The organism is Ruegeria sp. CDSA236, assembly GCF_059611285.1.
The window spans coordinates 57,183-111,713 of the sequence record NZ_JBXWPG010000012.1 but is presented as its reverse complement, the minus strand read 5'-3'; the positions used below and the strand labels follow the sequence as shown (position 1 = coordinate 111,713).

Here is a 54,531-nt window from a genome sequence, read left to right as displayed (position 1 = left end):
CGCATTTCTGGCAAGTACTATTGTTCTGTATTCCATTGTCGCAATTGGCGACAAAACTATTCGACGACAGGGGGCTCTTCTTAAACAGCGCCTGACAGAAAGTGAGAGGATGGCCGAGCAGAATGCCCGGCTGCGGTCGCGTGTAGTAGATGCGTCAGAAAGATATGCCACGCAAACAGATCGGTTCCTCAAAAATCTCGGTGCCGAGCTACATGATGGTCCTGCGCAATACCTGTCGCTCGCCGCCCTTAGACTGGAGGCGGCGTTTTCCAAAGAGTCCGAAAGTTCTAAAGAGGCAGAGGAAATTCAGCAGTCTTTGCAAAAATCTCTGGCTGAAATTCGTGCAATATCGCGAGGGCTTTCTGCGCCAGATATCGACAGCTTGTCACTCGTCGATGTTGTGAAGAGAGCCGTAGAGGATCACGTCGAACACAGCCCGTTGCGACCGGATATTTCACTTTTGGGTAGCCAGGCCCCAGAGTTGTCATTGTCCGACAAGCTGTGCGTTTTTCGGTTCCTTCAGGAGACGCTTTCCAATGCCGCGAGATATGCTCCAGCTTCCAAGTGCACCGTTATCTCTGAGGCGCAGAACGACCGCATAGTTATAAAGGTCAAAGACGACGGGCCTGGTTTTGACAGGTCAGAAGAAACCGCGTTGCGAGACGATGGTGGCCAGGGGCTTATGGGCTTGCGGGATCGGGTCGAGAGTATTGGCGGCAGGTTCGAAGTCGCATCGAGACCGGGTGAGGGCACCACCGTTTCTATGACACTCTTTCCCAGAAAGTTAGGCACATCATGACTACATCTGTCGTAATAGCTGATGATCACCCGATATTCAGGGATGGTTTGCAACGCACGCTGGATGAAGCTGATGGTTTTGAAGTTTTGGCTGCCGGGTCCAGCGCTGAAGATGCAGTATCGCTGGTCGTCACGCATCAGCCGGACATAGCCATTCTTGACCTCTCGATGCCCGGTGGCGGGATAAGCGCAACACGTAAAATTGCGGCAATGGAAAATCCGCCTTTCATTGCAATCTTGACGGTCTCAGAGAACAGCAGCGACGTCGCGGACGCGTTGGAGGCGGGCGCGATAGGGTACATCGTGAAGGGAGTAACCGCGAGCGAATTGACCGCTTCCTTAAGCAGCATCGCCGCAGGTGAAGGGTTCGTTTCTCCGGGCTTGGCCTCGCGGGTACTGCTTCAAATCAACGCTGACACCGGCACCTCTAAGAACAGCAGCATTCTCGATGACCTTACGCATCGTGAGGAAGAAATACTTCGACGTGTAGCCAAAGGACTGAGTAATCGTGAAATCGCTGACGAGTTAGACCTTCAGGAAAAGACCGTGAAGCACTACATGACGGCAATACTGTCCAAGCTTCACGCGCGAAACCGGGTAGAGGCCGCGCTCATTGCCCATGATGTTTGGAACAAGGGAGACTAACAGCGGTCTCTAGTACGAAGATGGCGGCCCCCTCTACAAGAAGCCACCAACGGGTTATCTACTGGAGTTGCAGCTCAGTTGGCAACCGACTGCAACCTTCGGCGATCGGAAGCCGTTGCGTTTCTCTCAACAACAGTCCGGTTGTACGGATCTTTCAGCTCGTAGCGCCCAAACTCGATCTCCTCTTTCCAACCATTGGCATAGTTCACTTCGATATTGTTGCCCTGGCGTTCAATTTTCGTAGGTCGACTTCCAGCAGTGCCGCCTTGCCCAGAAGAGAGCACGTTGTCGATTGAGATACCATTCGCCAAAGACCGAAGCCTTGAGACGTCAGCACCGGTCGCAGGGCGCTCCTCAACAGTTCGGTTCTGAGCATTCTTTCTCTCATACCGCCCGTTTTCGATCTCCTCCTTGGTTCCGTCGGCGTAACGCACTTCAATGCCGTTAGCGTTTGTTTCGACCTTTGTTACACCGGCCGAACCCAAGGGTTTACCACCTGCTTGAGACCGATCCTTCTTTCCGCTGCCCTTATTGGAGCGTTTGGAGTCGTCATCGTCGTCATCATCATCGTCGCGACCACCTTTGCCTGATCCCGAATTGTCGTCACGATCATCATCCCGGTCGTCGTCGCGGTCATCATCTCTGTCGTCATCCCGATCATCATCGCGACCATCCCCGTCGCTTCCCCTGCCGCTCTTGGCAAAGGCATATGATGGTTCAAAATGTAGGCGACCATCGGCATCAAACGCTGGCACATAAGGTGTTGCCGCGATCAACGAAGCCAACGCCGCGGTACTAAGAAGTTGACCCAGCTTTCTTTGAATTTTCATTTTCGCCTCCAATTTTGAGCATCACGCTTCGTGACGTTGGAGGCAGGTTACTTCTGGTTCGGCTTCCCCACATCGGGCTTAGGTCTGACGAATTTCAAGCCGAACGTCTTAGTCAGATCAGTCAAACCAATGGAGTTTTTGCTGAGCCATGTGACCAGTTTAGCGGGAACTAACCCGGTCACCCTTCAGCTCGTCATCAGGTTCGAGGTGAATGACAAAGACAGAACCCGGATACAAACGATCCAATTCTTCCTTGATGTCATTGCATATATCATGCGCCGCGCTGACTGGCATTGTGCCGTCCACAACAAGATGAAACTCCACAAAGATGACGTTTGCGGATCTACGCCCTTTGAGGTCGTGGTACTCCAAGGCTGCGCCGAGATTTGCTTCGATTGCATTAGTAACAGTCTGCAAGTCATGATCCGAAAGGGTCACATCAATCAGTCCATCGACAGACGCCCGAATAACTTTCCAGCCCTCCCACAAGATGTTCAGTGCAACAAGAATTGCCAGGATCGGATCGAGGATCAGCCAGCCGGTGACAAGTGCAAGTATCAGACCTGCGATGACACCAACTGAGGTCATGACATCTGTGAAAATGTGCCGGGAGCTCGCCTCCAATGCAGGCGAACCCTCGCGACTGCCGATTTTGAGCAATAGGTAAGCCCATGCGCCATTCACGCCCGTTGCAATGACACTGACGGCGATTCCAAAAAGAGGCGCATCCTCAAGATGCGGGTTTGGGTGTGCCAGTACAGCTTCTCTGATGATCAAGAACGCCGCCAGAACAATCAATACGCCCTCGACGACAGCGGAAAGATACCCAGCTTTTTTGTGACAAAAGGGTTGGTTTTCATCAGGGGGTTTATTGGCAACCCGAACCGCAAAGTGTGCCAGCAACGCCGCAACGACATTCACGGTAGATTCCATTGCGTCCGACAACAACGCCACCGAGCCTGTCAGCCACCAAGCCAACAGTTTCAGAGCCAGTACCGCAATGGATATTGGAATGGATTAAAGAGCGATTATTTGTTTCATTTGACCACAACGCTCAATCAATCATGAACAGAATCTCGGGATATTGCTGAGCTCCGACGTTCAAAACGTAAAACAGGTGGTTGGTGAAAAGGGAATAGGCCCTGCGGCTTCCTACCGGCGATCGACGACAGCATCTGGTCCCCCTGCATGGCGCCAAACGACTGTTACTCTGATGGAAGCACCGCCGACGAAACAGGAACCGCCTTGAGATAGGCGGCAATCGCCAAACGGTCCTCATCGGTGAGGCGAGATGTGTTCTCGATGACCTCCACCATCTCACCACCAGCGCTGTCATAGTCCGGTGTAAAGCCAGATTTGAGGTACTCGGAAATGTCGGCCTCGGACCAATCAAGCTGGTCTGAGGTAAGGCCCGGGACGCGACCCTTCCCGTTTGGATTTGGTGCACCTGTCAACCAAAGGTCTCGTTTCAGACCACCTAAGCCATTTCGCGGCGTATGGCATTCGGCGCAGTGACCCAACGCCTCCACTAAATACCTGCCATGTCTTTGTTGGTCGGTCAAATCACCTTCGACTACCCAGCCTGGTGTCATGAACAACAGTTTCCATCCCCCCAATCCACGACGAACATTGAAAGGAAAACCGACTTCATGAGAAACGCTTTCGGCTTTGGACGCTGGCAGGGTTCTGAGGAATGCAAGGAGCGAAATAACATCTTCGGCCGTAATGTTGGCGTAAGATGTATAGGGAAACGCTGGAAAATAGTGCTGCCCTTCGGGTCCGGTCCCATGGATCAAGGCATTGGCCAGATCCAGGGCAGACCAGGACCCAATACCAACTTCTGGGTCACTGGAAATGTTGGGGGCAATGAACGTGCCGAATTCCGTCTCAAACCGGCGACCACCGGAGAGCATGAGCTTGTCCTCACCAACCGCATCCGGCGCTGAATGACAAGATGCGCATCCTGAGGCGTGGAACACGATTTCGCCTCTGGTGAGATCCGGATGCAAACCGTCGAGTTTAGATTGATCCGTTCTTTGTGGTCGGGTCAGCACCAAACCTGCCAACCCAACCAAGAGTGCGACGAAAGCGGTGAAAAGGAAAAACCGCTTCACAGCTATCTACCAATTAATCTTTTGGCGCTCTGTACGCTTTGTGACATGCCGAACAGCTTCCACCCAGATCGCCCATAGCCGCTTTCAGGGCATCAACATCTTGCCCTGCCGCAGCCTGCATCGCAACAGCGGCATCTGCCATAGCCTGCCCTTTCGCACCAACGTCAGCGAAGTTTTCCCAGATCGCAGGCAGCGCTCGGGTGGACGGATCGGATACATTGTCGGATCCTGCGGGCCACATCGCGGATTGGTCGATCTGCGTTAGTACAACAAGGTTGTTTGCAGCCCGTGTTGCGGCCTCGGCATCATAGCCCACCTCGCCTTTGGCCATGCCGCCAAGTGTACCAAGATTGAAGGAATAGAGCTGCATGATTGAGGTCCGAGCTTTCACAGCCGGATTTTCGCTTTCATGGGCGATGGCTGCGCCAATGGCCGCTACAGACAAAATGCCTGCCGCCAAAATTGAGAATTTCTTCATCATGATGTCTCTCCCTGTTCAATACTTCGAATGTTAGCTTGAACGAATTTACTTGTAATTGTTTGTTATTCGCCGCCTCCTGTTAATTTATGAACAACGATAATTGGGATGACATTCGATATGTGCTTGCCGTTGATAGATTCGGTTCGCTGAACTCGGCGGCGGAAGCTTTGCGGGTAACGCATGCGACAGTCCTGCGCAGAGTGGTTGCCTTTGAACAGAGAAGTGGCTGTGCGATTTTTCGGAAGAGCTCTTCTGGATATTCCGCGCTGCCTGAGGCCAGAACAATTCTCTCGGCTATGGAAAACGTTGAAGATGCGGTGCTTTCAGTAGAGAGGGCAATCGTAGGCGCGAACCGCTCTCCTGTTGGTCACGTTCGCATCACGTCCACTGACAGTCTTTGCCAGATGGTATTGCCTCAGATTTTGAATGAAATTTCCAAAGAGTACCCAGGGTTGGAACTGACTTTGTTGAGTAGCAACAGCCACCGTGATCTATCCCGGCTGACTGCGGATATCGCTGTGCGCCCATCGATTAAACTTGAGGACGGCCTGGTCGGAGAACGATCAGGTACATTGTCGTTTGGGGTCTATGATGATGGTTCCCCAAATCGTAAATGGATGAGGCTTGACGGCGCGTTGAGCCGCTCTCGGCCTGCCAAGTGGCTAGCAGAAAACGCGAAAACCGAACAAACTACCAACGGAGCAGACAGTTTTTTGGTGCTTCAGCAGATGGCCGCTTCCGGAGCGGGCAAGACATTTTTACCAGAATTCATCGGCGATGCTGACCCCCGCCTTCATAGATCGCACGGCATGAATCCCCAAATCGAAGTTCCGCTCTGGGTCGCAACACTAGAGGAAATCGCGCAGACACCAAGGTTTGCTCTCGTGCAACGGGCCTTGGTTGAACGCATAGCCAAAGCTCTAGCCAACTGAAATCACCCAAAAACAGTTGTAAGCAGTCGCATTATTTGCAGAGCAGCATTACGAGTTCAGTGTTTCAAAGGCCGACTTTCCGATGCAAGGCATTCAACGCGATAGCGGCTTTGGGCTGACTACGGACATTGCCGCGATCAAGTCGGAAAGCTGCTTTGTCCAGCATCTGAGGCAATTGATCACAGCACGGTGGTGGAGTACGTCTGTCAGACCGGGCGTTCGCAATACTCGCGGCGAAAGTTTCGTGCGAACCCCATTTTGGGTTTGCCGCAATGGTGACGAAAGTCGGCCATAACGTATGTGCCGACCAATATTCCGTCAAGATATGTTTCGAAGGCTGAACTGTCATGTTCTCTAATCCCTGTGCGCTAATCGTGGACCCAAGCAATGCATACGGCTAGCATCGGAGATCACACAGCAAGAAGGGAGAATCACATGTCGAAGTTCACCAACAGAACAGCTGTCCATGGGGTTGCTGCACTCGTAATCTGCTGTTTCGCGGCAATCGTTCAGGCACAATCGGCAGGCGAAGAGATGTCGTTCTTCATCACTAGTGTAGGCAAAGGAGACGGTGCCAATCTAGGCGGCCTCGACGGCGCCGATGCTCATTGTAATGCACTTGCTTCTGCGGTCGGTTCTTCCAAAACTTTTTCGGCCTATCTGAGCACGTCAATGTCCATTGATCGCAGCACCGACCCGATGACAATAACCAACGGTATTTCGGCACGCGACCGAATCGGGGCGGGTCCATGGTACAATGCCAAGGGAGAACTCATCGCCAACAATGTAGAAGACCTACACAGCGACAGCGTGAACATTAGTATTCTGACCGCACTCGATGAAAACGGTAACCCTGTAAATGGGCGTGGTAGTCAGCCGAACAAACATGACATTTTGACCGGCTCCGATTCTGCCGGACATTTCTCGACGGCAGGTGGCGATACGACATGCAGCAACTGGACTTCGAATAGTGAAAACGGGTCCGCGATTGTCGGACATCATGACCGTGTGGGTCTCAATGATGCGCGAAACATGGTGTCTTGGAACTCGTCGCACGGCTCGCGTGGTTGTGGAGAAGAACATCTGCCACGTTCTGGCGGGGCGGGTCTGTTTTATTGCTTCTCAACGGACTGATCAGACAGCGCTGGTGCGTGTGCCACCCGCATTGCCGCTAGTATTCACCAGGTCAATTTTTAGGGGCGCATTCTGGAAGCGCTCGTTGTCGCCATAGTAAGCAATGAGCGCTGTTTCATGCGTCCAGATTGTCCAATCTGGATACACCGAAAGCTCCGTTCGAAATTCGGACTATGACCTTGCCTTGAATGGCCGGTTTGACGAAATAAATTGCACCGCAGCGATGCGCGTGCAGCAGCTGCTCACCGATGCTGCGTCAGCAATAGCAGCGGTTGCATAAGGCTGCTTTGTCCGCATAGCCGACACCAACCTAGATTTACTTTGCCTCTTGAACCAAGGCTACCCGGTGCGACTTGATGATTAACTTCAAACAAACTCGCGCATAAAGTCAAAGGCTCACGGCAGCTCTCGAAAAGAAAAACAGCGGCCCGGTAGAGCCGCTGTTTTCCGAATTTCAGTTCTGTCCGGATCAATCCAGTGTCCGGGTGACCTCTTCGCGCTCGAAGATTTCGATGACGTCGCCGGCGCGGATATCGTCATAGTTCTCGAATGCCATACCGCATTCCTGACCCGACTGAACCTCGGCCACTTCGTCCTTGAAGCGCTTCAGCGTTTTCAGCGTGCCTTCGTGGATCACCACGTTGTCGCGCAGCAGGCGGACACCTGCGGAACGACGCGCCACGCCTTCTGTAACCAGACAGCCAGCAACCTTGCCAACGCCTGTAACCTTGAAGACTTCGCGGATCTCGGCATAACCGATGAACTTTTCGCGGATCTCGGCGCTCAACAGGCCTGATGCGGCGGCTTTTACGTCGTCGACCAGATCGTAGATCACCGAGTAGTAGCGGATTTCCACGCCCTTTTGGTTCGCGGTGTTCCGGGCTGAAGCATTGGCACGCACGTTGAAGCCCAAGATCGGGGCTCCGGACGCCTCCGCCAAGCCGACATCCGTTTCGGTGATCGCGCCGACGCCTGAATGCAGCACCCGCACGCGCACTTCTTCGTTGCCGATCTTCTCCATCGCCTGAACGATGGCTTCGGCAGAACCTTGCACGTCCGCTTTCATCAGAATTGGCAGTTCGGTGACGTTTTCGTCTTCCTTTGCCTTCTGCATCAGCTGTTCAAGGGTGGTTGCGGCACCGGCGGCGGCGCGTTTGTCCTTGGCGGCCTGTTCACGGTAGGCGGCGATTTCACGCGCCTGCGCTTCAGTCTCGGTCACGTTCAGAACGTCCCCGGCCTCAGGCGTGCCATTCAGACCCAGAACCTCAACCGGAACCGAGGGGCCTGCCTCTTTAACGCGTTCGCCCTTGTCGTTGATCAGCGCACGGACTTTACCGTATTGCTCACCCACAACAAAAATATCGCCCTGACGCAATGTACCGGTTTGAACCAGAACGGTAGCAACAGGTCCACGGCCCACATCCAGCTGCGCCTCGATCACGGCACCCTGGGCGGCGCGATTCGGGTTGGCTTTCAACTCAAGAATTTCGGATTGCAACGCGATGGCTTCCAGCAGCTCATCCAGACCCTGACCGGTGATGGCGGACACTTCGACGTCCTGAACCTCACCCGACATTTTCTCAACGATGACTTCGTGCTGCAGCAGATCGGTGCGAACCTTGTCCGGGTTCGCATCCGGCTTGTCGACCTTGTTGATCGCAACGATCATCGGGACACCCGCCGCTTTGGCGTGGTTGATCGCCTCGATCGTCTGCGGCATCACCGCGTCATCCGCAGCAACAACCAGAACCACGATATCCGTGACCTGTGCCCCGCGCGAACGCATCGAGGTAAAGGCCGCGTGGCCCGGCGTATCCAGGAAAGACAGCGTTGTGCCGCCATCGGTTTTCACCTGATAAGCGCCAATATGCTGGGTAATACCCCCGGCCTCACCCGCCACAACGCGAGCGTCGCGGATCGCGTCCAGCAACGAGGTCTTACCGTGGTCAACGTGACCCATGATGGTAATGACCGGCGGACGCGACTGCAGATCGCCTTCGCTGTCTTCGATCTCTTTGATGACGTCCTCGACGTCAGAGGCCGAGACGCGCGTGACCTTGTGGCCAAATTCTTCGATGATCAGTTCCGCAGTATCAGCGTCAATGGTCTGGTTCTGCGTGACCATCATGCCCATGTTCATCAGCGATTTGACAACGTCCGCTACACGCTCGGCCATACGGTTGGCCAGCTCGGACACGACAATCGCCTCGGGCAGCTGTACGTCACGGATAACCTTTTCCCGCTCGACCGCGCCGCCCATGGCTTTCTGACGCGCGCGCTCTTGCTTACGCTTCATGGCTGCCATCGAACGCTGGCGGTTGCCTTCACCACCGGTCGCCTGACCCAGAGTCAGCTTGCCTGAACGGCGGTTATCGTCACGGCCCTTGGTGCGCGTGCCGCGCTGTTCACGCTCGCGATCCTGCTTGCGTGGCGTTGCTGCGGGCGCAGGCTTGCTGGCCGGGCTGCGGGCGGCTTTTGGCTCTTCAGGAGTCGGGGTCGCCGCGACACGCTTAGCGGCATCTTCAGCCTCTTTGCGCTTGCGTTCTTCCTCTTCGGCCTTGGCGCGCGCGCGTTCTTCGGCCTCGCGCTGTTCGCGCTCTTTGGCCTCTAGTTCCGCACGGCGACGGGCACGCTCTTCCTCGCGCGCTTTTTCAGCGGCCTGACGCTCGGCGGCCTCTTCGACCTCACGCGCCTTGGCAGCCTGCAGCGCCTTCATCCGGCGCGCCATTTCCACGTCGGAAATCCCGGCTGGACGACGCGACGGATCACCTGATGGCGTAGCTCCACCACCGGTTTTGGCCGCACCCGGCTTGGGGACCACCACGCGTTTGCGTTTGGTTTCCACCACGACATTCTTGGTACGTCCGTGGCTGAAACTTTGTTTCACATTTCCGGGGCGCGCCCCGCCACGAAGACCCAATGTCTTTTTGCCGTCACTATCGCTCATAAAGCTTCTTACCCTTCCGCGCGGCCCTTGCCGCCGTCATCCGTTTCGCGCAAGCCATGCAGGCGCTGCGCTTCCTCTACAACACGTTTGGCGAGTCCGCCAGAGGCCAAGGCCGCATGAATCACGGTTTGGCGCCCAAATGCCGCCCCAAGTTCGTCTGCGGTCAACCAGCCGATGTATTTCCCAAAGTGCGGCGTGCTGAGTTTCGACTTGCCACGCCCCGATCCATCAGAAGCCTGAAGCAATACCTGGGCCTCTTCCCGGTCCAGCATTGCCTTGACCTTTTCATAGCCAGCAACCGCATCACCGGACTTGCGCGCGAGGCTCAAAAGCTCGATCACGCGCCGCGCAATCTGCTTTTCAACCTCATCGGCCAGATCCTTTGACACAGTGACCTGCGCCTTGAACCCCCGCGCGAACAATTTCTTGCCGATGGCTTTGTCCAACGCGCTGCGGTCGGCCGAGACATAAACACCGCGCCCCGGCAGTTTTGCCGCGACATCAGGAAAGACCTGACCGTCTGGCCCGACCACAAAGCGGATCAGCCCATATCTAGGCTGAACCTCGCCAGTGGCAATGCACTTGCGTTCGGGTCCGTCAGACCGATCCTTATGGACGCCACCGCGACCCATGTGCGCCACCCGAAGCCTGCGATCAGGCCTCGGCTTCCTCGTCGGCCGCTACGCCGTCTTCTTCAGCCTGCTCCAGTTCGGCAGGATCAACCCAGCCCAACATGATGCGTGCGGTCATGACCAGATCCTGCGCCTCTTCCAGCGTTATGCCAAAAGGCTCCAGAACGCCGTCATCCTTGATACGCTCACCATCAACTGTGGTCCAACCACCAGCCAGTTCCCAGTCAGCGCAGGTGGCAAAATCTTCCAACGTTTTCACGTCGTCCTTGGCCAGCGCTTCTACCATCTGGGGTGTCAGACCTTCGAATTCAATAAGGCTGTCCTCGACACCCAGCTCACGCGCTGCATCCAGCGCCGCTTTGGCCTGTGCTTCCAGGTGTTCACGCGCACGGGTCTGCAGTTCCTGCGCGGTGCCATCGTCGACGCCGTCAATGACCAACAGCTCGTCAAGCTCGACATAAGCGACTTCTTCCAGGTTGGTAAACCCTTCCGAGACCAGTAGTTGCGCAAAGAACTCGTCCAGATCCAGGCTTTCCATGAACAGGCTGGTGCGGGCTTCGAATTCTTTCTGACGGCGCGCCGATTCTTCGGCCTCGGTCATGATATCAATGTCCAGATTGGTCAGCTGGCTGGCCAAACGCACATTCTGACCGCGACGGCCAATGGCAAGGCTCAGCTGTTCTTCGGGAACCACAACTTCGATCTTGCCCGCTTCTTCATCCAGAACAACCTTGGACACCTCGGCAGGCTGCAGCGCATTCACCAGGAAGGTGGGCTGATCTTCGTTCCATGGAATGATGTCGATCTTTTCACCCTGCAGTTCATTCACGACGGCCTGCACACGGCTGCCGCGCATACCAACGCAGGCACCGACAGGGTCGATCGAGCCGTCATAGGAAATGACAGCGATCTTGGCGCGCGATCCGGGATCACGGGCAACAGCTTTGACCTCGATGATGCCGTCATAGATTTCCGGCACTTCCATCTTGAACAGTTCAGCCATGAATTCAGGCGCGGTGCGCGACAGGAAAATCTGGTGGCCACGAACCTCGCGGCGAACTTCCTTGATATAGGCGCGCACACGGTCATTGGGGCGATAGCTTTCGCGGCCAATCTTGTCGTTGCGGCGCAGAACAGCCTCGGCACCGCCCAGATCGACGATGACATTGCCGAACTCTTCGCGCTTGACCGCACCGTTGATGATGGTACCTGCGCGATCCTTGAAGTCTTCGTACTGGCGATCGCGCTCGGCTTCGCGAACCTTTTGCAGAATCACCTGCTTAGCGGATTGCGCCGCGATCCGGCCCATTTCGACCGGAGGCACTTCTTCGACATAGACGCTACCGACTTCCGGCGCTTCCATGTATTGCTTGGCCTGCTCGACGGTCATCTCGGCCTGATAGTTCTCAAGCTCCTCATCTTCAACCACGGTGCGGACACGGGTAAAGGTCGCCTTGCCGGTCTTGCGGTCGATGCTGACGCGGATATCCATCTCGGCGCCGTAGCGGCTTTTGGCGGCACGGGCGAGCGATTCTTCCATCGCTTCGACAACCAGACCGGGGTCGATCATCTTTTCGCGGGCCACGGCCTCGGCGGTCTGCAGCAGCTCCAGCTGGTTGGCTGAGGTGATTGCCATCAGTTCGTCTCCTCTTCGGACCCTTCGGTCTCAATCTCGTCGAAAGCGTTTTCGTTCAGGGCACCGGCGTCCTTGCGCTGGCGCAGCATCTCTTTGATCAGATCATCGGTCAGGACCAGCTTGGCATCGCTTAGCCAGTCAAACTGCAAGCCGATGGTGATCGTCTCATCTCCCTCGGAGATATTGATCAAAACCTCATCGCCTTCGATCCCGGCCAGCTCACCTTTGAAGCGGCGACGGCCGTCGATCAGTTCGGCGGTTTCAATCTTTGCCTCATAGCCCTCGAACATCTCAAAATCCTTGAGACGTGTCAGAGGCCGGTCGATGCCGGGGCTGGACACTTCCAGCGCATAGGCGTCAAGGATCGGATCTTCGACATCCAACGTGGCACTGACTGCGTTCGATATCTCGGCGCAGTCATCCACCTCGATGCCACCATCGGGCTTGTCGGCCATGATCTGCAAGGTGGTCTGCTTGCCGCTCATCAGGCGGATACGGACCAGCTCATACCCCAGATCTTCGATCACTGGGGTGATGATCTCGGCCAGTCTCCGATCGATGGCAGCTTTGGCTATCAGTTCGTTTGTCATCAGCTACTCTACCCTGTCAGTCGGGCACAAAAAAACGGGCGCGCGGCCCGTCGAAATTCCCGGTGGAGCCCCAGACCAGAAGTCTGACACGCCGCTGTTGCAACTGCATATACGCAGGGTTTCCCGAGTCTGCAACCCCCGGCAGGAACCCTGACCGGAATTTACGCCAACCACCACCGTTCAGCGATGCGTCCGTCGTCCAGCGCGCGCGCGCCGCCGATCTGCTGGGGCATACCAACATGAGCAGCCGCCGCCAGCGCAATATCCGATTCGCTGGGGTGAAGGCGCAGACCGCGCAGCCCATTCAAGCCTTCGGATGATGGCAGGGCAGCAATATCCACATATCCATCCCGCAATGCTTCGGCCCGGACGCGGGCATCAGGAATGACGATAATCTCAAAAGCATCCGCCCAACCGGCCTGAGTGCTCTTATAATGGTCAACAACTTTGCGGCCCAGAAAGTGGCGAACATCCTCAGCCCGTTCGACACGGTAGCATCCGGTGCCATTGGCGATCTGCAGCGGTTTGACGCTCTGACCAGCCCGCGGGATGACAAATTGACTTTCGGCCAGCAGGAAAGGCAGGCCGGGATTAGGTTTAGCCAGTTCAAGGTGCAGCCGGTTAGGGGCCAGCGCTTCGGCGCGCCCGACTTCGGCCAAAACCGCCATCACATCAGCGATATCCAATGCTACGCCGTCGTGGAACACCGCATCATCGCGCAGATCAAACGTCCAGATCCGGGCATCCGTATCGGTCTGCCATCCTGTTGCCAGCTCACCTCGCAAGGTACCGTCAGGTGCGATTTCGGTCAGCGTGTCAAACACCGCCCCCCGTGCAACCTGTTCAAGACTGTCGTCACGCGGCACCGCAAGCCGCAGGGTTCCGCCCGGCTTGGGCGTATTCGCCAGTGAGGCGCCTGTTGCCGCCAACAGCGCCGCAGCGGCACCTGATGCAAACAACGCGCGGCGGTCAATGCGGGTCATGCTACCCCCTCGGCCACGCGGTTCATAATGCGGACCAGTTCGGCACTGATGCCGGGTTCAGACAGGGCATGGCCTGCCTGACGGACCATCTTCAATTCGACATTCGGCCAGCGCTCGGCCAGGTTCCAGGCAGAATGCGGTGGGCAGATCATGTCATAGCGGCCCTGAACGATATGGCCGGGAATATGAGCGATCCGATCCATCTGCTCCAGAATCTGCCCGTCCTGATCAAGGAAAGCCCGATTGATGAAATAGTGATTCTCAAGCCGGGCAAAGGCGCGCGCATACTCACCCGGGCTTTCTCCGGTGGATCCGTTCGAATGGATTGACGCCAGCGCATTTTCCCAGGCGGACCAGGCCCGTCCGTACAGAACCTCAGTCGCCCGATCCCCTGAGAACAGACGTTTGTTATAGGCCCCAATCGTGTCGGAAAGCTCAGTCTCGGAGAGCAGAGCGGTGAACTTGGACCATTGCTCGGGCCAGAACTTGCCCGCGCCACCACCATAGAACCAGTCCAGCTCGGCCTGCGTTGCCAGAAACACGCCGCGCAATATCAGCCTATTCACCCGGTCGGGATGCGCCTGCGCATAGATCAACGCCAGGGTTGCGCCCCAGCTTCCACCGAAAACGGCCCAGTCACTGATGTTCAACAGGGTGCGCAGCCGTTCGATATCGGCCACCAGATGCCAGGTTGTGTTGTCTGTGACCGACGCGTGCGGGCGCGAGCGTCCACAGCCTCTCTGATCAAACAGAATCACCCGAAAGACGTCCGGATCGAAATAGCGCCGCATTGCGGGGCTGCATCCGCCACCTGGGCCTCCGTGCAACACGACCACCGGCAGGCCATCCGGATTGCCGCATTGTTCCATATAGATAAGGTGACCATCGCCCACATCGACCATGCGCTGATCGAACGGGTCGATCGGCGGGTAAAGATATTGCACTGCGCGCTTTTGGTCCGGGTACTTGTCCATTATGGCCCTATATAGTCCTTAAACGTAAAAGAGCATACGGAGACAGGAATGCAAGCGCATCCGAACACGGTAGACCCGTCCGAGATCGCAAAATTCGAGGCGATGGCCGCCGAATGGTGGGACCCGCATGGGAAATTCAAGCCCCTGCATATGCTGAACCCCTGTCGTCTGGATTATATCACACAGCAAATCGCAGGCGAATTTGACCGTGATCTGAAAGCCCCGCGCCCGTTCGAGGGCCTGCGCCTGCTGGATATCGGATGTGGAGGAGGCTTGCTGAGCGAACCCATGGCTCGCCTTGGCGCCGAGGTCGTGGGCGCCGATGCCGCCGAGGGCAACCTGCCCGTCGCCCGCATCCATGCCGAGCAATCGGGGCTTGGGATCGACTATCGCCACACCACTGCCGAGGCTATGGCCGCCGCAGGTGAGCAGTTTGATGTGATTCTGAACATGGAGGTGGTCGAACATGTGGCCGACCCGCTCAGCTTTCTGACAGCCACGCGGGATTTGTTGAAACCAGGCGGACTTGAGATTTGTTCGACCATCAACCGCAATCCGAAATCCTATGCGATGGCCATCTTTGGTGCCGAGGTGATCATGCGCTGGCTGCCGCGCGGCACGCATGAGTGGAACAAGTTCATCACCCCTGACGAGTTGTTCGACCTGTTGCGTCAAGCCGGGTTGGACCCGGTGGACCGCAAGGGTTTCGTGTTCAACCCGATACTATGGAGCTGGTCGATCTCGAACCGGGATTTGAGCGTGAATTATGTGACGGCGAGCGTGAAGCCGGGGTGAACCTACTCCCCCTCCAACTGCAATCGCAAATCCCGCAGCACGGGCAGCGTGCTGCGGACCCGCTCCAGCCCCAGCTCTCCGACCACGCGGTTGATCAGCGGCGCAATGGACGAGATCGCCTGATCCCGAGCACTCCGCCCAGCGGGGCTGATGGCGACCATCTTGCGGCGGGCGTCGTCCCAGTCGGGGCGGATGTGGATATATCCGGCCCATTCCAGCTTGGCCAAGGTATTGGTCATGGCACCTCGGGTCACGTGAAACGTATCGGCTAGCTGTGCCGGGCTGCGTTCGTTGCCGACAAAGACAAGATGGTTCAAAACCGAGAAATGCGAAATTTCCATGCCCCTGGGCAGCACCCGGCTGAGCCGGTTACGCAATAACTGGTCTGCGGTCAGGATCTCGCTGAACAGCGTGACCGCGAGGGCATTGGTATCGTTTGTCATAGTCCAGATTCTGGATCAGGGGCCGTCAAAGGGACGGACATGTGTCAGCGAAGGCACGCGGCTTCGTGCTTCTGTAACAGAACTATCATCCAAATTGAAAAAGTGAATGCCCTGATCGGTCCCTGCGTCGATGACGACCTCTCCCCATGGGGCAACGACCATGCTGTGACCGTAGGTTTTGCGGGTCTTTCCCCTGGTTTTAGGGTGTTCACCGGTCTGCGCCGGGGCCAACACCCAGCATCCGTTTTCAATCGCCCGCGCCCGCAACAGCGACTTCCAATGGGCCTCACCCGTGACCGGTGAAAAAGCGGCTGGAACCGTCAGAATGCGCGCTCCAGCCTGCGCCAGAGATGCGTATAGTTTGGGGAAGCGGATATCATAACATATACTCAGACCCACCTTGCCGAAATCTGTCTCGGCTATGACCGCCCGTGTGCCGGGACGGTAGTTTTTGGACTCGCGAAACGTCTCGGCCTCGGACACCTGCACGTCGAACATATGGATCTTGTCATACCACGCCACGATCTGCCCCTGAGGATCAATCATGAAAGACCGATTGGCAAACCGACCATCCGCATCATGTGTTTTGATCGCCAACGAGCCGATCAATAACCAGATCCCCAGGCTCGCGGCCTGCTCGCGCAGCCCCGCAAGTGTCAGGTCGTCTTCTTCGTATTGCAGGATTTCCCGCTGCCGTGTGGACGAGGTGGACACGCAATTCGTCACCTCGGGCGTCAGAACGAACCGCGCACCCTGCCCTGCCGCTCCGGACATCAGGGCGCGCACCATTTTCAGGTTTTCAGCCGGGTCATCCGACGAGGTGATCTGAATCAGGGCGCTCTTCATCAGGCCGCCAGCAAACCGTCCAGCTTGCCCTGACGTTCCAGCTCATACAGGTCGTCGCATCCACCCACATGCTGCGATCCGATAAAGATCTGGGGTACGGTGCGCTTGCCACCGGCGCGCTGGATCATTTCAGGTTTGCGTTTTGGGTTCCTCAGCACATCGACTTCCTGAAACTCGACGCCCTTCTGATTCAACAGCCGTTTTGCAGCGTGACAGAAGCCACAGAGCGGCGAGGTATATATTTCTACCGATTTCATATTCCGTACCTTTGGGTTTCGCACAATCCTGGGCGAGTTAGGTATCCTTGGCAACGCGCGCTAGGGTCAACACAAAAATATGATTTGCCCCGGATGCACGACAGACACGTGCACATGAGGTCAATGTTGCGCCTGATGTCATGACATCATCGACCAGCAGAATATCGCGCCCCTGCATCTGCCGAAGCCGCCTGGGATGCGCTGCAATCGCATTCTCCAGCGTTTCCATGCGCTGTGCGGCTGTTTTTCCATCCAAAACCGGCGTTCTTGTCCGTCGGACCAGAAGGTCCGGACAGGCCGCCAACCCGGTTTGCCGCCCCAGATGCTGCGCCAACAGGGCGGATTGGTTGTACCTGCGTTTCAGCAACCGGGACCAATGCAGCGGTACCGGCGCGATCAGCATGTTCTCGCGAAACAAATCCCGACCCGCCAGGGCCATCCAGCGCGCCGCAGGGCGTGCAAGCTCGGGCCGGTCCCCATGTTTCAGAGCCAGAATCAGGGATCGCGCCTTGCCATCATACAAAAGCGCAGACCGCCCATCGCGCCAGGGGCGCGGCGTTTTCATACAGTCATCACATTCGATTCGGTGGCCATCGGCCTCACCCGGCAAGGGCACGCCGCAGCTTTCACATACAGCGCCACCGATAAAGGGCGTTTCACGCCAACAGGAGCCACAGAGGCCGAAATCCGCCTCGGTCAAATCACCGCATCCCAGACAGCGCGGGGGATAGATCATCTGGACAGCGGTTTGAATCCGCTGCCACATGCGATAGTTGCGCCCTATGAAACTGCCTGATTCCAACGCACCCTCACTGTTCGACCGCGCAATCCTTGCACGGCGTCGGTCCCGCGCACGGGAAGATGCCTTGTTCTTGCACCGCGCCGCAGTTGACGAGGTTCAGGATCGGCTCGCCTTGGTTAATAAAAGCTTTACGGACCCGGCGATCGTGACCCCTTTTGCGCAAGTCTGGCAGGATGTGTTGCCAATGGCGCGGATCATCCCGGATAACGAGGTGCTGGACCTGACTCCCGGTGCCCATGATCTGGTGATCCATGCCATGGCTCTGCACTGGACCAATGATCCGGTTGGGCAGTTGATCCAGTGTCACCGCGCGCTGCAACCTGATGGGCTGTTGCTGGTGATCTGTCTGGGCGGTGAAACCCTGCGGGAACTGCGCGCCGCACTTGGGCAGGCCGAGGTTGAGGTCACGGGCGGCCTCAGCCCCCGCATCGCGCCTATGGCCGAGCTGCGCGATCTGGGCGGGTTACTGCAACGCGCCGGACTGGCCCTGCCGGTTGCTGATACCGCGCGATTGACGGCGGAATATCGCGATCTGACCCACCTGATGCATGACCTGCGGGCAATGGGTGAAACCAACAGCCTGCAAAACCGCATGAAACACCCCACAAACCGGCAGGTCTTTGCCCGGGCGCAAGACATCTATGCCAATCATTTCAGCACTGATCAAAAACGCCTCAAGGCGACATTCGAGCTGGTCTGCCTAACCGGCTGGTCGCCCGATGAAAGCCAGCCAAAACCGCTGCGTCCGGGCTCGGCCCAGATGCGGCTTGCGGATGTTCTGGGCGCAAGCGAAGGCAAACTGTCCGATTGACGAATGCGGAATTCCGGTTATCTCAGCCCGAAGCAAAGACATCTCAGGAAGTGAAACATGTTTGACGCCACACGCCCCGATCATGCCCCGGCGGATCACCCCAAAGTCAAAACGGGCCGCGTCGGCATCCTGCTGGCCAATCTCGGCACGCCCGACGATTACAGCTATTGGCCCATGCGCCGTTATTTGAACGAGTTTCTGTCGGACCAGCGCGTGATCGACTATCCCAAGTGGAAGTGGCAGCCGATCCTGCAGGGCATCATCCTGACCAAACGGCCCTTCAGCTCGGGTGAGGCGTACAAGTCGATCTGGAACCACGACAAGGGCGAAAGCCCGCTGATGACGATCACCAAAGAGCAGACCGCCAAGATGCGGGACGCGATGACGGAACGCTATGGCGACAGGGTCATGGTCGAGTTCTGCATGCGCTATGGCAACCCATCGACCAAATCAAAGGTCCGGGAAATGGTCGCGGCGGGCTGCGACCGGATTCTGTTCTTTCCACTGTACCCACAATACGCAGGCGCCACGACCGCCACGGCCAATGATCAGTTTTTCCGCGCTCTGATGGATGAGACGTGGCAACCCGCCAGCCGTACCGTGCCCGCCTATTTTGACGAACCCGCCTATATCGACGCATTGGCGGGCTCGGTTAAAAAGGCCTATGCCGCGATGGTGGACAAACCGGACATACTGGTCTGTTCCTACCACGGCATGCCGGAACGCTACCTGCAACAAGGCGACCCCTATCACTGCCAATGCGCAAAAACGACTCGGTTGCTGAAAGAAAGGTTGGACTGGTCGGACGACCAGCTTGTATCGACCTTCCAGTCACGATTCGGCCCGGAAGAATGGCTCAAGCCATATACGGTCGACCACGTGGCCGAACTGGCAAAACAGGGTAAGAAGAAGATCGCCGTTATCGCACCAGCGTTTTCCGCCGATTGCATTGAAACGCTGGAAGAGATCAACGAAGAGATCAAAGAGAGTTTTGAGGACGCGGGCGGCGAAAGCTTTACCTATATCCCATGCCTGAACGATGACGAATCGCACATAGCGGCCCTGGGCAAAGTGATCGAGGATAATTTGAAGGGGTGGCTGGACTAAGCCACCTAGTCGACTAGGCACAAAAAAAGGCGGTGGAAAGCTCCACCGCCTTTTCTTTAGATATCGCTTGTCGAATTAGCTTGCTGCAACAGCTGCGGCAACAACAACCAACAGGATCAGCGGCAGGATGATGCCGTTTGACGAACCCTGAGTTTCTTCAACAACAACAGGTGCTTCAACAACCGGCTCTTCCAGGTTGCCTGCATAAGCGGTCGAAGCAGCAGCAGTCAGTGCAGCGGCGAGAACGAGTTTCTTCATATTAACCTCCAGGATACGCACGGTTCCGTATAGTGAAACCATGCACTCAAGACTTACCTCGTGTTTTTTTCTAATCAGCTATCCAACTGGAATGCAAATGGAAGTTGCGTCACAAGCGGGTACCTGCGCGGAAATGTCGTCAAATTAGCAACACTTGCGTGCCAACCTTGGCCATTGAGAACAGTTCGGCAATATCGTTGTTGAAAAGACCGATGCACCCATTCGAAGATCGGCGCCCAATTTTGCGCGTATCATGGGTTCCGTGAATTCGGTAATATTTCCAGCTTAGATATAAAGCATGTGTTCCCAGAGGGTTATCCGGACCCGGCGGGATATAGTCTGGCCATTCCGGATTTCTTTTCTTCATCGAAGGTGTTGGCGACCAGCTTGGGCCCTCGACCTTGCGGATCACACTGGTCCGGCCGCGGCGCGTCAGCTCTTCGGTCAGGGGAACCGACGACGGGTATAGTTTGTACACCGATTGATCGTCAGACCAGTAATGCAGCGCCCGCGATACTGTATCGACAAGGATAGCACCGTTTTTCGTGTTGGAAAAATAGGGCTGCCAGTCCAGCGCCCTGAAGCCAGAGATGTTACGGCGCACCGCGGGTTCGTCCTCGGGTGCGGGGCGCAGCGGGTCTCCGGGGGTGTATTGGGCAATCGCAGGCGAGGCGACCAGAGCCGAGACACCCGCAACGAATCCGCGTCGGGTTGTATGAGTAATGCTTTTCTTGACCATGATCGCAGGTCCTTTTCACAGAAAATCTAAAAATCCTGTGCATTTTATTGCCAGAATGCTTCAGTCGCAATTGAAACCGGCAGAATCACGCAGAACAAAGCCATTGTGCGTTTGCCCACAGCCTTCTGTCACGCTATGCCGTATGGCAACACAATAATCAGGTCGATCATGACGCGCATCATTTCATTACTGTTTGCTAGCTTTATTGCACTGGCCGCCTGTACGCCGGGTGGATCCCCAACCTATGGGGCAGATGGGCGCCCACTACCAACGGTGTACAAGATCCGTGGCAATCCAGAAAAGCTGCAATTCCGGATGTTGGATTCGGTTAACGCCCTCCGCCAGGCATCGGGCCTTCAGCCGGTACAACTGAATGCTCAGCTCAATGCCGCGGCCGCCACCCATTCCAAGGATATGGCGCGACAGAATCGGCCCTGGCACTTTGGCTCGGACGGATCTTCGCCGTTGGATCGGGCGACGCGCGTCGGCTATTACGGCACCTTCCTCGGCGAGGCGATCTCGGAAACCTATGAGACCGAGACCGAAACGCTGGCCGCCTGGATGCAGGAACCCGGACCGCGAAATGTCATCATGGATGCCAAAGCCACTCAGATGGGCTTTGCCTGGCACCAGGAGAACGGCGGGAAAATCTGGTGGACCCTGGAAATGGGAACCGGCGGTTAAAACGCAAAAGCCCCCGAAAACCGGGGGCTTTTTTATTGCCTTTGGGGCAGTTAAGCCGCCTGGACCGACTGCGCCTCGGTCAAAATTGCATAGAGCTTGACCGGATCAGGATTGGCGCGCAGCTTTGCGCAAACCGACGTATTGCGCAGCGTTCTGGACACCAGTGCAAGCGCCTTTAGGTGGTCCACACCTGCCTCTTCCGGGGCAAACAACGCAAAAGCGACATCAACCGGCTGGCGGTCTACCGCACCGAAATCAATCGGCTTTTCCAGCATTACGAAAACGCCAGCCACTTCGGCCAGATCACCCAGCCGCGCATGTGGCAGGGCAACTCCATGACCAACGCCTGTTGGGCCAAGGCTCTCCCGCTCGAGCAGGCCATCCACAACAACCTGCGCGTCAAGACCAAGGGCCCCCTCGGCAACATCGCCGATTTCCTGAAACAACCGCTTCTTGCTGGAAGCGGCGGACAATACACGTACCGCCTCGGGCTTCAGTATGCTCGAAAGCTCCATGATCACGCTCCATGGCCTTGCCCCCGCTTGCGCAGGGGCTTGCCTTGCTATTCTTGCCTGTTACGGATCAATCCAGCCAATGTTGCCGTCCTCACGGCGATACACGACATTCAATCCGTCCTTGTTTTCATTCCGGAACACCAGCACCGGGGCGCCGGCTAGTTCCATCTGCATTACGGCTTCACCAACACTCAACGATGGGATCTTGGTTTCCATCTCAGCCACGATCATCGGCTGCAGCGTTTCAGGTTCATCAGCCGACTCTGATTCGTCAGAGGCGAGGATATAAGAGGAAGCACCAAAGAGTTCAACCGGCTCGGATCGGTCCTTGTGATGGTCCTTGAGGCGGCGCTTATACCGGCGCAACTGCGTTTCCATCTTGTCACAGCAGGCCTCGAATGCTGCGTAGATTTCGATAGCGTGGGCCTTGGCCTGCGCAGTCAGGCCGGTCGAAAGATGCACGGTGGCTTCGCAAACATACTCATGCGCAGAACGGGAAAAGACGACATTGGCGTCGGTCGGGCGCTGGGCATATTTTCCAACAACCTCCCCTAGCTCGGTCTGCACATGGGTCTGCAGCGCCTCGCCGATGTCGATCTGTTTTCCGCTAATTTGGTAACGCATGTGATCTCCTTCACAATTCACACCCATTTTGACGCTGCGTTACGCAGCGCACGTGTTTTTATCGGGTGGGGGATATCGGCATATTCCGCAGTTGCTGAGAAACGTACCCCTTAGCAAAGGTGCACCGCGATCCCGACTGGAACTGAAGAAATGCCATAACCCAATTGAGGCAAGAGACGGCGGCAGAGTCAATCAAAACAGGCGTGTATATACGTGATTTCAGCCATGCGCTGGGCGCAATTCCGCGCAAGCCTATGAAATACGGAAGTTTTCGCCCAAATAGACCCGGCGGACATTTTCGTTCTCGACGACTTCATCCGGCGTACCCGACATCAGCACCTGACCATCATGCAGGATATAGGCCCGGTCCACGATTTCCAGTGTTTCGCGCACGTTATGGTCAGTGATCAGCACGCCGATGCCGCGCTTTTTCAGGTCCGCTACCAGATGGCGGATATCGCCGACGCTGATCGGGTCCACGCCTGCAAACGGCTCGTCCAGCAACAGATATTTCGGATCAGCCGCAAGACAACGGGCAATTTCGACACGGCGACGCTCGCCACCGGACAATGCCAATGCCGGGGCGCGGCGCAGATGTTCGATCGAAAAATCGGACAACAGCTCTTCCAGCCGCTCTTTCCTGCGATGGCTGTGCTTCACGGTGATGTCCAGAACGGCGGCAATGTTGTCCTCGACACTCATCCCGCGGAAAATCGACATCTCTTGTGGCAGATATCCGATCCCAAGCCGCGCGCGCCTATACATCGGCAGGGTCGTCACGTTTTGGCCGTCAATGGTCACAGTGCCAGCTTCGGGAAAGACAAGCCCGGCGACCGAATAGAACGTTGTGGTCTTGCCTGATCCGTTCGGACCCAACAAGGCAACCACCTCGGACCGGCCCAACGTCATCGAGACTTCGCGTATCACGGTCTTCTTACGGTATGATTTCCGCAGTTTCTCGATCCTGAGGCCGGAACCGCCTTCGGCCACAGACAAATTCGGACGCTCCATCAGTTGCTATCCGGATTCAGAATGGTTTTGACGCGGCCAGTCATCTTTGCCGTTCCGGTCGTCAGATTGGCATTCATCTGATCGCCGCTGATAACGCTGGGGCCTTGCGTCAAAAGCACATTTCCGCGCATCACGATTTCGCCCGAGTCGATTGTGTATTCGGCCCAGTCGCCTTCGGCTGCATCAGGCGGGCTGACAAGAACCACATCATTTGTCGCCTCCATCCGCTCGATTCCGGACCTGTCGGCATTGTAGATGACCAGGACCCGCTCGGCGGTCAGGCGCATCTCACCCTGCACGATCAGGACGTTACCGATAAACTCGGCCGTGCCGTCTTCTTGATTGACGTTTAGGGATTCCGAGGTGACCTCGACCGGCTGGCTTGGATCCGCCTTGGCTGACCCGAAGGCGACCTGCGTTTCCTGTGCCGACGCCGAAAAGGCACCGACCATCAGCGCAAAACTAACAACAGCAAATCGCAAATCAATCACGGCTTATCTTTCTGTTTTTTCAGGCTCGTATACCAGCTTAACACCATCTGTAAAAAGAATATGGACCGGCCCATCCTTTTTTTCGGTTCCAAATGTCATCCGTCCCGCGGAAAAATCTCCGATGATGCCGGTGCCATCGACCTGACCCGGAGTGTCGCCGCGGATTTCATCCAGAGAGGTATTCAGAAGATCAGTTCTGACCTGAATTCCGTCTGTCGTCGTTATCAGGACGTCCCCAACAAACGTTGCGGAATTCTTGTCCGGGCGGATCATACCGGAATTTGAATCCATCGTTATGACGCCGCCATTCAACAATCCCAACCGCCCTCTAAACTCGGCAGTCGTGGGCAATGACCCTTCGCGCCCCTGGGTCGCTTGGGCCGCCTGAATTTGAACTTCCTCGCCTTTTCTGGTTGTTCCAAGATAATGGGGTTGGGTCACCACTTGGTCAGCCAGACGTTCATCTATGTCTTTTTGGGTAAACGGGACGGACACGCTGGTTTCGATGCTGCGTGATAGCAGAAAAACCGTCGACAGCAGAACAATGGCTGCCAAAGGCAGCAACACCTTCAGAAATTGCACCATCCGGGAATGTCCGTCCATCGAACGCCCCTCTACCCCAAACCAACGCGCAGGCAATCGTGGATATGTAGCACGCCCAAGGCCTGGTGATCACTGCCCTCCTCGACCACAAACAAAGAGGTGATCTTGCGGTCATTCATGATGGCCACCGCCTCTTCGGCCAACGCGCCGGGCGGGATGGTTGTTGGGTTCTGCGTCATCACCTGCTCGGCCGTTTTGCCCAGCAAGCCCTCCATATGACGCCGCAGATCGCCATCGGTGATGATGCCCACCACCTGACCTTGCGGATCGACAACCCCGGCAACGCCAAAGCCCTTGCGGCTGATCTCGATCAGCGCATCGCTCATGGGTGTTCCGACCGAAACCAGCGGCAACGCATCGCCCTTGTGCATCAGATCCTGCACCGTGCTCAGCTGTGCACCTAGTTTTCCACCGGGATGAAAGGCGCGGAAATCTTCGGGTTTGAAGTTGCGATACTTCATCAACGCTATCGCCAGCGCGTCGCCCATGGCCAAAGTCAACGTCGTGGAAATCGAAGGCACCATGCCATAGCCGCAGGCCTCGCCCAACGACGGGATCAATAGATGCACGTCTGCCTGTTTCATCAGCGTGCTTTCCGGCTTGCTGGACAGGCCAATCAGTGGAATGCCAAAGCGGCGGGTAAAAGCCAGCAGGTTGGCAAGCTCTGGCGCTTCGCCCGAATTCGAGATGGCCAGAACCACATCGCCTTTTGAAACCATGCCCAGATCGCCATGGCTGGCCTCGGCCGGGTGCACGAAATAGGCCGGTGTACCGGTGCTGGCCAGTGTGGCCGCGATCTTGTGCCCGATATGACCCGACTTGCCGATGCCGCTGATGATGATGCGGCCCGAGGCCTGCAATATCAGCTGAACCGCTTGGGCAAAATGTTCATCCAGACCGTCGGCCAGTACCTCCAGCGCGCGGGCCTCGTCTGTCACCACCTGACGGGCGGTTCTCAGAAATGCTTCGGTATCAGTCATGAGTGCGCAAAAATATCCGTTTCTGGCCATCCAGCTAGATCGAGTTTCGCACGCATCGGCAAGAAGTCAAAACAGGCCTGCGCCATCTCGGTCCGGCCCTCTCGCGCCAGGCGCTTGTTCAACTCCTCCCGCAGGCGGTGCAGATACAGAACATCCGAGGCTGCATAGTCCAGCTGCGCCTCGCTCAACGTTTCGGCGCCCCAATCGCTCATCTGCTGCTGTTTCGAGATATCGACGCCGATCAACTCGTTGCACAGGTTTTTCAGCCCGTGCCGGTCGGTATAGGTGCGCACCAGACGGCTGGCGATCTTGGTGCAATAGACTGGCGCGGCTAACGCACCAAAGGCGTGATACATCGCGGCAATGTCGAAACGACCAAAATGGAACAGTTTCAGCACATCCGGGTTTTCCAGCATGGCACGCAAGTTCGGTGCCTCGGTCTGGCCCTTTTCGACCTGAACGATATGCGAATTGCCATCGCCGCCCGACATCTGGATCACGCAGAGGCGGTCGCGATGCGGGTTTAGACCCATGGTTTCACAGTCAATGGCCACCACCGGCCCCATATCCAACCCGTCCGGCAGGTCGTTTTTGTACAAATAGTTAGCCACCCGAGTAATCCTTTGCGCGGTATCGCCACCGAGATAGGCGCTTTATTCCCTAAACTCAACGCCATCCCTGTACGCCAGCCGGTTGCCGCTGTCGCAGTTGGTCAAGACCTAAACGAAGGTTTGGGGTGACAGAGCCTTTAGACTGCGGCAGATATCAATCAATGTTAAGCGTTCTTAGAAACCGGACCTATCGCCACCTGTTGGCCGCGCAGATCGTTGCCCTGACGGGCACTGGGCTGGCCACGGTCGCGCTGGGTCTGTTGGCCTTTGAACTGGCAGGGGATGCGGCCGGGCTGGTGTTGGGCACCGCGATGACCATCAAAATGGTGGCCTATGTCACGGTCGCGCCATTGGCGGCCGCTTTTGCCGAGCGGCTGGATCGGCGCAAGATGTTGGTGGTGCTTGACCTGATCCGTGCGGCTGTCGCGCTGTGTCTGCCTTTTGTGACCGAGGTCTGGCAGGTTTATGTCCTGATTTTCGTGCTGCAATCTGCCTCGGCCGGATTTACCCCTGCATTTCAGGCTACAATCCCCGATGTACTGACAGATGAGCGCGAATACACCCGCGCCCTGTCCCTATCGCGGATGGCATATGATCTGGAGAGCCTGCTAAGCCCCGTATTCGCCGCAGCCCTGTTGTTGTTGGTCAGCTTCAACAGCCTGTTCTGGGGCACCGCCCTGGGATTTGTCGCTTCGGCGCTGCTGGTGGTGTCGGTGGCTTTGCCATCACCCAAACCAAGTAAGCCGCGCGGGATATACGAACGGACAACACGTGGCATACGCATCTATTTGAACACACCCCGGCTGCGGGGCCTTCTTGCCCTGAGTTGGAGCGCGGCAGCACTCAGCTCAATGGTGATCGTCAACACTGTGGTCATCGTGCGATCAGATCTGGGGCTGTCGGAAAGCGCCGTTGCCGCTGCGCTGGCCGGTTTTGGTGGCGGCTCTATGCTTGCCGCTTTTATCCTGCCCCGGATGCTGGACCGGATCGAGGATCGAAAGGTCATGTTGGCCGGCGCCCTTCTGTGCTGCGTCACCATGGCCGGAGCCGCCGCGATATTTGCGACAACCCCGCTGTCTTTGGGTCTGTTGATCGTTTTGTGGGCCCTAGCTGGCTTTGGCTATTCCACCACGCTGACGCCGTCTGGCCGCCTGCTGACCCGCTCGGCCCATCCCGAAGACCGCCCCGCCGTCTTTGCGGCCCAATTCACGCTGTCTCATTGCTGTTGGCTGGTGCTGTATCCTCTGGCAGGCGGGCTGATGACCCTGTTTGGGGCCACAACCGCCCTGAGCTTTATGGCGGCGATGTCCTTTCTGGGTATTATCGGTGCGGTCACCCTTTGGCCGCGTTCTGATCTGCATTCGGTGATCCACGACCATCCTGACCTGCCGCGTGACCACCCGCACATGGCCGGCCCGCCACCGGATGCTCATCCCGTCATAATAGACGACCTGCACCCCCGTATCCCGCGTGAGCCTTGAGCCCTGCTGTCGTTTTGCCCTAAACCGGAAAAACCAGACCCGCACCGGAGCGCCAATGGATCAGCTTGACCGCCGCATCATCTCAGTCCTGCAACATAATGCCCGCGAGTCGACCACAAAAATCGCGGCAAAACTGGGCGTTGCCCGGACAACCGTGCATGAACGCATCAGCCGGATGGAAGAACGCGGCATCATTGCCGGCTATTCCGTGATCCTGAACAGCCCCGAAGATGCCCCCCGCGTCCAGGTTGTCGTTCTGCTCGAGGTCCAACAGAAGGAAACCACCCGTATCATCAAGCGGCTCGAGGCCTACCCCGAGGTTAAACTCTGTCTTTCGATCAACGGTGACTTTGACCTGCTGTTGACCGCTGACGCACCAAGGATCGAGGATCTGGATATTCTCGTTGATGATCTGGCACGAATCCCCGGTGTTCTGCGCACCAATACGAGCGTTGTTTTTGGCCGGCGGATTGATCGAATCTGATTGACTGATAACCCTCTGTAAACCAAGGCAAGGCTAGCGTGGCCCGGATTGATCAGAATCCCGGACCGGCAGAATGCCAAATCGCCTATTCATTGTCATAGCATGTGTTGCGTTGCTTCTGGCAGCGCGTCAGAGCTTTGCGGGCGCGGAGGCCCGGATGTCTCAGACATGTGATCAGGCCGCCCGCCGCGCGGCCCTCGCCCAAGACATACCGCTTGATGTTTTGCGTGCCATAACGCGGGTTGAAACTGGCCGCGCGATCAAAGGCCGACTTGAGCCTTGGCCATGGGCAATCAATGTCGAAGGGCGCGGCCATTGGTTCCGATCTGAGCAGGAGGCTAAAGCCTATGTCGCGGATATTTTCCAAGCCGGAAAACGCAGCTTCGATATCGGGTGCTTTCAAATCAACTATCGCTGGCACGGGCAGGCCTTTCTGTCGATCGATGCCATGTTCGACCCCGAGACTAACGCCAGCTACGCGGCCCGGTTTCTGAAACAGCTATATTCCGAACTTGGGTCGTGGCCGGCAGCGGTGGGGGCCTATCACTCGCGAACCCCGGCTTTGGCCAAGACCTATTCCAGCCGCTACCAGATTGTTCATGCTCAGCTTGACCCGGGCACGGCGGTGCAAACTGCCCGCATGTCGCGTGATCCCTTCACACAACCCGCCGCACCGCTGTTCCCGGTGCAAATCACCCAGTTTCCGACGGGTGCGATGGGCTCTTTGATGCCAGCCGCGGACACCCAAACAGCCTTCATCGCCTTCAACTAGGAGAATTACGTGCCCAGACTTGACGTCCGCTCCCTGTTTTCTCCGACTGTTTTGCTGGCGCTTGCGTTGATGACTGTCATCGTCATGATGATCCTGCCCATGCCGTCCTGGGTCCTGGATGTCGGATTGGCCACGTCCTTCGCCCTGGCGATCCTGATTTTCACGCTGACCCTGTTTATCGAGCGGCCGCTGGATTTCTCTTCCTTCCCGACCATCCTTCTGGGGTCTTTGATGCTCCGGCTGTCGTTGAACGTCTCATCGACCAAGCTGATTATCGGTCAGGGGCATACCGGCCCCAATGCCGCCGGCGATGTGATCGAGGGATTCGCAAGCTTCGTCATGGGCGGCAGCATATTCCTGGGCCTTGTCGTGTTCGGCGTCCTGTTGATCGTGAACTTTATGGTCATCAACAAAGGCGCGGCCCGCATGGCCGAAGTTGGTGCGCGATTTGCCCTGGATGGGATGCCGGGGAAACAGCTGGCCATCGACAGCGATATGTCCGCGGGCGCCATCGATCATCAAGAGGCCAAGGAACGGCGCGAACGGGAACAACAGGAAACCACCTTTTTTGGCTCGCTCGACGGGGCGTCGAAATTCGTCAAAGGAGACGCGGTTGCCGGGCTTTTGATCACCCTGCTGAATCTGGTCATGGGTCTGGTCATGGGCGTGATCGTGCATGGGATGCCGGTGTCATCGGCGTTCGAAACCTACGCCATCCTGACTGTTGGCGATGGCTTGGTCTCGCAGATACCGGCTGTGATCATCTCGATCGCCTCCGCTTTGCTTCTGGCACGTGGTGGCACGCAGGGCGCAACTGACACCGCCATCTTATCGCAACTGGGGCGCCACCCGGCCGCCCTTGGCACTGTTGCCGGGTTGATGGTGCTTTTCGCGCTGGTTCCCGGCCTGCCATTTCTGCCCTTTATTCTGGGGGCCTGCGTTTTGGGCTACGCCGCCTATGCAGTGCACCGAAAACAACAAAAGCAAGAGACTCAGGTCCAAACCGCGACGGATGAGGCGGACACAGCGGTGTCGCAGGCGATTGGCGATATTCTCGACCTCGATGATGTTCACCTGGAATTCGCACCGGATCTGGTCAGCATGGTCCTGAACCAGGGCACCGGGCTGGATGCACGCATTGCGAATATGCGGACCTATGTCGCCTCGACCTTTGGATTGATCCTGCCCGATATCCGTCTGACCGATCGGGCCGAGCTACCGATGGGGACATATGTCATCAAGGTACATGGGGTGGAACAGGCCCGTGGTGCCCTGAACCCCGATCTGATTCTGGCGCTGGTTCAGGACGGGCACGATCTTTTGCCCGAGGGGAGGGATGTCACCGAACCCGTCTATGGTGCGCCTGCACGTTGGATCCTGCCCAAGGATCAAGAGGCCGCAGCAATGAGCGGCGCTACGATTGTCTCACCCCCGGAAATACTGGCCACGCATCTGCTGGAAATCATCAAACAGAACTTCTCGCGTCTGTTGACGCTGAAGGCGCTACGCAGGCTGCTATCAGAAATGGCCCGGCTCAGCGACCCGGTCCGGGCCGAGGCAAACAGGAAACTGCTGGACGAGTTGATCCCCGACAAGGTTCCAATCGACACGCTTCACGCAGTCCTGCGCCTTTTGCTGGACGAACGGGTTTCGATACGCAATCTGGCGCTTATCCTCGAAAGCATCGCCGAGGCGCGCCTGACCACCACCCAACCCGAGGGGATTTGCGAACTGGTGCGGCAGCGACTTGGGTTCCAGCTTGTGGCTGACATGAAACGCGAAGACGGGTCGATCCCGCTGATCCAGCTGGCACCGGAATGGGAAGACACATTTGCCACCTATCAGGTCGATGCACCCAATGCAGGGCTGGATGTCGCCCTGCCACCGAACCTGTTCAACAAGCTTGCAGAGGGCGTGGTGGACAGTGTCTCGCATTCCGCCGACCATGGTATCTTTCCTGCGGTCGTGACCTCGACCCGGCGCCGCAGGCTGCTGCGTACGATCATGCATGCGCGCGGCGTGTCCAATCCGGTCCTGTCATTTGAGGAAATCGGGCTCGAGGCGCGGCCCGCACTTGTAGGCACGGTACCCGCATGATCGCCCTCCCACCCGAACTCTTGCCGCACCTGGGCTCTGGGGCCTGGCATTTCTTCGGTGTTTTCCTACGCGTTTCGGCAATGGTATCCTTGATGCCTGCATTCGGAGAACGCAGCATCCCCACCCGTGTCAAACTTGGCACTGCCGTTGCCTTTACGTTGATCGTGGCACCGGCAGTGCCGACAAAGGAATTCAATCCCGAATTCCTGTCCATGGTCCAGCTGATCACCACCGAAACTCTTGTCGGAATGGCGCTGGGGATGGCGCTGCGCATCTTTGTTCTGACCCTGCAGACGGCAGGGTCCATCGCCGCACAGGCGACGTCACTATCGCAAATTCTGGGTGGGGCCGCCGCCGATCCAGTTCCGGCCATGGGTTATCTGCTGACGCTGGCCGGGTTGGCCCTTGCTGTACTACTTGGCCTGCACATCCGTTTGGCAGAGTTCTTGATCCACAGCTACGATCTGTTTCCCAACGGCGCCATGCCCGCAGCTCCGGATTTGTCCCAATGGGGCGTGGAACGGGTCTCGTACAGTTTCAGCCTGGCATTCGCCCTGGCGATGCCGTTTGTGATTGCCTCGCTGATCTACAACCTTGCGCTTGGTGTCATCAACCGCGCCATGCCACAGCTGATGGTGGCATTTGTCGGCGCCCCGGCCATCACATTTGCGGGGCTGTTCCTGCTGTTCGCCGGTGCGCCTCTGATCCTGTCGGTCTGGTCCGATGCCCTGTTTGATTTCATGCAGAACCCGCTGAAAGATCCGAGATGAGCGGACAGGACGACAACAGCGACAAGTCATACGACCCGACGCCGCAAAAGCTTCTGAAAGCACGGGAAAAGGGTGAGGTCGCCAAGTCAAACGACCTGTCTGTTGTCGCGGCGTATGTCGGGCTGCTCATAGGTTTGCTTTTGGCAGGCAAGATTGGTGTTCAACATCTGGGAACATTGTTTGTCGTTCTGATCGACCAATCCGACAAGATCGGCACCATGTTGACGGATGGCCCGGCTGACGGTCTGGTGGGAGGGATACTTGGCAAGGCCGCAATCTCGATGGCAACCATATTTGTTGTTCCCGCCACTGCGGTTCTGCTGAGCCTGATCGCCCAAAAGGCCCTGGTTTTTGCCCCCAGCAAGCTGCAGCCCAAATTGTCGCGGATCTCGATTCCGTCCAATGCCAAGAACAAATTCGGGCGCGGCGGTCTGTTCGAATTTACCAAAAGCTTTGCGAAGCTGCTGATTTACTGCGTCTGCCTATTCATGTTTCTGCGCGCCAACCTGCCCGAGATTCTGACCGCCAGCGCTGCGCCGCCGCAATCGTCGATCGTCTTGATGATGAATCTTTTATTCCGGTTCCTCTTCATCGTCGTCACCATCGCACTGGCCATCGGAGTCGTCGACTATATGTGGCAATACTCCGAACATATGCGCAAAAACCGGATGTCCCGCAAAGAAATTCAGGACGAGACCAAAGACGCCGAAGGCGACCCGCATGTCAAACAACAGCGCCGCCAGCGCGCGCAGGAAATTGCGGCAAATCAGATGATGGCGGATGTCCCAACTGCGGATGTAGTCATCGTGAACCCGACCCATTATGCGGTGGCTCTTAAATGGCAGCGGACAGCCGGGTCAGCGCCGAACTGCGTGGCGAAAGGTGTCGACCAGATTGCAGCCGCCATCCGCGCCTCGGCGGCCGAGGCCGGGGTTCCGATCCACTCGGATCCCCCCACCGCGCGGGCGCTCCATGCGACCGTCGAAATCGGGAATGAGATCGCCCCGGAACACTATCGCCCCGTCGCTGCGGCCATCCGCTTTGCTGAAGCCATGCGCAAACGCGCGAAGGACAAAATTTGATGCGGTTTACCGGACTTGCCGATCTGAAGCGTATATCCGACGCGGCCTTCCAAAAAGAGCAACAGACCTTGCGCCCATATGTCGAAGCCGAGGCCGAGATTTTGCAAAAACTGAGTCGATTGGATGCACAGCTTCAGCAGACCCGACAAAACAGCGGTCAAGCTGATGGATATCAGGTCACCGGCACTGATGTTCTGTGGCGTGGATGGGAAGAGGCAACCCGACGAAAACTCAATACAGACCTCGCGCGCGTCCGAGCGCAAAAGCTAACCAAGATGCATGCCTTGCGGAAAGCGTTCGGACGCAAACAGGCCCTAGGACAGCTGATTGAAGAACAACAAAAGGCCCGCCGAGACATGCTTATGAAAAAGCGATCGCGGCAATAAGCGGGCCGAAACAGGCTTCAAGTATCCTGACGGTTAACACTCATGATCAGGACTTGCAGCACGTCATCACCCAAATCCTTCTTGGCGACCTGCAGCAAAGCCTTTCGGACCAAATCCAGATTATCGGATTCCGTAAAGTTGCCGTTGAAACCACCGGTATTTGCGTGATCGAACAGAACCTGCAGAAACCCATCCCTCAACTTTGGCTCAAACTCATAAATCGTTTCAGCAACGCCGGGTTTGGTTTCCAGGCTCAGCGACATTGTGACCAATGCGGCAATCCGGTCGGACTTCACGACCGGGATCACAAACTGTTTCGTCATCTTCAGATATTCATACTTGCTGGACGTATCCTTTTTGTCCGACTTGGTCTTAGTGGCCTTCTCCTTGGCTTTCTTGGGTTCGGCGGCAGCAGATTTATCCATGTCACCATCTTTGGTTTTTCCAGAAGGAGACATGGCAATTCCCGCACCAATTCCACCGCCCAGGCCAACAAGCAGAAACAATATAGGAAGTAGCTTTTTCATTGTTATACGACCTCAGAACGGCAAAACTGTATCGAGGACCTGCTGGCCGTAACGGGGCTGCTGCACATCCATGATCTGACCGCGGCCACCATAAGACACGCGCGCCGAAGCAATCTTGTCATAGGTGATTTCATTTTTCCGCGAGATATCCTGTGGCCTCACATATCCCGCGACCAATAGCTCTCGGAGTTCGAAGTTCACGCGCAGCTCCTGCGAGCCCGATATGGCCAACACACCATTCGGCAAGGCGTCGATGACGGTCGCGGCGACTCTGAGTGTCAGCTTTTCCTTACGCTTGACCGAGCCCTTGCCCTTACTAACCGATGATGAGTCGATCCCAACAGCTTCGTCCAGCGTCGCCCCGTCGGGCAGCCGTTCCAGCGCCCGCTGCGGCAGGCCGAACAGGTCGGGAACCTCAAGGCTTTCTGACCCGCTGCGTGAGCGATTTGTGTCGTTGGATATCTCGGCTTTCTCGTCCAACTCGATGACAACCGTCAGAATATCGCCTTTTTTGATTGCGCGCTGATCTCCCAAAAGCGATTGTTGGCCACCGCTCCATAGCGAGGACCGATCAACATTGCGCTGTGGCTGCGTGTGCAACGGCAAACCCGGCCACAGCATGGCAACATGTTCAGCAGACTCGTCCGCGGGTGTGAAACTTGGCGGTTTTCCCAAATGATCCAGTCGACCACAGGCGGTCAGAGCCAGACATGCCATCATCAACAGTTTTAGTTTTCCGAACATCATTTTACCTCGATTTGACCGTTAGGCCGGATAAAGCCAACAACAGTTGTACGTGACGACAGATTCATGACCCGAATACGGTCGCCGACAGCCCCGCGCCCCAGGGCACGGCCTTCGGCCTTGATCGAAAGGGGACGACGGTCAAAGACCAGAACCACCAGATCATTGCGGTCCACCAGCGCGGGCGGCCCGACATCTGCTGCGCGAACCGGGCGTCCGGGGTAAAGCGCGACGCGTGCTTCCTGACCGATCAAATCATCGGTGTTTGTAACCGCTCCGAGGACAACCTGATCTTTGATCTCAAGATCGGCGGCCGAGATCACCTCTTTGGCGCGTATGGTCCGGATCGGCACCACGATCTCAGCCAAGGCACAAAGCGGGCTGATCGTCACCAGTGCTATGAATAGGGCGCGCATCACCGCACCTGCGTTGTTGCGCCCATCATCTGATCGACGGCCGAGATGACCTTGGCGTTCATCTCATATCCCCGCTGGGCCTCGATCAGTTCGGTGACTTCGCGCACGGCATCGACCGAGCTGTCCTCGAGATATCCCTGCCGCAATGTGCCCATCCCGCCCTCGCCCGGAGTGCCGATGACAGGCGCGCCCGAGGCTTCGGTTTCTTTGAACAGGTTGCTGCCGATCGCCTCCAGCCCTTTGGCATTGGAAAAACTGGCCAGGGTGAATTCACCGAGCAACTGTCCTTCGGCGGTATCATCGAAATAGGCGTAAACCTCACCCGATGCATTGATCGAGATCGACCTTGCATCGTCTGGGATTGTGATCTCTGGCGCGACAGCGAAGCCATCTGAAGTGACGATCAACCCTTCGGCCGAGCGTTTCAGGCTGCCGTCACGGGTAAAGCCAGACTGACCGCTGGGCAACGTCACCTCAAGATAGCCGCGCCCTTCGATTGCGACATCCAAATCGCTGCCAGTGGCCGCCAACGCACCCTGTGCCAGCTGCACGGTGACCGCAGCCGGGCGCACCCCCAGACCCAGTTGTATACCTGTGGGCAAGACGGTGCCGTCATTGGCATTCACCGTCCCAGCGCGCGCCATTTGTTGATAGTGCAGGTCTGCAAACTCGGCGCGGCGCGCGTTGTAGCCTGTGGTATTCATATTCGCCAGGTTGTTCGAGATCGTCTCAACCCGCATCTGCTGAGCGGTCATGCCTGTCGCTGCGATTTTCAGTGCCCGCATATCAATTCCTCCGTTATCAAATCAGCGCATCAGCGCCTTAAGCGCCCCACGCACACGTTCGTCTTCGGTTTCAAGAAAGCTCTGCCCCAACTCATAAGCGCGCTGGATTTCGATCATCCGGGTGACCTGTTCGATCGCGTTCACGTTCGATCCTTCGAGGAATCGGTGCACAATGACCGGCTCCTCCACGGGTTCAATCGCTGCATCTGACCGAAATTGCGTGCTGCCCTCGCGCACCAGGCTAGTGGGATCAGCAACGCGGTAGACGCCGATCTGTCCCAGAACTTGCCCTTCTATACTGAGCGTACCGTCGCTGCCGACATCAATCGAAGCGGCATCCGGCGGAATGAAAACAGGAGCGCCATTGCTGTCCAGAACCCGGTACCCATCCATGGTAACCAGATCACCCTCGGCACTGGGTGAAAACGCACCCGCCCGTGTCAGCCGGTTGCCGCTGGGGGTTTCGATCAAGAAGAACCCGTTGCCTTCGATGGCGAAATCAAATTGCCCGCCGGTTTCGGTCAGAACGCCTTGTTGCAACGAGGTATTGCGTGCCTCTGCCCGCGCCATGGACAAGGACGGATTGCCCGGCGAGGCTTTCACGAACTCGGAAAACACCAAGCCCTGCTGGCGGTACCCCGTGGTATTGGCGTTGGCGATATTATTCGCCACCAGCCGCATTTCATTCATCAGCCCCGATTGGCGGGATAAGGTGGTATATGAGGTATCCATCAGCGGCCTCCGGCGATCAGTGGGATGAGGGTTGAGGTGAAGAACGTCACCAGCGTCTGGGTCATGAACCCCATCGAAATCCAGAAAACGATCACGATGGCGATAAGCTTTGGCACGAAGGTCAGCGTCATTTCCTGCACCGAGGTCAGCGCCTGGAACAGACCCACAACCAGACCCGAGACCAGTGCCACCGCCAGGATCGGGACGGATGTGATCACCGCAACCCACAATGCCTGGCGGACGATGTCATAATAGAGACCTTCGCTGAGCATCGATCAGACCGGCATCCGCAGGATTTCCTGATAGGCCTCGACCACTTTGTTGCGCACGATGACGGCGGTTTCGACGGCCAGTTCGGTCTGCGCCAACGCCTGAACCAGCGCGTGCGGATCGGCTTGGCCGGTCATCGCTGCGCCGGACATCTGCTCGGACTGTTTCAATGTTGCGGCAAAGTCCTGAAAGGTTGAGCGCAACCCCTGTGCCATTCCGGCAAGGTCGGGGTCGGGCTGCGTAGCGGGCCGCGCTACGGCATAGCTCTGCGCGGCGGTCAGGGATCGGATATCCATTCTGGTGTCCTTTATTTTCTGAGAAGTTCCATAAGGCTCGACGACATTTGTCGTGTCTGGTCGAACATCTTGAGATTGGCTTCGTAGCTGCGCTGCGCTTCACGCGCGTCAGCGATTTCGATCATCAAATCGACATTGGACCCGCGATAATGGCCGGTCTCATCGGCCAACGCATGGCCGGGGTCATAGATGCGCGACAGGTCGCGACGATCAAGCTTAACGCGCCCGGTCTCGACCATTTGCGCACCATCTTTGCTGACCGCTTCAAACGGCACGGTTTTGCGCCGATATCCCGGCGTATCCGCATTCGAGATGTTTTCGGAGACGTGCCGCAAACGGGCCGCCTGCGCGCGCAGGGCGCTGGCCGAGGCGGAAAGGGAATGGGAAAAATCGCTCATCTCTCAGCCCTCCTCACCCGCGACCAAGGCTGGTACGCAGGATGCCAATCGAGGATTTATAGATCGCCAGCGCGCGATCATGCTGACGCTTGACCTCAACCGATTTGAGCATCTCTTCCTCAAGGGAAACGCCATTTCCGTTGGGATCGCCCGAGGGTGCGGCATCGAACTCGGCCCAGGGCCGGGCAGCGGCGGCGCCGTTCAGATGCCCGGCCCGCGTGGCGGTCATCGCAACCTCACGCCCGGTATTTTCGAAAGCTATCTGAAAGGTCTCGATATCGCGGGGCTGATAACCCGGCGTATCCGCATTTGCCATGTTTCGCGCAATGACAGACTGCCGTTGCCCGGCATGGGCTGCCATTGCGTACGCTGTCTTAAAGACGTTCAGGTCAGAGAACATCGGGGCTTCTCCCTCGATCAATTTCAATCAAGGCTTAACCCCGATTCCTTTAGAAACCGTTTTCAGAAACCCGTTGGAGAACCCACGATGACCGATCTCGACCCGATGCTTCTGAAATGCGAATTCGACCGTCTGTCCGCCATGCGTCATATGGGCCGCGTGGCCAGTGTTGGGCGCGGCGTCATAGAAATAGAGGGGTTGGAGTACGTTGCCCGCATCGGCGACAACCTGACCCTGCGGCGGCGCAGCGGCCCTGATCTGGCGGGTGAAGTTCTGCATGTCGAATCGGATCTGATCCACATGTTACCCACCGCTGCACCCGATGGGGTTTGCTTGGGTGATCGGGTGATTCTAAATCAGACACCGGCATTTTCCCCCGGACTGCACTGGCTGGGTCGGGTCATTGATCCCTTCGGCAAACCGCTGGACGGCAAGCCGTTGCTGTCGGGCACTCAGGAAAGAGATATCCTGCAAAATCCACCACCTGCCGTTGTCCGCAAACCGCTGGGGGCACGGATGGAAACCGGGCTGAGCATTATGAACACCATGTTACCTGTGGTGCAGGGGCAGCGTATCGGCCTGTTCGCCGGGTCAGGGGTCGGCAAGTCGACCCTGTTGGCCACGCTGGCGCGGTCGATGCAGGCAGACGCGGTTGTGGTCGCTCTGGTCGGCGAACGGGGTCGTGAGGTCAATGAGTTCGTTGAACATGCGCTTGGAGCCAAGGGGTTGGCACGATCCGTGGTTGTGGCGGCAACTTCGGATCAGTCGGCGCTGGCCCGAAGGCGCTGTGCATGGTCGGCACTTTCAGTCGCGGAATTCCTGCGGGATCAGGGGCTGAACGTCCTGTTTCTGGCCGATTCGGTCACCCGCTTTGCCGAAGCGCACCGCGAAATCGCCGTTGCGATGGGTGAGGCTCCCACTTTGCGCGGGTTCCCACCTTCGGTCACGCCCTTGATCGCTGGTCTTTGCGAACGAACCGGGCCGGGCACGGCTGATCAGGGTGATATCACAGCAGTTTTCAGCGTTCTGGTTGCGGGCTCGGACATGGATGAACCGATAGCGGACATTCTGCGTGGCGTTCTGGACGGGCATATCGTCCTGAGCCGCGAAATCGCCGAGCGCGGCCGTTTCCCCGCCATTGACCTTAGCCGGTCGGTTTCACGCAGCCTGCCGGGGGCTGCCTCCGAGGCGGAAAACCGGATGATCTCGGAAACCCGCAAGCTGGTTGGCAGTTACGAGCAATCCGAGGTTATGATCAAAGCCGGGCTTTATGCCGAAGGGGCAGACCCGTTATTGGATCAGGCAGTCCGGGTTCATGACGAGCTTGATGCCTTTTTCGGCAAGGCCGAGTCGGAAGGAATCAGCAACAGTTTCAACCACCTGCAACTGATTCTGCGCCGTGCCGGGGCAGCATTACCGCAGTGAGGAATTCAAGACAGTTTTAAGTGTTAAGCCCACCTTAAGACCTGCCCGGCTACCCCTGTAACTGGGTGATAAAAAGGTGGTGGAGATGGGTGCGCAATCCAATGTGGCGCCAATCATCATCAAGAAGAAACGTGTGTCAGGTGGCGATGGTCACCATGGTGGCGCGTGGAAAGTCGCATATGCCGACTTTGTCACGGCCATGATGGCGTTCTTCATGTTGATGTGGCTGCTGAATGCAACAACGGAACAACAACGCAAAGGGCTTGCGGATTATTTCTCGCCGACCATTCCCATAAACCCGGTTTCGGGTGGCGGCGATGGGGCCTTTGGCGGCAATAACATGTTCTCTGAGGAAACTCTGGTCATGGACGGGACCGGCGCCAGCAAACGCAGCCCGACGCCCGCGCGACAAGCGCGTGGATCGGTTGGCGTCAGCTCGGACGGTGGCGGAAAAGAAACGGTCGAAGACTTTTCCTCACTGGAATCAGAGCTTATGGGGCGAACCGGCGAAAGCATGGTGTCCGACAAGGTCCTCAAACATATCGTCACCCGCGTGACGGATGAGGGTCTGGTGGTCGAACTCTTCGCCACCAAGGATCAACCGCTGTTCGAATCGGGGACGAACCAACCAACCAATATGCTGCGTGCTCTGACATTGTTGGTGGCCCGATCCTCTGATCTGGTGACAAATGACATGGCGGTCGGAGGGCATGTCGGTTCCTCGCCGGTGGTTCTGGCCAAAAACCCGGCCTGGGATTTGTCTACCTCGCGCGCTCAGCAAGTTCGCCAAATGCTGCAGGACAAGGGTGTTGCGCCGCTCAGGTTGGACCGCGTAACCGGCCATGCTGATCGAAAATTGTCGGATGAAAACCCGATGGCCGCACGCAACAACAGGATCGAGATCATCTTTCTGCGCGGCACCTGAGAATAAAAGGATAGACGGCATTTTACCTGTTAGCGCGCTGTTAAGGCCCAGCGCGTTAGCTGTTGCATCAAGATTTGACGCAACAGAAGGGCGTGCCAATGACAATTTCCTCTTCGCTGAACGCTGGCGTGGCCGCATTGAAGGCCAACGCAAACCGGCTGGCGACGATCTCGGACAATATCGCGAATTCATCAACCTTCGGGTATAAACGGGTGGAAACTGATTTCCATTCTATGGTCACCTCCGGCCAGGGCGGCAGCTATTCCGCTGGGGGCGTTCGCACCACCAGCCAACGCCTGATCGACCAGCGCGGTTCGCTGGTGACAACCAACAACTCCACCGACCTTGCGGTGCGTGGGCGCGGCATGATGCCTGTACGACCAAGTTCTCAGATCGCGGCCGGTTCGAATGAGATGTTGCTGACCACGACAGGGTCGTTCCGCACCAATGAAGAAGGATATCTGGTCACCGAATCAGGGCTTGTTCTGCTGGGTTGGCGTGCGAATGCGGATGGAACCATCCCTGCGGTTCCGCGTGACACTCCAGCTGCGCTTGAACCCATTCAGCTCAGTGTTAATCAACTGTCGGGCGCGCCCACGACGCAGATGAATCTGCGCATGAACCTGCCCGCGACCGCTACGGATGCGGGTTCCCCTGGCGACATGCAACCCTTGTCCGTTGAATATTTCGACAATCTGGGAAAATCCGAAAGCGTTGATATCGAACTCATCCCTACAGTGCCGGCCACCGGCAGCAGTAACGAATGGACGATGATCATGCGCGATTCAGCCTCGGGCGGCGCCATTATCGGTGAATACACCCTGACCTTCACCGATAGCCGAACTGCGGGTGGCACGCTGGCCAGCGTAACTGCGGTCACCGGCGGTGCATATGACCCAGCAACCGGCAGCGTTGTGGTGAACGTGGCCGGCGGCCCGATGGAGATCAATATAGGGGAAATCGGGGATGCCGACGGAATCACGCAGCTGTCCGATACATTTGCACCAGTTTCGATCACGCGCGACGGTTCGGCGGTCGGCACCATGACCAGCGTTCAGGTTGACGAAAACGGGTATGTTTATGCGTTCTACGATACCGGCGTCAGCCGACGCATGTACCAGATCCCATTGGCGGATGTTCCGAACCCAAATGGACTGACCGCGCTGGACAGTCAGACCTATGCACCATCCCGGGAAAGCGGGACGTTCTTTCTGTGGAATGCGGGGGACGGGCCAACCGGCGACCTGGTTTCTTTTGCGCGCGAAGAATCCACTACCGATGTGGCGACCGAGCTGACCTCGATGATCCAGACACAGCGGGCTTACTCTTCCAGCGCAAAGGTTATCCAAACGGTGGATGAGATGCTTCAGGAAACAACCAATATCAAACGCTGATCAGGGTTTTGATTCAGGAAAGGGACCTGCAGAATGAATATGTCCACAGCATTGAACAACGCGTTGGGCGGCCTGACCGCCGCCAGTCGCGGTGCGGCGGTTGTGTCCGAAAATATTGCAAACGCATTGACGCCCGGCTACGCGCGCAGGTCTTTGGAACTGGCAACCAACACGATTTCCGGCCACGGCGTGCGTACCGTAGGTGTCATTCGTCATCAGAATCCCGTCCTCACGTCCAACCGCCGGGCCACGGATGCCGATCTGGCCTTCCACACCACCATTTCAGACTTTCACACAAGGTTGGAATCTTTGGTAGGGTCCGCCGATGATCCCGCTTCGCTTGTGGTTCGACTGGCTGATTTTGACAACAGCCTTTTAACAGCGGCAAGCCTGCCGGATTCCAGTGAAAGACTGGACCAGGTTGCGCGCACGGCTCAGGATCTGGCGCGCGGCCTGAACGCAGCATCGGAAGGGTTACGGCAGATGCGGTCCGAAGCTGACCGGACCATTGGCAAACAGGTCGATACCCTGAATCAGACTCTGAAGGACATCGAAGAGCTGAATGCCAAGATCCCGGCCATTAAGTATTCCGGCGCCGATATTGGTGGGCTACTGGATCAACGACAGGTCCTGATTGATCAGGTCAACGAACTGGTTCCTGTAAATGTGATTCAAAGGGACAATGATCAAGTCTCGCTTTATTCTGATGGCGGCTTGATATTGCTGGAAAACACTGCGGCCGAGTTCTCCTTTTCGACAACCGGCGACACCAAGCCCCATATGACCCTAGCAAACGGGTTGTTGTCCGGGCTTGAGCTGAACGGAAACCCTGTCCGCACCAGTGGCGATTTTGCCCAAATTCGCGGTGGTGCCTTGATGGCCCAATTCCAGATTCGGGATGAAATCGCGGTTGAGGCTCAAGTCGATCTGGATGCTGTTGCGCGCGATCTTATCGAAAGATTCGAAACGCCGGGGCTGGATCCGACCGCGCTGGCCACGGATCCGGGCGTGTTCACCGATGATGGCAACCGGTTTGATCCGGCATCGGTGACGGGATTGGCCTCTCGCATCAGTCTGAATGCAATCGTTGACCCGGACGCCGGAGGAGAGAGCTGGAAACTACGGGCCGGGCTGGGTGCGGCCACACCCGGCAGCGCCGGAGATGCCAGCCAACTGCGCGCCTTCAGCTCAATTCTGAACGACGAGCGCCCTGTTGCAGGCTCGGTTTTCGGGGCCGGAAACATGCGCGCCGCCGACATCTCTGAGGCGTTGCTGTCACGGGTTGGCTCGGGCGCCCATGTGGCCGACGGGCGGCGGGTGTTTGCAAACAGCGCCAATCTGGAAATGACGGCCATTGAGGCCGAACAGGGCGTCGATACTGATCAGGAATTGCAGCGGCTAATGCAAATCGAACAAGCCTATGCGGCAAATGCCAGACTGGTTTCGGTCGTCGATGAACTTATGGACACGTTGTTGAGGCTGTGATGATGAATGTAACCTCTATGGGCGACCTAGCGCGCGGATTGACCCTGAAATCGCGGGCGACTGATATCAAAAATCAGATCGAAACCCTGTCTTATGAGATGTCTTCAGGCAAAGTGCAGGATGTCTCCGGCCATCTGGACGGGGATTATTCCTATCTTCTGGATATGGATCGCAACCTGTCGCGCCTGGATGCCTTTCAGGTGGCCACAGCCGAAGCTGGCCTGTTCACTGACGGCATGCAGCTAAGCCTTACAACGGTCAACGACGCGGTGGGGCGCCTGACGTCATCCTTACTGGCATATGGGACCTCCAATCAGGCGGTCACGCATGAGCATGCCTCTGTCCAGGCCAGAAATGAGCTGGATACGGTCATGTCGGCATTGAACACCCGTGCGGGTGGCCGAAGCCTGTTTTCCGGCGTGGATACTGATGTGTCGCCTCTGGTATCTGCGGATATCTTGTTGACCGCGTTAGAGGCGGAGTTGACGGGGCTGACAACACTCACAGATATCACACAAGCGGCGGAAGACTGGTTCAATGATCCTGCGGGTTTCGATGCGGTTATCTATCAGGGCTCAGATACGGCGCTGGCACCGATGAGCATTTCGGAGAATGAAAGTGTCTCTATTCCGATCACTGCGACCGATCCGACGCTCAAAGCCGCGTTGCGGGACATCGCCGTCGCCGCTCTGGTTTCGGACGATAATCTGGGACTTCCCAATGATCTGCGGACGTCCTTGTTTACCCAGTTGGGTGTCGAGCTTGCCAATACGCAGGACGGCACAGTGAACCTGCGGGCGGATGTTGGTTCGGCGGAGGCCCGGATTGAACAAGCCGCCACGCGCAACGCGGCGGCGCGTACCAGCCTCGAATACAGCCGAAACTCTCTGATCGCCGCGGACCCGTATCAAACCGCAGTGCAACTGCAGACTGTCCAATTTCAATTGGAAAGCCTGTATTCTGTCACCGTTCGCAACGCGAACCTATCGTTGGTTAATTTCCTGAGATGAGATTACTTGCCATTCTCTTGATCCTGCTTCCAAGCCTGTCTTTTGCCGGGGCTATCCGGCTGAAGGACCTTGTCGATTTCGACGGGGTGCGCAGCAATGACCTTGTTGGCTATGGCCTTGTGGTCGGATTGAATGGTACCGGCGACGGGCTCAGGAATTCTCCGTTCACCGAAGAGATCATGTCCAATATTCTGGAACGGCTTGGTGTGAACGTGAATGGTGAGGATTTTCGCCCCAAAAACGTGGCCGCCGTGCTTGTGACAGCCAGCCTGCCCCCCTTTTCGCGGGTTGGTGGACAGATCGACGTCACCGTTTCGGCCATCGGCGATTCCAAAAGCTTGCTGGGCGGGACGCTTATTATGACACCGCTGAATGCGGCAGATGGTCAGATCTATGCGGTGGCACAGGGGTCAGTTCTTGCAGGTGGCGCCGTTGTCGAAGGCGATGCGGCTTCGGTCACCCAAGGGGTTCCGACATCCGGCGTGATCCCCTCCGGGGCACGGGTCGAACGTGAAATCGACTTTGAGCTTTCCGATCTGACCCAAATGCGCCTGGCCCTGCGTGAACCGGATTTCACAACCGCCGGTCGGATCGAGCAGGCAATCAATACCGAATTCAACCGGGCCGTAGCGATCATGCGCGATTCCGGGACGGTCGAACTGAATATTGCAGCGACACAGGCGATCTCGACCGCGCATGCGCTTGGGCGCATTGAGAACATCCTGGTAGAGCCAGAAACAAAGGCGCGAGTAGTAGTCGATCAGCGTTCGGGCACGATTGTCATGGGTCAGGAAGTGCGGATCTCACGCGTGGCAGTCTCGCAGGGCAACCTGACACTGACGGTCGAAGAGGCCCCTATCGCGGTTCAGCCAAACCCGTTCGCACGAGGCGAAACCGTCGTGGTTCCGCGTACCGTAGCCGGTATCGAAGAAGAGGAAGGTACCGGTTTGGCGGAAATTCCCGAGGCCACGACCTTGTCCGAAGTCGTCGCAGGGCTAAACGCTTTGGGTGTTTCACCCCGCGACATGATCGACATCCTGAAAACGATCAAAGCGGCCGGAGCATTACACGCCGAGTTCATCGTTCGATGAAGGGCTTTCCCGGCGGTAGGCGCACAGCCCCAAGACCCGCCGGGAATTCACGTCACTTTGATTTCCAACTGTCCAACCATTTGCGGAATCGGTTGCGATGCTCGCCGATGGCGTCGCCGGTTGCATAAAACCCATCCTCGACACTCTCGATCATCGGATCGATCCGCGCCTGGCGGAACCTGCGCCAACGCACCCAGATTGCCCAGACAATCGCAAAGAAGACCGTCAGGAAGACGATGTTGAACCAAGGGATCAGACGCGCATCCGGACCATCGACATGTTTGATAAAGACAGCGTTGGGAAAGATCGACATGAACTCATTCCGCCAGCCATAATGCGTCACGGCAACCCAGTCCGGGTCGTTTTTGTCCGAGATCGCGTCATTGGCTTCGGTATACAAATTGGCAGTGTCGAATTTGAAATAGGGCGGCCAACCCCAGCTGGTATCTTCGTTGCGATACACAATCGGTTTGCCATTGGCACGTACGGCCTGAATGAACTGTACATCCCGGTTCGACAGACTGGCCGACTGATCATCGGGCTCGGACCAGAAGATCCGGGTCCAGTCGTTCAGGTCCTGCCGTTCTTCATAGGTGTTGACGATCCGAACCACATCCCGTTGCGGCAGAGAATACTGAAGGATTACGGCGACCGTTCCCCAGAAAATCAGAATGAATGCCCATTTCAAATAGGCCATGCTTTACCTCTCACATGTAGTTCACAATGTAGATCAGCGACCCGATCGCTACCCAAGGCACAACATAGACACCCAGGATCAATTTGCGCCGGAACGAATTGTCATAGACGTGCAGCCCCCGTGCGACAAAGGCTGCCTTGTCTCCGGTTTTGCCCTTTTCGTCCCACCAATGCTCTAGCCTGCGGCGACGCACACTGCGTGAATACAGCGACAGGGCAAAATAGGCCACGGTCTGGATGACTAGCAGGATCAGAAAAAGGCGCATCGCTCCGAACATTTCAATCCTTTCCTAATGCGCCCCAGGGCCCAACGCGGGCGATAACAGTTTCGCTGATCCTGTCTCGACCGCTCATATCCGGCTCATGTCCGAACAGGGCAGCGCGGGCACCCGCCTTGTCCACCTGATACTCACGCGCGAGGAAATCAGCAACATAGGCCTTCTTGGCTTCGGGCCAGGATTTGTAGGTGCTATAGAACAGCTCTTTGTGGCAGATGAACATCTGGCGCGGGTCCAGTGGGGCCAATTCGGCCAGCAGCATGTTCACCAGATCACGGTTCGGCGTATCGGCGGCCCGCAGCGTATAGAAATACGCCGAATGATCCGAGGTGATCCGGGGCCACCGCCCGCCATCCGTCGCCCAACGCAATAGCTGCGCCAGCCCATGATAGGCCTCTGGCAACCGATCCGCGTGGGTGCGCGCCAGCCGACGCATATCACTGCGGTTCAGGCCAGTCAGATCGACCCCGGCATCAGCGGCCGCGTCGACGGTCAGGAAGTCCATCTTCTGCTGCAAGATCGCCGCGGCATCCACGCCGCGCGCTTTGACGATGGGTTCGACCAGATCGTTATAGTCCAGGAACTTGGCGATCTGGTTCCGCTGCGACGGGTCAAACGTGTATTTGATGTTCAGATCGTCGGGCTTTTCGCCCATGCAGATCGCCGCCGGGTGATCCATGTCTGGAAACAGATACAGCCCGCCGAAATGCGCGGTCCAGAAATTACGCTGTTCAAAGGCAGTGTGGCGCAGGTGGACCGGGTTGCGGGTGACATCGCCGGTTTCCTTGGCCGTTTCGATCATCTTTGCGATCAACACATCGTCGAACCAGGCGTCCTCTTCGGTTTTGAACTGCTCAACCATGCCTGCCAGTTGCTGAGCCTTGCGCAGGGTGCCGCCAGCAGTATCGGCCTCAATCTCGATCTTCTGGATGTTGAAAAGATCGCGCGGGGTGCTGAGCTTGATGACCGAGTTCACCAGTTCTCCAGCCACCGCATCAGTAGCGGTCAGCGCGAACAGTTGCGCCTCGTTCATCTCGATGAATTCCCGCAGGATATCGCGCGAGGTCGAGAATTTGACGTTCAGCAGAGGCGCGCGTTTCTGTTCGGTCGTCAGCAGGATAAACTGCCGGTTGACCCCGTTGGGGTTGAGGTAGAGCTCATCCTCCAGCTCAATCCCCACCTCAGGCGAATAGCCCGAGATATCCACATGGAAATCCGTCAGCGCCGTGGCCTTGCCCGCCAGATGCTGCAGCGCGCGGTTATACCGCTCGACCAAAGCCGGGCTGGAGATGTGGACGAGGTTGCCAAACATCAGGCCTTTTTCGATGAGGCGGATCATCTCTTCGCTCGCAACGATGCATTTCTCATCAAGTTTAACAACTCTTCAGGAGAATAGGGCTCTTTGCGCCGGTGGAGCATCGCATGGCAGTTCGGGCAAACCGGAAGCAAATCAGATGCTGGGTCGACTTCAGATATGTTTTCATTTGAAGACAAAGGCTTAAGGTGGTGCACGTGTATAAAACCGGTTCCGATTTCACCGTAAACACTTGAAAAATCGAAGCCGCAAATCCTGCATTTAACTCCATGAATCTGAATACACTGCGCTCGCGCTTTCGACGAACGTTCTATTTGACTGACCGAAACCGTTCGCCTGCCGCCTTCCAAGAAACTATTCGATAAAGTTTCGCCTTCGATTTCTTCCGGCAAATCAAAAAAGCCATCTTTTCGCAGCGCGATCCAAGTCTGTCCGTGTTTGACGAGTTGCGAGTCTATTAGGGTCGGCTCAAAAGACTCGATCCGTGCTGTTCCTTCTGGCTTGTCCGGATCAACCAAAGCGTGGCCCATCGGAAAGACTTTCAGTTCGTATCCTTCACTTTCTACCAGAGCGATATATTCCAAGGCCTCGGAATAGGCAGGCTGTCGGCGTCCGTTGGACAGGTTAAACTCCCAGCCTTCATTTAAGATGACCTTCTCAGAACCATGTGAGGCAATGTCCCACGCTCCGAAAATCACGAACCTGTCGGCATGGTTAACAAACGCCCAACTCCATCTCCAGTTTTTGCAAGTTGCGGCGTTTTCTTCGATGAATTTCCTCCTGCTCACCCCTTCCCCTCCAGATACCGCCGCTTGGCCTCTTCCATCCGGCCCATCTCACGCACGGCGTTCTCGATGGCGACCTCGTCGCTCTTATCGGCATAGCGGAACTCGCTGTCGGCGTAGCGGTTGATCTCTTGGATCACCATTTCCACCGTGATCGGCTGGCGCAGATCCTCGATCATCGCCTTCTTGGTGTCGTAGTCGCGGAACAGGAACAGGTCGGGGTTTTCCATCCATTCGTCGGGCAACTCAAAGTCCATCGCGCGGACCTTGACCGCGTCGGTGATGTTCTTGATCGCGCGGCCGGTAAAGCGCTCGTCCGCCTGTTGGATCGCCTTCAGATACGCCCCCATCTTGGCAATCGTATCCATCTGGCCGATCTGTCCCTGAACCCGGTCATAGACCTGCAGCAGAGCATCCTCATGCGGGCGGGAATGGCTTTCGAAACTGGCGGCGACGGCCTTTTTGATTTCCTGCGCGGCATAGGCCTCGTGTTCGCCCAGCGGGATGTCGTGATTGCGGCCCATCAGCAGGTGCAGGATATCGATGTAATCCTCGCGCGTCTGCGGCCCGTCAACCAGGAACCGCGCGCCCGCCCGTTGACGCAAGGCGTCGTCCACATTCTCGGGGTAGTTCGAGAACATGCCAAAGGTGCAGTTGCCCCGAACGACGGTGTTGGCACCCGCAAAGCTCTCCATCAGCACGGCGGTGATTTCCAACTGCCCGGCCGAGGACTGTCGGTCGCCGCGCTTGCCTGCCAGCTGGTCGATATCGTCGATGGTGCCGAAACCGATGACCGAAGGGTCGATGATCGTGTTGATAAACGCCTTGGCGTTCTGGCCGGATTTGCCCTGATAGCTGTCGATATTGTCGGTGCTCAGGTTCTGATAGCGGAACGGATAGCCCGCGTTCTGGCAGTACTCGTTGATCAGCCCGGCCATCATCTGGATCAGGGTAGTCTTGCCGGTGCCCGGTTTGCCGTCGCCCATGAAGGTGAAGATGAACCCGCCAAGCTCGGCGAACGGGTTCAGGCGGCGGTCGAAATCATAGGCCATCACCATCTTGGCCAGCTTCATCGCCTGATACTTGGCGATATGGTTGCCGACCACCTCGTTCGGTTTCTTGAACGTCATGGTCAGGGTGGTGGATTTGGCTTTGGACGCTGGCTCAAACCCTCGGATCGTCAGATCATCAGCCTCTATATGCCAGGCGGCGTTCTGGAATGGGGCCAGATGGCCGGCGGATTGGGCGCGTAGGGCAGCCTTGTCCATCAGTTGCTCGGCATAGGCGCTGGTGGCCGCGATCAAATGCGCATCATCGGGCGCGTGTTTGGCGAGGGTTTGGTCCAGCTCCCAAAGCGCGCCGTGCAGGGCAAGCTGGCCATTGTCGGCCAGAACTTCTTCGATTTCCCCGACATCAACTGTGGTCTCGCCCAGATGTGAGGACATCAAATAGGCCAGTGCATTGCCGAAACTGTGCGAGGTGATCAGCGCCTCGGCTGTCAGCAGTTCCGAGAATTCGGTCTTGCGCGCGGCGGGCAAATCCCCGGCCAAATTCGCACGTTTTAGATCGGCCAGAGGGGTTTGTTCGGCATAGGCCTCAGACACGGCCAGAGCGATGGCGACGGCGCGACGAATAGCCTGTTGCGTGGTGGCCTGCGGCGGAGAAACCAGCGTATCGCCATCATCAGACGCCTCAATCCGTTCCACCAGATGCACCCCGTCGGCCCGCACAGTGCGCCGTGTCACCAGACCCGGCGTGGTAGACCGAAACCGCCGACCCGTGGAGACGCCCGGCGACCTCTCAACCGCGGCCTCAACCGCTTTGGCAATCCGCGGCGCGTGCTCGAACCCGTTCAGCAAGGCGGTGGCCGCAGTGTAGTGCTTGCGGATATCGTCTTCGCGCAATTCCATCTGGTCTGACGTCAAACTCATCTCAAAATAGCCTTTACTGTCTTCAATATCTCAACACCTGCCCGGTCTTGCTGACGACGAACTTGCGCACGTCGGCAAAACCCGGCGGGTTGCGCTCGGCCAGTACCTGGAACGGGCGTTGTGGCAGAATGATCGAGCGCTCGGTTTGCGTCGCCCCCGTCTCGGCCCCCTGCCCGCCGAATGGGTCCAGCGCAAACACCTCGCGGTCGACAGTCCCGAACCAGCCTGAGCGTTCCTGAATCACATCCTCGCTTCGCAGCGCTTCAGTGGTCCAGGCCAAGGCCCAATCCTGACCCGCAGGGGATTTCGCATCCTCCAGCACCTGCCGCAGCGGGCCGGATTGCTCGGTAAAGGCCGAGGAATACATTGGCCCCACATGAATGCGGCGCAGGTGTTTGGGATGCAGGTCGTCGAAATCCTGATCAAAGCCTTTGGCGATGGTCACCAGTTTCAACCCACCCAAGGATTGCGCCATCAGATGCGCCTGCACTTCGGGCCAGCGGCGTTGATCTTTGGGCAGGGCCGTGCGCCCCGAATCCTCCAACTCCATCAGGTAGATGACCGGCAGGTTTATTTGGCTGTCATAGACGGCCCAGTGGATCAGGAATTTTCGCCGCTCGCCCTCATTGCCAATCCAGTGACATTCGGGATCGTTGCGGGCCCAGAACAGCTCACCCTTCAGCAATTCCTCGTAATAGAGCCTTTGGGACAGCGCGAATTGCAGCTTGGTCGGGATCTCCCGGTCGCTGATGATGGTGCGAACCATGTCGGTTTTCAGCTCATCCTCGGACGGCATATTCGCCAGATGCACCTGCGCCTGCTGCGCATCGTTGGCCATAGTCAGCAGCTCGGCCGCCACCGGAAACCCACTGTCGCGCTTGTCCATGGCGAGGCTTCCAAAGAACCGCCCCGTATCGCGCCCGACCAGCAGGTATTTCATGGATAGCGCGCGGAAGGTGAAGAGCAGCCCCGAGAGATAGCGCGACACGGTCCGCACCTCTTGCTTGCTGATCGCGCCCTCAGCCTCCATCGTTGCGGCCACGCGCAGAAGGTGGACGGTGATCACCTCGAATTTGCGGAAATAGCGGCGCGAGGCGAGGGTGTCGGTCAGGCCGACATGGTCTTGGGTGAGGTTAGTCATTGGGCGCGCGTCTGATAGAGTTCTCTTCTGCAACTATCTACTTGAGCCACAAAATTTATTGCACCGAGCCCTACAACCACGATCAGAGGCACCCCCACTTCCAAGAACTTTGGGAACAAGTAAAGCATGCATGCGAAAGGCAGCGCCCATACCTTCGCATATTTTAGCCATAAATTTTTGGATCGAATGGATTCGCCAAAGCTGATTTCTTGGCTCATTTCTTTTTTCGAAGCGGATGTCAGCCGCGCAAATTGGTGGATCAAAAAGAACCCTGGCATCAAAGACCAAAATGCAACTAGCCCGAACATGTAAGCTTCGAAAACTAGACTGAATCCCATGGCGACAAACCAGGCCGCCAGCCAAGCTGATATACAAATGTCTCGTGTCATCTTGAGCAATGGGCTCACCCACCATACAAATTCTTGTCATGCTTCTCGACAATCGAGGCAAACCGGCGGGCAAAGCGTTCATCTGCCTTGGCCTTTTTCTCCAGCACATCGCGGGCAAAGACCATGTGGTCCTCATGCGCCTCGAGCATGTCGGCCATCTTCTGGTTGGTCGCGGTGCCGATCGAGGCCATGGCGGTTTGCGCCTCTTGGTCGGTCTGCACGCCGATCTCGTTGATGCGGTGGGCCACATCCTGCTGCTGCGCGGTTTTCAGCGATTTGGTCAGGGCGTCATACAGCACCACGCGCTGTTGCGTGTCTGTCTGCAGCTTGTTGATCAGCACCATCTGCGTCGCCGCTTGGTTCTGCAGGGAATCGACCCAGGTCTTGCCCTTTTCGATATATCGCTCCAGCGTTTGGCTTTTGGCCAGCTTGACCTGCTCTTCCTGAACCTTGGCGTTGTATTGCTTGTTCAGCTCGGCCAGTTCGGTCTCAAGCTGGGTGCGCGCGGCGGCGTCTTGTTCGACGCTGATCTTGTTCTCCAGCGTGATGATCGTCGGGTCCATGCCCTGAATTTCAGCGCGCAGTGCCTCCAGCTCGGCCACGGTGGCCTCACGGTCATCCAGCGTGCCGGTCAGGTTGTTTTCGACCTTCACGCGCTGCTCTTCCAGCACCGACAGCTGTCCTTCCAGCAGCTTCACGATCACGTCGGATTTGGCGATCAGGTCCTGCAGCTTGTCGTCGATACTGGCGGTGCGCATCCGCTCCTGCCGCATCGATTCAGATTTACCCTTCGAGAAGATGCCAACAAACGTTTCCCACCCGGATTTTGAGCGCATCTCGTCAAAATCCTTAGAGAACGCGCTGGTGACGTCATCCAGACCCATGATCAGCTCGGCGATATTGGCGTTCATCACTTCGGTATGGGCGTGCACATCTTCCAAAGTGGCGTTCTCGATGTCGATATCCGCCTCGGCCGTGCCAATCTTGGTCCGTGCAGCCTCAATCCGCGAGGTCAGCCCTTGGATCTGCGACTGGCTTTCGCGCACTTTCGTCTGTGTTTCTTCAATCAACGCTTCGAATTGCTGGTTCGACATCTCTGCTGTCCCCTGTTTTCTTTATTTACCCAATAAGATAGGGAATGTTATGTTCATTTACATCCCCTTGAGCCCTCAAATCACCGAGACTTTTACAATTTCGCATCGAAAAAGATAGGCCACGCAGGCGAGATATCTGCACTCTGCAACGATGAATTTGATCAAATCTGGATTGATCCTGCCCGCCGAGTGGACATAGACAAATGCGACGCCACCTGTTTGGGTGCGCGCAAACCCTTTTCTGCCGGAGTCCGACCCATGCTGGATACTACGACCGACCTGAAATCCATTCTGAAAAACCCCGATCTGCTGGTGACCAAGGCCTATATCGGCGGCCAGTGGGTCGATGGTGACAATGGGACGTTTTCCGTCACCAACCCTGCGCGGGGCGATGTGATCGCCGAGGTCGCCGATCTGAGCCGTGCACAGGTTGCAGGTGCCATCGCTCAGGCTGGGGCCGCGCAAAAGGAATGGGCCAAGCTAACCGGCAAGGAACGCGCGGTGATCCTGCGCCGCTGGTACGATCTGATGATGGAAAACGCCGAGGATCTGGGCAAGATTCTGACCGCCGAACAGGGCAAGCCGCTGGCCGAAGCCGTGGGTGAGATCGGCTATGGTGCCTCGTTCATCGAGTTTTTCGGCGAAGAGGCCAAGCGCATCTATGGCGAGACTATTCCGGGCCATCAGCGCGACAAGCGCATCATGGTGCTGAAGCAGCCCATCGGCGTTGCGGCCTCAATCACGCCCTGGAACTTCCCCAATGCGATGATCACCCGTAAGGCCGGGCCGGCGCTTGCCGCCGGATGCGCCTTTGTCGCCCGGCCTGCCGCCGAGACACCCTTGTCGGCGCTGGTTCTGGGCGCATTGGCCCAGCAGGCAGGCATCCCCGCCGGTGTGTTCAACGTGGTGCCCTCGTCGCGCGCCAGCGAAATCGGCAAGGAGTTCTGCGAAAACCCCGGCGTGCGCAAGCTGACCTTTACCGGCTCGACCGAGGTGGGGCGCATCCTGCTGCGGCAGGCCTCGGAACAAGTGATGAAATGCTCGATGGAGCTGGGCGGCAACGCGCCGTTCATCGTGTTTGACGATGCCGATCTGGATGCCGCCGTCGAAGGCGCGATGATGTGCAAGTTCCGCAATAACGGCCAGACCTGTGTCTGCGCCAACCGCATCTATGTGCAGGCCGGTGTCTATGACGCGTTTGCTGCCAAGTTGAAGGCCGCGGTCGAGGCTCTGAACGTCGGCGACGGCCTGAACGAAGGCATCACCACCGGACCGCTGATCAATGATGACGCCGTTGCCAAGGTGCAAGAACACATCAAGGATGTAACCGACAAAGGCGGCCAAATCCTGACCGGTGGCCTGCCGCACGATCTGGGCGGCACCTTCTTTGAGCCGACCATTGTCACCGGTGTGACGCAGGACATGCTAGTGGCGCAGGACGAAACCTTTGGCCCGCTGGCACCGCTGTTCAAGTTCGAGGATGAAGACGACGTGATCGCCATGGCCAATGATACGATTTTTGGTCTGGCCTCGTATTTCTATGCCAAAGATCTCAGCCGCGTTTACAAAGTGGCCGAGGCGTTGGAATACGGGATCGTTGGTGTGAACACCGGCATCATCTCGACCGAGCTGGGCCCGTTCGGTGGCGTCAAACAGTCC

General features: G+C 57.2%; 62 protein-coding genes (2 of these 62 running past the window's edge). 22 read left to right on the top strand and 40 right to left on the bottom strand.

Translation table 11 applies throughout. From position 1 onward, the window contains the following. Positions 1 to 799, top strand: partial view of a sensor histidine kinase gene (locus AC2FLB_RS17380; protein ID WP_142635991.1) — the 3' portion only. The gene continues 605 nt to the left of window position 1, outside the view; the window shows 799 of its 1,404 coding nt (coding positions 606–1,404); its start codon lies off the left edge, out of view; its stop codon occupies positions 797 to 799. Further along, complete coding sequence (locus AC2FLB_RS17375; RefSeq protein WP_496709748.1) at positions 796 to 1,443, top strand: response regulator; 648 nt, start codon at positions 796 to 798, stop codon at positions 1,441 to 1,443. The genes AC2FLB_RS17380 and AC2FLB_RS17375 overlap by 4 nt, the downstream gene beginning before the upstream one ends. A gap of 74 nt (positions 1,444 to 1,517) precedes the next feature. On the opposite strand, the gene AC2FLB_RS17370 is transcribed toward AC2FLB_RS17375, so the two are convergent. The 4 genes from AC2FLB_RS17370 to AC2FLB_RS17355 all read right to left on the bottom strand — a co-directional run bounded on the left by AC2FLB_RS17370 (position 1,518) and on the right by AC2FLB_RS17355 (position 4,868). Continuing rightward, positions 1,518 to 2,273: a hypothetical protein gene (locus AC2FLB_RS17370; RefSeq protein WP_496709747.1), complete on the bottom strand. Its 756-nt coding sequence runs from the start codon at positions 2,271 to 2,273 to the stop codon at positions 1,518 to 1,520. A 159-nt stretch (positions 2,274 to 2,432) separates the two neighbouring features. Further along, positions 2,433 to 3,251 (bottom strand): cation diffusion facilitator family transporter, encoded by an 819-nt coding sequence (locus tag AC2FLB_RS17365; protein ID WP_496709746.1) that lies wholly within the window; start codon positions 3,249 to 3,251, stop codon positions 2,433 to 2,435. Between the two features lie 227 nt (positions 3,252 to 3,478). After that, positions 3,479 to 4,387 (bottom strand): c-type cytochrome, encoded by a 909-nt coding sequence (locus tag AC2FLB_RS17360; protein WP_496692730.1) that lies wholly within the window; start codon positions 4,385 to 4,387, stop codon positions 3,479 to 3,481. Between the two features lie 13 nt (positions 4,388 to 4,400). Beyond that, a complete protein-coding gene (locus tag AC2FLB_RS17355; RefSeq protein WP_281973609.1) occupies positions 4,401 to 4,868 on the bottom strand; it encodes a c-type cytochrome in 468 nt (155 codons plus the stop codon). 86 nt (positions 4,869 to 4,954) lie between these two features. Here AC2FLB_RS17355 and AC2FLB_RS17350 point away from each other — a divergent pair, with 86 nt between their 5' ends. Continuing rightward, positions 4,955 to 5,800, top strand: a complete 846-nt coding sequence (locus AC2FLB_RS17350; protein WP_496703754.1) for a LysR family transcriptional regulator — start codon at positions 4,955 to 4,957, stop codon at positions 5,798 to 5,800. Between the two features lie 435 nt (positions 5,801 to 6,235). Beyond that, positions 6,236 to 6,934, top strand: a complete 699-nt coding sequence (locus AC2FLB_RS17345) for a hypothetical protein (RefSeq protein ID WP_496703755.1) — start codon at positions 6,236 to 6,238, stop codon at positions 6,932 to 6,934. Between the two features lie 469 nt (positions 6,935 to 7,403). Here the strand turns inward: AC2FLB_RS17345 and infB are convergent, their stop codons facing one another. The 6 genes from infB to pip form a co-directional block, all read right to left on the bottom strand. Beyond that, positions 7,404 to 9,881, bottom strand: coding sequence for a translation initiation factor IF-2 (gene infB / locus AC2FLB_RS17340; protein WP_496709745.1), 2,478 nt, complete (start codon positions 9,879 to 9,881; stop codon positions 7,404 to 7,406). Positions 9,882 to 9,889: 8 nt separating this feature from the next. Then, positions 9,890 to 10,513, bottom strand: a complete 624-nt coding sequence (locus AC2FLB_RS17335) for an RNA-binding protein (RefSeq protein WP_496703106.1) — start codon at positions 10,511 to 10,513, stop codon at positions 9,890 to 9,892. A 22-nt stretch (positions 10,514 to 10,535) separates the two neighbouring features. Beyond that, complete coding sequence (nusA, locus tag AC2FLB_RS17330) at positions 10,536 to 12,149, bottom strand: transcription termination factor NusA (protein WP_271950779.1); 1,614 nt, start codon at positions 12,147 to 12,149, stop codon at positions 10,536 to 10,538. Beyond that, positions 12,149 to 12,739, bottom strand: coding sequence for a ribosome maturation factor RimP (gene rimP / locus AC2FLB_RS17325; RefSeq protein WP_142638261.1), 591 nt, complete (start codon positions 12,737 to 12,739; stop codon positions 12,149 to 12,151). The genes nusA and rimP overlap by 1 nt, the downstream gene beginning before the upstream one ends. Positions 12,740 to 12,900: 161 nt before the next feature. Further along, positions 12,901 to 13,722, bottom strand: coding sequence for an ABC transporter substrate-binding protein (locus AC2FLB_RS17320; protein WP_496709744.1), 822 nt, complete (start codon positions 13,720 to 13,722; stop codon positions 12,901 to 12,903). After that, positions 13,719 to 14,696, bottom strand: a complete 978-nt coding sequence (gene pip / locus AC2FLB_RS17315) for a prolyl aminopeptidase (RefSeq protein ID WP_142638265.1) — start codon at positions 14,694 to 14,696, stop codon at positions 13,719 to 13,721. The genes AC2FLB_RS17320 and pip overlap by 4 nt, the downstream gene beginning before the upstream one ends. 48 nt (positions 14,697 to 14,744) lie before the next feature. Between pip and ubiG the strand changes: the two genes are divergently transcribed. After that, positions 14,745 to 15,491 carry a bifunctional 2-polyprenyl-6-hydroxyphenol methylase/3-demethylubiquinol 3-O-methyltransferase UbiG gene (ubiG, locus tag AC2FLB_RS17310; RefSeq protein ID WP_281995591.1) on the top strand — a complete coding sequence of 249 codons (747 nt, stop codon included), beginning with the start codon at positions 14,745 to 14,747 and terminating at the stop codon, positions 15,489 to 15,491. 2 nt (positions 15,492 to 15,493) lie between these two features. On the opposite strand, the gene AC2FLB_RS17305 is transcribed toward ubiG, so the two are convergent. Genes AC2FLB_RS17305 through AC2FLB_RS17290 form a run of 4 tightly spaced genes read right to left on the bottom strand, consistent with a single transcriptional unit; the run spans position 15,494 to position 17,803 of the window. Then, positions 15,494 to 15,934 (bottom strand): MarR family winged helix-turn-helix transcriptional regulator, encoded by a 441-nt coding sequence (locus AC2FLB_RS17305; protein ID WP_142638269.1) that lies wholly within the window; start codon positions 15,932 to 15,934, stop codon positions 15,494 to 15,496. Between the two features lie 15 nt (positions 15,935 to 15,949). Continuing rightward, positions 15,950 to 16,780, bottom strand: a complete 831-nt coding sequence (locus AC2FLB_RS17300) for a carbon-nitrogen hydrolase family protein (RefSeq protein ID WP_496709743.1) — start codon at positions 16,778 to 16,780, stop codon at positions 15,950 to 15,952. Beyond that, the gene (gene grxC, locus AC2FLB_RS17295; protein ID WP_142638273.1) at positions 16,780 to 17,037 is read right to left on the bottom strand and encodes a glutaredoxin 3; all 258 of its coding nucleotides are present in this window, start codon (positions 17,035 to 17,037) and stop codon (positions 16,780 to 16,782) included. Before grxC ends, AC2FLB_RS17300 begins: the two co-directional genes overlap by 1 nt. Positions 17,038 to 17,074: 37 nt before the next feature. After that, a complete protein-coding gene (locus tag AC2FLB_RS17290) occupies positions 17,075 to 17,803 on the bottom strand; it encodes a ComF family protein (RefSeq protein ID WP_496709742.1) in 729 nt (242 codons plus the stop codon). A gap of 16 nt (positions 17,804 to 17,819) precedes the next feature. Between AC2FLB_RS17290 and AC2FLB_RS17285 the strand changes: the two genes are divergently transcribed. Both AC2FLB_RS17285 and hemH read left to right on the top strand, forming a co-directional pair. Beyond that, a complete protein-coding gene (locus tag AC2FLB_RS17285) occupies positions 17,820 to 18,650 on the top strand; it encodes a methyltransferase domain-containing protein (RefSeq protein WP_496709741.1) in 831 nt (276 codons plus the stop codon). A gap of 57 nt (positions 18,651 to 18,707) precedes the next feature. Beyond that, complete coding sequence (gene hemH, locus AC2FLB_RS17280; RefSeq protein ID WP_496709740.1) at positions 18,708 to 19,757, top strand: ferrochelatase; 1,050 nt, start codon at positions 18,708 to 18,710, stop codon at positions 19,755 to 19,757. A gap of 75 nt (positions 19,758 to 19,832) precedes the next feature. Here hemH and AC2FLB_RS17275 read toward each other — a convergent pair whose 3' ends face one another. Further along, positions 19,833 to 20,015 carry a hypothetical protein gene (locus AC2FLB_RS17275; RefSeq protein WP_142638281.1) on the bottom strand — a complete coding sequence of 61 codons (183 nt, stop codon included), beginning with the start codon at positions 20,013 to 20,015 and terminating at the stop codon, positions 19,833 to 19,835. Positions 20,016 to 20,154: 139 nt separating this feature from the next. Further along, positions 20,155 to 20,754, bottom strand: a complete 600-nt coding sequence (locus tag AC2FLB_RS17270; RefSeq protein ID WP_281973577.1) for a L,D-transpeptidase — start codon at positions 20,752 to 20,754, stop codon at positions 20,155 to 20,157. A 168-nt stretch (positions 20,755 to 20,922) separates the two neighbouring features. Between AC2FLB_RS17270 and dalA the strand changes: the two genes are divergently transcribed. Then, positions 20,923 to 21,438: a divisome-associated lipoprotein DalA gene (dalA, locus tag AC2FLB_RS17265; protein WP_142638285.1), complete on the top strand. Its 516-nt coding sequence runs from the start codon at positions 20,923 to 20,925 to the stop codon at positions 21,436 to 21,438. 50 nt (positions 21,439 to 21,488) lie between these two features. Here the strand turns inward: dalA and AC2FLB_RS17260 are convergent, their stop codons facing one another. The 7 genes from AC2FLB_RS17260 to AC2FLB_RS17230 form a co-directional block, all read right to left on the bottom strand. Further along, a complete protein-coding gene (locus AC2FLB_RS17260; RefSeq protein ID WP_142638287.1) occupies positions 21,489 to 21,953 on the bottom strand; it encodes a PTS sugar transporter subunit IIA in 465 nt (154 codons plus the stop codon). Between the two features lie 60 nt (positions 21,954 to 22,013). Then, positions 22,014 to 22,577 carry a ribosome hibernation-promoting factor, HPF/YfiA family gene (gene hpf / locus AC2FLB_RS17255; RefSeq protein ID WP_271950796.1) on the bottom strand — a complete coding sequence of 188 codons (564 nt, stop codon included), beginning with the start codon at positions 22,575 to 22,577 and terminating at the stop codon, positions 22,014 to 22,016. A gap of 252 nt (positions 22,578 to 22,829) precedes the next feature. Further along, on the bottom strand, positions 22,830 to 23,588 hold the full coding sequence (gene lptB, locus AC2FLB_RS17250) for an LPS export ABC transporter ATP-binding protein (protein WP_142638291.1): 759 nt from the start codon (positions 23,586 to 23,588) through the stop codon (positions 22,830 to 22,832). Then, complete coding sequence (locus AC2FLB_RS17245; protein WP_142638458.1) at positions 23,588 to 24,040, bottom strand: LptA/OstA family protein; 453 nt, start codon at positions 24,038 to 24,040, stop codon at positions 23,588 to 23,590. The genes lptB and AC2FLB_RS17245 overlap by 1 nt, the downstream gene beginning before the upstream one ends. 42 nt (positions 24,041 to 24,082) lie before the next feature. Then, complete coding sequence (locus tag AC2FLB_RS17240; protein WP_142638293.1) at positions 24,083 to 24,682, bottom strand: LPS export ABC transporter periplasmic protein LptC; 600 nt, start codon at positions 24,680 to 24,682, stop codon at positions 24,083 to 24,085. A gap of 11 nt (positions 24,683 to 24,693) precedes the next feature. Continuing rightward, the gene (locus AC2FLB_RS17235; protein ID WP_496709739.1) at positions 24,694 to 25,662 is read right to left on the bottom strand and encodes a KpsF/GutQ family sugar-phosphate isomerase; all 969 of its coding nucleotides are present in this window, start codon (positions 25,660 to 25,662) and stop codon (positions 24,694 to 24,696) included. Then, a complete protein-coding gene (locus AC2FLB_RS17230) occupies positions 25,659 to 26,273 on the bottom strand; it encodes a ribonuclease D (protein ID WP_281995587.1) in 615 nt (204 codons plus the stop codon). The genes AC2FLB_RS17235 and AC2FLB_RS17230 overlap by 4 nt, the downstream gene beginning before the upstream one ends. Positions 26,274 to 26,434: 161 nt before the next feature. On the opposite strand from AC2FLB_RS17230, the gene AC2FLB_RS17225 reads away from it, so the two are divergent. The 7 genes from AC2FLB_RS17225 to AC2FLB_RS17195 all read left to right on the top strand — a co-directional run bounded on the left by AC2FLB_RS17225 (position 26,435) and on the right by AC2FLB_RS17195 (position 33,345). After that, the gene (locus AC2FLB_RS17225; RefSeq protein ID WP_271950802.1) at positions 26,435 to 27,754 is read left to right on the top strand and encodes an MFS transporter; all 1,320 of its coding nucleotides are present in this window, start codon (positions 26,435 to 26,437) and stop codon (positions 27,752 to 27,754) included. 55 nt (positions 27,755 to 27,809) lie between these two features. Beyond that, a complete protein-coding gene (locus AC2FLB_RS17220) occupies positions 27,810 to 28,238 on the top strand; it encodes an Lrp/AsnC family transcriptional regulator (RefSeq protein ID WP_142638301.1) in 429 nt (142 codons plus the stop codon). A gap of 73 nt (positions 28,239 to 28,311) precedes the next feature. Beyond that, positions 28,312 to 29,010 (top strand): lytic transglycosylase domain-containing protein, encoded by a 699-nt coding sequence (locus tag AC2FLB_RS17215; RefSeq protein WP_496709738.1) that lies wholly within the window; start codon positions 28,312 to 28,314, stop codon positions 29,008 to 29,010. A gap of 69 nt (positions 29,011 to 29,079) precedes the next feature. Next, entirely contained in the window at positions 29,080 to 31,107 is a 2,028-nt protein-coding gene (gene flhA, locus AC2FLB_RS17210) for a flagellar biosynthesis protein FlhA (RefSeq protein ID WP_496709754.1), read from the top strand. Next, entirely contained in the window at positions 31,104 to 31,877 is a 774-nt protein-coding gene (locus AC2FLB_RS17205) for a flagellar biosynthetic protein FliR (protein ID WP_496709737.1), read from the top strand. The genes flhA and AC2FLB_RS17205 overlap by 4 nt, the downstream gene beginning before the upstream one ends. Beyond that, positions 31,874 to 32,959, top strand: coding sequence for a flagellar type III secretion system protein FlhB (gene flhB, locus AC2FLB_RS17200; RefSeq protein WP_496709736.1), 1,086 nt, complete (start codon positions 31,874 to 31,876; stop codon positions 32,957 to 32,959). The genes AC2FLB_RS17205 and flhB overlap by 4 nt, the downstream gene beginning before the upstream one ends. Continuing rightward, complete coding sequence (locus tag AC2FLB_RS17195; protein WP_281973571.1) at positions 32,959 to 33,345, top strand: hypothetical protein; 387 nt, start codon at positions 32,959 to 32,961, stop codon at positions 33,343 to 33,345. The genes flhB and AC2FLB_RS17195 overlap by 1 nt, the downstream gene beginning before the upstream one ends. A gap of 17 nt (positions 33,346 to 33,362) precedes the next feature. Here AC2FLB_RS17195 and AC2FLB_RS17190 read toward each other — a convergent pair whose 3' ends face one another. Genes AC2FLB_RS17190 through AC2FLB_RS17150 form a run of 9 tightly spaced genes read right to left on the bottom strand, consistent with a single transcriptional unit; the run spans position 33,363 to position 37,913 of the window. After that, positions 33,363 to 33,872: a flagellar basal body-associated protein FliL gene (locus AC2FLB_RS17190; protein WP_271950818.1), complete on the bottom strand. Its 510-nt coding sequence runs from the start codon at positions 33,870 to 33,872 to the stop codon at positions 33,363 to 33,365. Positions 33,873 to 33,884: 12 nt separating this feature from the next. After that, positions 33,885 to 34,616: a flagellar basal body L-ring protein FlgH gene (gene flgH, locus AC2FLB_RS17185; RefSeq protein WP_496709735.1), complete on the bottom strand. Its 732-nt coding sequence runs from the start codon at positions 34,614 to 34,616 to the stop codon at positions 33,885 to 33,887. Beyond that, the gene (gene flgA, locus AC2FLB_RS17180; RefSeq protein WP_496692713.1) at positions 34,616 to 35,032 is read right to left on the bottom strand and encodes a flagellar basal body P-ring formation chaperone FlgA; all 417 of its coding nucleotides are present in this window, start codon (positions 35,030 to 35,032) and stop codon (positions 34,616 to 34,618) included. Before flgA ends, flgH begins: the two co-directional genes overlap by 1 nt. Further along, positions 35,032 to 35,817, bottom strand: coding sequence for a flagellar basal-body rod protein FlgG (flgG, locus tag AC2FLB_RS17175; RefSeq protein WP_142638319.1), 786 nt, complete (start codon positions 35,815 to 35,817; stop codon positions 35,032 to 35,034). Before flgG ends, flgA begins: the two co-directional genes overlap by 1 nt. Before the next feature lie 21 nt (positions 35,818 to 35,838). Then, the gene (locus tag AC2FLB_RS17170; protein WP_496709734.1) at positions 35,839 to 36,549 is read right to left on the bottom strand and encodes a flagellar hook-basal body complex protein; all 711 of its coding nucleotides are present in this window, start codon (positions 36,547 to 36,549) and stop codon (positions 35,839 to 35,841) included. After that, positions 36,549 to 36,821 (bottom strand): flagellar biosynthetic protein FliQ, encoded by a 273-nt coding sequence (locus AC2FLB_RS17165; RefSeq protein WP_142638323.1) that lies wholly within the window; start codon positions 36,819 to 36,821, stop codon positions 36,549 to 36,551. The genes AC2FLB_RS17170 and AC2FLB_RS17165 overlap by 1 nt, the downstream gene beginning before the upstream one ends. A gap of 3 nt (positions 36,822 to 36,824) precedes the next feature. Then, entirely contained in the window at positions 36,825 to 37,115 is a 291-nt protein-coding gene (gene fliE / locus AC2FLB_RS17160) for a flagellar hook-basal body complex protein FliE (RefSeq protein WP_142638325.1), read from the bottom strand. An 11-nt stretch (positions 37,116 to 37,126) separates the two neighbouring features. After that, complete coding sequence (gene flgC / locus AC2FLB_RS17155; protein WP_281973567.1) at positions 37,127 to 37,513, bottom strand: flagellar basal body rod protein FlgC; 387 nt, start codon at positions 37,511 to 37,513, stop codon at positions 37,127 to 37,129. Between the two features lie 13 nt (positions 37,514 to 37,526). Further along, complete coding sequence (locus AC2FLB_RS17150) at positions 37,527 to 37,913, bottom strand: FlgB family protein (RefSeq protein WP_496709733.1); 387 nt, start codon at positions 37,911 to 37,913, stop codon at positions 37,527 to 37,529. A gap of 87 nt (positions 37,914 to 38,000) precedes the next feature. Here AC2FLB_RS17150 and AC2FLB_RS17145 point away from each other — a divergent pair, with 87 nt between their 5' ends. The 6 genes from AC2FLB_RS17145 (at position 38,001) to AC2FLB_RS17120 (ending at position 45,243) form a co-directional block, all read left to right on the top strand. Then, the gene (locus AC2FLB_RS17145) at positions 38,001 to 39,338 is read left to right on the top strand and encodes a FliI/YscN family ATPase (RefSeq protein ID WP_496709732.1); all 1,338 of its coding nucleotides are present in this window, start codon (positions 38,001 to 38,003) and stop codon (positions 39,336 to 39,338) included. Positions 39,339 to 39,423: 85 nt separating this feature from the next. Beyond that, complete coding sequence (locus AC2FLB_RS17140) at positions 39,424 to 40,263, top strand: flagellar motor protein MotB (RefSeq protein ID WP_496697349.1); 840 nt, start codon at positions 39,424 to 39,426, stop codon at positions 40,261 to 40,263. 98 nt (positions 40,264 to 40,361) lie between these two features. Then, a complete protein-coding gene (locus tag AC2FLB_RS17135; RefSeq protein WP_496692706.1) occupies positions 40,362 to 41,657 on the top strand; it encodes a flagellar hook protein FlgE in 1,296 nt (431 codons plus the stop codon). Between the two features lie 33 nt (positions 41,658 to 41,690). After that, a complete protein-coding gene (gene flgK / locus AC2FLB_RS17130) occupies positions 41,691 to 43,142 on the top strand; it encodes a flagellar hook-associated protein FlgK (protein ID WP_496709731.1) in 1,452 nt (483 codons plus the stop codon). A gap of 2 nt (positions 43,143 to 43,144) precedes the next feature. Beyond that, a complete protein-coding gene (locus AC2FLB_RS17125; protein ID WP_496709730.1) occupies positions 43,145 to 44,152 on the top strand; it encodes a flagellin in 1,008 nt (335 codons plus the stop codon). Further along, a complete protein-coding gene (locus AC2FLB_RS17120; protein WP_496709729.1) occupies positions 44,149 to 45,243 on the top strand; it encodes a flagellar basal body P-ring protein FlgI in 1,095 nt (364 codons plus the stop codon). Before AC2FLB_RS17125 ends, AC2FLB_RS17120 begins: the two co-directional genes overlap by 4 nt. A 52-nt stretch (positions 45,244 to 45,295) precedes the next feature. On the opposite strand, the gene AC2FLB_RS17115 is transcribed toward AC2FLB_RS17120, so the two are convergent. The 8 genes from AC2FLB_RS17115 to AC2FLB_RS17080 are packed head-to-tail and all read right to left on the bottom strand — an operon-like array spanning position 45,296 to position 52,872. After that, positions 45,296 to 45,940, bottom strand: coding sequence for a DUF1523 family protein (locus AC2FLB_RS17115; protein ID WP_496692702.1), 645 nt, complete (start codon positions 45,938 to 45,940; stop codon positions 45,296 to 45,298). A gap of 10 nt (positions 45,941 to 45,950) precedes the next feature. Then, complete coding sequence (locus AC2FLB_RS17110) at positions 45,951 to 46,217, bottom strand: hypothetical protein (RefSeq protein ID WP_142638342.1); 267 nt, start codon at positions 46,215 to 46,217, stop codon at positions 45,951 to 45,953. Between the two features lies 1 nt (position 46,218). Continuing rightward, entirely contained in the window at positions 46,219 to 47,556 is a 1,338-nt protein-coding gene (locus AC2FLB_RS17105; protein WP_496709728.1) for a DUF6638 family protein, read from the bottom strand. Then, complete coding sequence (locus AC2FLB_RS17100) at positions 47,553 to 48,320, bottom strand: HNH endonuclease (protein WP_496709727.1); 768 nt, start codon at positions 48,318 to 48,320, stop codon at positions 47,553 to 47,555. Before AC2FLB_RS17100 ends, AC2FLB_RS17105 begins: the two co-directional genes overlap by 4 nt. Continuing rightward, the gene (locus AC2FLB_RS17095; RefSeq protein ID WP_496709726.1) at positions 48,317 to 50,248 is read right to left on the bottom strand and encodes an AAA family ATPase; all 1,932 of its coding nucleotides are present in this window, start codon (positions 50,246 to 50,248) and stop codon (positions 48,317 to 48,319) included. The genes AC2FLB_RS17100 and AC2FLB_RS17095 overlap by 4 nt, the downstream gene beginning before the upstream one ends. A gap of 22 nt (positions 50,249 to 50,270) precedes the next feature. Then, positions 50,271 to 51,389 (bottom strand): hypothetical protein, encoded by a 1,119-nt coding sequence (locus tag AC2FLB_RS17090; RefSeq protein ID WP_496709725.1) that lies wholly within the window; start codon positions 51,387 to 51,389, stop codon positions 50,271 to 50,273. Beyond that, entirely contained in the window at positions 51,386 to 51,778 is a 393-nt protein-coding gene (locus AC2FLB_RS17085; protein ID WP_281995567.1) for a hypothetical protein, read from the bottom strand. Before AC2FLB_RS17085 ends, AC2FLB_RS17090 begins: the two co-directional genes overlap by 4 nt. 14 nt (positions 51,779 to 51,792) lie before the next feature. Continuing rightward, a complete protein-coding gene (locus AC2FLB_RS17080; protein WP_496709724.1) occupies positions 51,793 to 52,872 on the bottom strand; it encodes a hypothetical protein in 1,080 nt (359 codons plus the stop codon). Positions 52,873 to 53,130: 258 nt separating this feature from the next. Here AC2FLB_RS17080 and AC2FLB_RS17075 point away from each other — a divergent pair, with 258 nt between their 5' ends. After that, positions 53,131 to 54,531: the 5' portion of an NAD-dependent succinate-semialdehyde dehydrogenase gene (locus tag AC2FLB_RS17075; RefSeq protein ID WP_496709723.1), read on the top strand. The gene runs 75 nt beyond the window's last position; 1,401 of the gene's 1,476 nt are visible here — the first part of the coding sequence; it begins with the start codon at positions 53,131 to 53,133; the stop codon falls past the right edge of the window.

Excerpts from the sequence above, each read along its gene's own strand:
- AC2FLB_RS17345 (WP_496703755.1), top strand. The coding sequence starts at position 6,236 with ATGTCGAAGTTCACCAACAGAACAGCTGTCCATGGGGTTGCTGCACTC.
- AC2FLB_RS17275 (WP_142638281.1), bottom strand. The coding sequence starts at position 20,015 with ATGAAGAAACTCGTTCTCGCCGCTGCACTGACTGCTGCTGCTTCGACC.
- AC2FLB_RS17105 (WP_496709728.1), bottom strand. The coding sequence starts at position 47,556 with ATGATCCGCCTCATCGAAAAAGGCCTGATGTTTGGCAACCTCGTCCAC.
- AC2FLB_RS17135 (WP_496692706.1), top strand. The coding sequence starts at position 40,362 with ATGACAATTTCCTCTTCGCTGAACGCTGGCGTGGCCGCATTGAAGGCC.
- flgC (WP_281973567.1), bottom strand. The coding sequence starts at position 37,513 with ATGAGCGATTTTTCCCATTCCCTTTCCGCCTCGGCCAGCGCCCTGCGC.
- AC2FLB_RS17335 (WP_496703106.1), bottom strand. The coding sequence starts at position 10,513 with ATGGGTCGCGGTGGCGTCCATAAGGATCGGTCTGACGGACCCGAACGC.
- rimP (WP_142638261.1), bottom strand. The coding sequence starts at position 12,739 with ATGACAAACGAACTGATAGCCAAAGCTGCCATCGATCGGAGACTGGCC.
- AC2FLB_RS17115 (WP_496692702.1), bottom strand. The coding sequence starts at position 45,940 with ATGGCCTATTTGAAATGGGCATTCATTCTGATTTTCTGGGGAACGGTC.
- AC2FLB_RS17190 (WP_271950818.1), bottom strand. The coding sequence starts at position 33,872 with ATGAAAAAGCTACTTCCTATATTGTTTCTGCTTGTTGGCCTGGGCGGT.
- AC2FLB_RS17085 (WP_281995567.1), bottom strand. The coding sequence starts at position 51,778 with ATGACACGAGACATTTGTATATCAGCTTGGCTGGCGGCCTGGTTTGTC.
- AC2FLB_RS17225 (WP_271950802.1), top strand. The coding sequence starts at position 26,435 with ATGTTAAGCGTTCTTAGAAACCGGACCTATCGCCACCTGTTGGCCGCG.
- grxC (WP_142638273.1), bottom strand. The coding sequence starts at position 17,037 with ATGAAATCGGTAGAAATATATACCTCGCCGCTCTGTGGCTTCTGTCAC.
- nusA (WP_271950779.1), bottom strand. The coding sequence starts at position 12,149 with ATGGCAATCACCTCAGCCAACCAGCTGGAGCTGCTGCAGACCGCCGAG.
- AC2FLB_RS17260 (WP_142638287.1), bottom strand. The coding sequence starts at position 21,953 with ATGGAGCTTTCGAGCATACTGAAGCCCGAGGCGGTACGTGTATTGTCC.
- AC2FLB_RS17080 (WP_496709724.1), bottom strand. The coding sequence starts at position 52,872 with ATGTCGAACCAGCAATTCGAAGCGTTGATTGAAGAAACACAGACGAAA.
- AC2FLB_RS17145 (WP_496709732.1), top strand. The coding sequence starts at position 38,001 with ATGACCGATCTCGACCCGATGCTTCTGAAATGCGAATTCGACCGTCTG.
- AC2FLB_RS17195 (WP_281973571.1), top strand. The coding sequence starts at position 32,959 with ATGCGGTTTACCGGACTTGCCGATCTGAAGCGTATATCCGACGCGGCC.
- AC2FLB_RS17375 (WP_496709748.1), top strand. The coding sequence starts at position 796 with ATGACTACATCTGTCGTAATAGCTGATGATCACCCGATATTCAGGGAT.
- AC2FLB_RS17150 (WP_496709733.1), bottom strand. The coding sequence starts at position 37,913 with ATGTTCTCTGACCTGAACGTCTTTAAGACAGCGTACGCAATGGCAGCC.
- AC2FLB_RS17245 (WP_142638458.1), bottom strand. The coding sequence starts at position 24,040 with ATGGTCGGTGCCTTTTCGGCGTCGGCACAGGAAACGCAGGTCGCCTTC.
- AC2FLB_RS17270 (WP_281973577.1), bottom strand. The coding sequence starts at position 20,754 with ATGGTCAAGAAAAGCATTACTCATACAACCCGACGCGGATTCGTTGCG.
- flgH (WP_496709735.1), bottom strand. The coding sequence starts at position 34,616 with ATGTTCGGAAAACTAAAACTGTTGATGATGGCATGTCTGGCTCTGACC.
- AC2FLB_RS17300 (WP_496709743.1), bottom strand. The coding sequence starts at position 16,780 with ATGAAGAGCGCCCTGATTCAGATCACCTCGTCGGATGACCCGGCTGAA.
- AC2FLB_RS17350 (WP_496703754.1), top strand. The coding sequence starts at position 4,955 with ATGAACAACGATAATTGGGATGACATTCGATATGTGCTTGCCGTTGAT.
- lptB (WP_142638291.1), bottom strand. The coding sequence starts at position 23,588 with ATGGAGCGTCCGAATTTGTCTGTGGCCGAAGGCGGTTCCGGCCTCAGG.
- AC2FLB_RS17305 (WP_142638269.1), bottom strand. The coding sequence starts at position 15,934 with ATGACAAACGATACCAATGCCCTCGCGGTCACGCTGTTCAGCGAGATC.
- AC2FLB_RS17220 (WP_142638301.1), top strand. The coding sequence starts at position 27,810 with ATGGATCAGCTTGACCGCCGCATCATCTCAGTCCTGCAACATAATGCC.
- ubiG (WP_281995591.1), top strand. The coding sequence starts at position 14,745 with ATGCAAGCGCATCCGAACACGGTAGACCCGTCCGAGATCGCAAAATTC.
- AC2FLB_RS17320 (WP_496709744.1), bottom strand. The coding sequence starts at position 13,722 with ATGACCCGCATTGACCGCCGCGCGTTGTTTGCATCAGGTGCCGCTGCG.
- AC2FLB_RS17240 (WP_142638293.1), bottom strand. The coding sequence starts at position 24,682 with ATGGACGGACATTCCCGGATGGTGCAATTTCTGAAGGTGTTGCTGCCT.
- AC2FLB_RS17355 (WP_281973609.1), bottom strand. The coding sequence starts at position 4,868 with ATGATGAAGAAATTCTCAATTTTGGCGGCAGGCATTTTGTCTGTAGCG.
- infB (WP_496709745.1), bottom strand. The coding sequence starts at position 9,881 with ATGAGCGATAGTGACGGCAAAAAGACATTGGGTCTTCGTGGCGGGGCG.
- AC2FLB_RS17370 (WP_496709747.1), bottom strand. The coding sequence starts at position 2,273 with ATGAAAATTCAAAGAAAGCTGGGTCAACTTCTTAGTACCGCGGCGTTG.
- hemH (WP_496709740.1), top strand. The coding sequence starts at position 18,708 with ATGTTTGACGCCACACGCCCCGATCATGCCCCGGCGGATCACCCCAAA.
- AC2FLB_RS17140 (WP_496697349.1), top strand. The coding sequence starts at position 39,424 with ATGGGTGCGCAATCCAATGTGGCGCCAATCATCATCAAGAAGAAACGT.
- AC2FLB_RS17290 (WP_496709742.1), bottom strand. The coding sequence starts at position 17,803 with ATGTGGCAGCGGATTCAAACCGCTGTCCAGATGATCTATCCCCCGCGC.
- hpf (WP_271950796.1), bottom strand. The coding sequence starts at position 22,577 with ATGCGTTACCAAATTAGCGGAAAACAGATCGACATCGGCGAGGCGCTG.
- AC2FLB_RS17215 (WP_496709738.1), top strand. The coding sequence starts at position 28,312 with ATGCCAAATCGCCTATTCATTGTCATAGCATGTGTTGCGTTGCTTCTG.
- AC2FLB_RS17170 (WP_496709734.1), bottom strand. The coding sequence starts at position 36,549 with ATGGATACCTCATATACCACCTTATCCCGCCAATCGGGGCTGATGAAT.
- AC2FLB_RS17095 (WP_496709726.1), bottom strand. The coding sequence starts at position 50,248 with ATGAGTTTGACGTCAGACCAGATGGAATTGCGCGAAGACGATATCCGC.
- dalA (WP_142638285.1), top strand. The coding sequence starts at position 20,923 with ATGACGCGCATCATTTCATTACTGTTTGCTAGCTTTATTGCACTGGCC.
- AC2FLB_RS17165 (WP_142638323.1), bottom strand. The coding sequence starts at position 36,821 with ATGCTCAGCGAAGGTCTCTATTATGACATCGTCCGCCAGGCATTGTGG.
- flgK (WP_496709731.1), top strand. The coding sequence starts at position 41,691 with ATGAATATGTCCACAGCATTGAACAACGCGTTGGGCGGCCTGACCGCC.
- AC2FLB_RS17110 (WP_142638342.1), bottom strand. The coding sequence starts at position 46,217 with ATGTTCGGAGCGATGCGCCTTTTTCTGATCCTGCTAGTCATCCAGACC.
- flgG (WP_142638319.1), bottom strand. The coding sequence starts at position 35,817 with ATGCGGGCACTGAAAATCGCAGCGACAGGCATGACCGCTCAGCAGATG.
- AC2FLB_RS17120 (WP_496709729.1), top strand. The coding sequence starts at position 44,149 with ATGAGATTACTTGCCATTCTCTTGATCCTGCTTCCAAGCCTGTCTTTT.
- AC2FLB_RS17125 (WP_496709730.1), top strand. The coding sequence starts at position 43,145 with ATGAATGTAACCTCTATGGGCGACCTAGCGCGCGGATTGACCCTGAAA.
- pip (WP_142638265.1), bottom strand. The coding sequence starts at position 14,696 with ATGGACAAGTACCCGGACCAAAAGCGCGCAGTGCAATATCTTTACCCG.
- flhB (WP_496709736.1), top strand. The coding sequence starts at position 31,874 with ATGAGCGGACAGGACGACAACAGCGACAAGTCATACGACCCGACGCCG.
- AC2FLB_RS17205 (WP_496709737.1), top strand. The coding sequence starts at position 31,104 with ATGATCGCCCTCCCACCCGAACTCTTGCCGCACCTGGGCTCTGGGGCC.
- flhA (WP_496709754.1), top strand. The coding sequence starts at position 29,080 with ATGACTGTCATCGTCATGATGATCCTGCCCATGCCGTCCTGGGTCCTG.
- fliE (WP_142638325.1), bottom strand. The coding sequence starts at position 37,115 with ATGGATATCCGATCCCTGACCGCCGCGCAGAGCTATGCCGTAGCGCGG.
- AC2FLB_RS17285 (WP_496709741.1), top strand. The coding sequence starts at position 17,820 with ATGAAACTGCCTGATTCCAACGCACCCTCACTGTTCGACCGCGCAATC.
- flgA (WP_496692713.1), bottom strand. The coding sequence starts at position 35,032 with ATGCGCGCCCTATTCATAGCACTGGTGACGATCAGCCCGCTTTGTGCC.
- AC2FLB_RS17235 (WP_496709739.1), bottom strand. The coding sequence starts at position 25,662 with ATGACTGATACCGAAGCATTTCTGAGAACCGCCCGTCAGGTGGTGACA.
- AC2FLB_RS17090 (WP_496709725.1), bottom strand. The coding sequence starts at position 51,389 with ATGACTAACCTCACCCAAGACCATGTCGGCCTGACCGACACCCTCGCC.